The organism is Lachnoclostridium phytofermentans (assembly GCF_000733755.1).
Classification (GTDB): Bacteria; Bacillota; Clostridia; order Lachnospirales; family Lachnospiraceae; genus Lachnoclostridium; species Lachnoclostridium phytofermentans_A.
The window spans coordinates 519,045-576,715 of the sequence record NZ_JPOF01000002.1 but is presented as its reverse complement, the minus strand read 5'-3'; the positions used below and the strand labels follow the sequence as shown (position 1 = coordinate 576,715).

Below are 57,671 nucleotides of genomic sequence, written 5' to 3'. Positions count from 1 at the left end.
GGGATTGGACTGACAGATTTTGTACCAAGGAAGTGTGACAAGAAATTCAAAGGTATTGATTGCAACCTATGAATTTCTACGGAGCGAAAAAGCTCCTATCCACACCGGAAGAAACGGAGGAAGTATGTTAGGAAAAGTCCATTCAACAGAATCATTTGGAACAGTAGACGGACCAGGAATACGTTTTGTCGTATTTTTGCAGGGATGTCCGATGAGGTGTAAGTACTGTCATAACCCGGATACTTGGGAAGTAAATGGAGGTACACTTCGTTCAGTAGATGATATTCTAAAGGAATATGATTCTTACAAGGAATTTTTAAAAGGCGGCGGGATTACAGTCACAGGTGGAGAGCCTTTACTACAGCTAGAGTTTGTTACTGAATTGTTTGAAGCGGCGAAGAAAAAGGGAATTCATACCTGTCTTGATACATCAGGGATTACATTTCGACCAGCGGATAAGGAAAAGTTTCAACCGTTATTAAAAGTAACAGACTTAGTTATGTTAGATATAAAACAGATAGATTCTATAAAGCATAAAGAGTTAACAGGACATGAGAATTCTAACATCTTAGAGTTTGCACGATTTCTGTCAGAGCAAAAGGTTACATTATGGATACGATTTGTCGCAGTACCAGGGCTAACCGATGAGCCTGCAGAATTAAGACAATTAGGAGAGTTTTTAGCAGAATTAACGTCCTTAAAAGCCTTAGATGTACTTCCTTATCATACGATGGGAAAAAGTAAGTATGAGGCAATGAATATGACATATCCCTTAGAGGGAGTACCAGATATGAACGTGGATGACGCAGTTAATATTCGAAATATTATCCTTAAGGCAAGAAAGGAAGCAATAAATAAGCAGAGGTCTACCTTAAGTTAGATGGGGAAGGATAGCTTTGGTAAAGCATACTACAACACAAGGGTTACTACACCGAAAAAGACGTTTAGGAGATTTGTTAATGGAGGAGGGAATCATTAACAACAAACAGCTTGAAAAAGCCTTGGAACGTCAGAAAAAGGAACAAAAGAAGTTAGGGACCATTTTAGTAGACATGGGTTTTACCACGGAGAGTGAGATAGCAAATGCCCTGGTAAAGCAGTTAGGTTTGGAACGAATTGAATTAGCTTCGATTCGTATAAAAGAAGAGGTATTAAACCTTATAACCGAGCCATCCATTTTAAAAAAGTATGTAATGCTGCCCTTTGCATTCGCAGAGGGCAGTGTCACGAAGCTGTTGGTTGCGATGGAGAATCCTTTGGATATGATAGCAATCGATGATTTATCGATTGTTACCAATACCCAGATTATCCCGGTTATTGCGACGAATCAGGAGATTATGGCTGCAATTGACCGCTATTATGGCAATGCAGAGGTACAGGCTGTCGCGAAACAATTTACAAAAGAAAAAGAAAGCCTGTATAAAGAACTAGAGAATGAGTTAAATACCAGTGTTAATAATGCACCGATTGTTATATTAGTCAGAACAATCATTGAACAAGCGGTAAGACAGCGAGCCAGTGATATACATATTGAACCACTGGAGGGGCATATTCGGGTACGTTACCGAGTGGATGGAGCCCTTCAGGAAGTGGGGGAATATCCAGATACCATGTTATCAGCAATAATAGCAAGGATAAAAATTATTGGAGGAATGGATATTTCAGAAAAGCGTAAACCTCAGGATGGACGTATTACGCAGGATGTAGATAAGGTGGAATATGATATCAGAGTTTCTATTCTGCCAACCGTTTATGGAGAAAAAATAGTAATGCGTTTGACTGCTAAGAACGCCCTTACAAGGGACAAGAGTCATCTTGGATTTACCAAAGATGAGTTACATAAGTTTAATAAGCTACTGGAAAACCCTCACGGAATGCTTCTCGTGACCGGACCGACCGGAAGCGGTAAATCAACCACGCTTTATACAGCTCTTAGCGAGCTCAATAAAGAAGATGTAAACATTATCACAGTAGAGGATCCTGTTGAGGCGAACATAAATGGTATAAATCAAGTACAAGTAAACACAAAGGCTGATTTAACCTTTGCAAGTGCATTGAGGTCAATTTTAAGACAAGATCCGGATATTATTATGATTGGAGAAATCAGGGATCAAGAAACAGCCTCGATAGCAGTGACAGCTTCCATAACAGGGCACCTCGTAGTTAGTACCTTACATACAAACTCTGCGGCAAGCTCGATTACACGACTTGTTGATATGGGCATCGAACCATATCTGCTAGCAGATGCAACGATTGGCGTAATTGCACAACGTTTAGTGAGACGCTTATGCAAATGTAAACGCCTAAGGAATCTATCCTCAACAGATTATCAACTTCTGGAACAAAAAGAAGGGGAGAAGTTTTCTGTTTTTGAATCATGTGGTTGTCCAAGCTGTAACGAAACTGGTTATTTAGGACGAATAGGCGTTTATGAAATCATGCCAATATCAAGTCGTATTAAGGCAATGATATCGAAAAACTGTACTGCAAAGGAATTACAGGAGGAAGCGCAAAAAGAAGGGATGTGTACTTTAAAGCAAAGTGTAAAACACTTGGTTCTTGAAGGTGTCACTTCACTTGAGGAGATGAGGCGGATTGCTTATAGCAATGACGAGGATTCCTAGTAAATAAGTTTACATAGATTAGTTTATCAATTGAGAGGTGATGATAACCATGGTAACCATTGATGAATTGTTACGACAATCCAAGGACAAAGGTGCCTCTGATTTACATATTACCGTAGGAATACCACCTAAGATACGGGTGCATGGGGAACTAAGAAATTTAGACTATCCGCGGATGCAGCCGATTGACACTGAAAATTTAGTAAAACCGCTCCTTAATGAACGAGTAAGGCAAGTGATGGAGGAGAAGGGGGAAGTTGATTTCGCTTATGCAATGCCTGGTGTTGGGAGATTTCGTGTTAATATCTTTCGGCAGAGAGGCTCCTATGCTTTGGTAATACGTCTGGTAGGAACTATCATTCCCAGTGCAGAAGAATTAGGTATTCCAAGTTCGGTGATTGAACTCACGGAAAAAAAGAGAGGGCTAATATTAGTGACTGGACCAACCGGGAGCGGTAAATCAACCACGTTAGCATCCTTAATCGATATTATCAATTCATCTTATAATACACACATCATAACTCTAGAAGACCCTATCGAATATCTACATAATCATAAAAAAGCAGTTGTGAATCAACGAGAAATTGGTCTTGATACCACAGGTTATGCACAAGCATTACGAGCTGCTCTCAGAGAAGATCCTGACGTAATTTTAGTTGGTGAGATGAGAGATTTAGATACCATCTCAATCGCTATCACTGCGGCAGAAACAGGACATCTTGTATTTTCCACATTACACACGACAGGTGCAGCAAATACCATCGATCGTATTATCGATGTATTTTCGCCACACCAACAACAGCAGATAAGAATTCAGCTAGCCTCGGTACTGGAATCGGTAATATCACAGCAATTAATTCCGAATCAGGAACAGACAGGGAGAGTTGCGGCCTTTGAGGTCATGCATGCCAATTCTTCGATAAAGAATTTGATTCGTGAAGCAAAAACACACCAGATTGATTCTATGATACAGACAAATAAAAAATATGGGATGCAAACAATGGACGATGCAATATATGATCTTTATTTGCACCGAAAAGTTGATGCAGAACATGCAATCCGTTATGCGTTAGATCCAAGGGCGCTGGAGAGAAAGTTATTTTAAGAAGTGGGAATTTATTGATTTAGTGTTTTAGTAGAAGATTACCATGGATCTTAGTAGCGAATTCATATCCATTAGTAAGGTAGGGGCTATCGAATAATATGTGATGGTAGAGATTTATTACTGATTTGAATAATAGGACTCCTATCAATTTAAATAATAGTATCCTTAATTACTCGCTATTATTTTAGTTATACGTAATTATTGATTGACTATTTTAAATATTAAAGAGTCAGGGTTAATAAAGAACCTCGAGTAGTTTTTTGAAGTTCTTTATATTAATCAGTGTTGTAGTTTAATAACACTAAGGAGGATAAGAATGTCAGAATTCTCTTATGTTGCTATTACTAAAGAAGGGAAAGAAAAAAAGGGGAAACTGGAAGCCTCAGATGAGACAAAGGTTCGTGTATCTCTTCGAGGAGAAGGACTTATTCCAATCACAGTAACAGAGTTAAACCTTTTAAATAAAGATATCAATATCACTATCGGGAGCCCGGTAAAGGTAAGGGAACTATCCGTATTTTGCAGGCAGTTTCAAAGTATTTTAAATGCCGGTGTAACGGTTGTGAATGCCTTAGATATGCTATCGACACAGACAGGAAACAAGATATTTCAAAGTGCCATTAAGGAAACAAAACAGTCTGTGGAACGGGGAGAAACTTTGGCAGAGGCGATGAGAAAATCTCCAAAAGTATTCCCGTCGCTATTAGTCAATATGGTAGAGGCTGGTGAAGCCTCAGGCAGTCTTGATAAAGCTTTCGGGCGAATGGCCTTACAATTCGAAAAAACAGCTAAATTAAAAGCACTGATGAAAAAAGCTATGATATATCCAGTAATGCTATTGTTCGTGGCAACCGCAGTATTAATTATCATGTCCGTGGTTGTTGTACCTCAATTTGCAAAGATGTTTACGGAGATGGGAAGTGAGCTTCCTTTTATTACAAAGTTTGTTATGAAGCTTAGTGATATGATCCGTTTTCGCTGGTATTTCATAGCTTTTATTATACTTATTGTAGTGGTGGGTGTGAAGGTATTTAATACATCGGAGGAGGGAAAGTTATTATTTGGTAAACTAAAGTTAAAGATACCGATTCTTGGTAGATTGCATGTAAAGAGTGCCAGCGCTAACTTTGCACGCACCTTAAGTACCTTAATTGGATCGGGGATATCGGTAACACAAGCATTGGAGATAACATCACGTTCCATGACTAACGTGTTATTTCAAAAGGTGCTTGAAAAAACCAAAGAAGAGGCAGAACGGGGTGTTTCCCTATCTGCTCCAATCGCCGCAAGCGGTTTATTTCCCCTGATGGTTTCACAGATGCTACGCATTGGAGAAGAAACCGGTAATATCGAAGGAATGTTAGATAAGGTAGCAGAGTATTACGAAGATGAAGTGGAGATAGCCACACAATCACTATCCACTTCCTTAGAACCAATTATCATCATTGTGATGGCGGTCATAATTGGTGTCATCGTAATGGCGATTTATATGCCAATGGTTAGCATGTATCAAGGGCTTGATAAGTTGTAGGGGAGAGATGGAAATTGAGGTTAAGAAGTGAATTTAAGAGAAGTAAAGTAAGTGGAGGTGAAGTAAAGAAATTAATTAAAGGGATGTTAATTAAAGGAAAGGGAATCGTTATACTTATGAGAATAAGGCTAGTTTGTGATTGACTGGGATCATACGAAGTGAGCATTACATAAGAGAAAAAATGGGATAAAGAAGAATGTTTAGCATGTTCGAAGAACAGAAGGACAATGGAATCTTCATGTACGAACAGCGGAAAATTGAAGAAAGAATGAAGGAGGATTTACCATGAAGTTGGTAAGTAAGAAGAGAAAGAATAATAAGGGATTTTCTTTGGTAGAATTAATTGTTGTAGTTTTAATTATTGCGATAATTGCAGTTGCGTTGGCTCCGCAGGTTATGAAGTGGGTGGGGACGGCAAGGGAAAATGTGGATGATAATAATATTGCGAATATAAAATCATCAGTTCAGATAGCGTTAGCAGACTTCGAAGTGCAGGGTGGGAAACTCGAGGAAATTGGGAATGTAACAATTACTTTTGATAAAACAGAGGGTACTGGGAATATTGAACCAATCATTGTAGCAACTAATAATGATATACCAGGTAGAGTTGACGATAAGATTAAGAATTTAAAAGAAATTATTATGGAGATTTTTGGAGGAAATTATCCAACTCCTAGCGATACGACTAAGAAGTATGAAATAAAAATTATACTTAAAATAAATAGTTCAGATACTGTAATATTAGATGGAATCAATGTAGTGGCTATCAATAAGTAAAAGAATAGTTGGTGTAAATGATGATAACCTACATCCTAATATTCCTCTACGGTATCAGCATCGGTAGCTTTCTCAATGTCTGCATCTACCGAATTCCAAGAAGAGAAAACATCGTAATCTCCAGATCTCACTGTAGAAAGTGTAATACCACACTAAAAGCAAGAGATTTAGTGCCGGTGTTTTCCTATCTCTTCTTAGGAGGTAAGTGCAGATATTGCAAGGAAAGAGTATCAATACAATACCCACTGGTAGAGCTTCTCAATGGAAGCTTGTGGGTGTTGACGTTTTTTTTAGTAGGGGACCCTATCAAAAGCATCATATATTGCCTGATGATTTCAGGGCTACTTGTCCTTAGTGTAATAGATTGGAGAACCTTTGAAATACCGTTTGGGATTAATGTTTATTTGTTTGTACTTGGAATAATTCGTGAGGTGGTGGAGGGAATTTCTATTTCCATCTTACTTGATTTTCTATTGGTCAGTGGTTTTCTTCTGTTTCTCTTTCTGATTACGAGAGGGAGAGGAATAGGAGGGGGCGATATTAAATTAATGGCAGCAGTAGGCCTAATCCTTGGATGGAAGCTTACGTTAGTGGCATTCTTTTTTGGCTGTTTGTATGGTTCGGTAATTCATATAATACGAATGAAAGTTAGTAAAGCAGAACATGTTCTTGCGATGGGACCATATTTATCAGCTGGTATTATTACTGCTGCATGGTTTGGAACAAAAATACTGGAGTGGTATACGGCGGGGTGGAACTGAATTTGACTTGCAGGAGGGGATTAGATTTGAGTAAAGTACTATGCATTGAGATTGGAAATACTTCTATTAAGGTATGTGAAACAGACCACAAAAAGAAACATCCCAAACTATATCAAACCTCGATTTGGGAAACTCCGGAGAAAATGTTTGAGGACGGATACATTCGGGACAAAAATGGATTTGCAGAGTTTGTAAAAGAACAAATGGCTAAGGAAGGATATCGACAAAAGAACATCATTTTTACAATCCAGTCCAATAAGATATTAACAAGAGAAGTAACGATACCGTTAGTGAAAGAAAATCGAATTGCTGCGGTTATGGCTGCGCAGGCGAATGAGTATTTTCCTAAAGATATCAAGGAATATATTGTTACCTATGTAATCCTAAATAAGAACCCAGAGAAAAAAGAAATCTCTTTGATGGCGTATGCTGCACCATCTAGTTTAATTAAGCATTATTATAGTCTTGCTGAATTAATGGGATTAAATATCATCGGGATAGACTTTATCGGTAACTCGAGTTATCAATGGTTTAAGAAGAAAGCAAACACAGACACAGAATTTGTGCTACAGATAAAAGAGGACGTTTCTTTCGTAACTATCATGCAAAATGGTATCCTTATGTTACAGCGTACGATTCCCTATGGTGGTAATGTGTTGTATCAACAGCTTCAGAATGTTAATAGCTATCGTTTTGACCAAAGTAAAGCAGCGGCTACCGTAATCCCTTTCTATAGCATGACAACCGATAGTGAGGGCATAGAAAAGGAGCCTGATCATATTGATATAGATGGCGATGATTTGTTGGAACATGCAATTGAAACACTAAGTTTATTTATTAATCAAGTAGAGCGTATCCTCGAGTATTATACTTCAAGATTGTCGCAAAGCCAAAAGCAGGAGAAAATAAAAAAAATATCACTGCTTGGTGGTGGTGCTGTAAAGTCAAAGATCAAGGAGTTTATAGAAAAAGAATTGCAGATTCCTGTTGTCTATTATGGAACTGAGATATCTATGAATGTTCATCAAGAGGTTATTACAGAACAGATGGAAACGTTTCTCGGATGTATTGGTGCTTCCTATGGGGCGATTAACTTTGTTCCGAAAGACTACATAGAATTGGCACAAAAGCGAGAGTTCTGGAAACTTTATTTGGGACTCTTACTGGCAGCTATATTAGCTGGCGGTGTTTTAGTGAATAGTGGTTATCTAAATTATCAAAAAGAGCGAAGCATAAAGAAAGAACTTGAAGTAAAAATAGCTCTATTAAGTGGATTGGAACCATTGCTACAAGAGAGAAATACCTTAAAGGAGGCAGAAGAAGCATTAGAAATCATGGATGCTTCCACCTATCGATCGAATGAAGAGTTAAATGATTTAATTCACTATCTAGAAGACAAGCTCCCAAGTAGTGCTGTCATTCAATCTTTCACATCAACGACCGAAGGGATTACTGCTAGTATAACCACGGATTCTAAGGAATCTGCTGCCAAGCTATTATTACAACTTCAAACGATACCTTATATTGCAGATGTAAAAATTGCAGGTATTACAGAAGTGACGAACGAGGAATTTGGCACGAAAGTTATTACATTTTCTGTTACTTGCATTTACCAAAATGTGAAAATAGGAGGTAGCACCAATGAATAAAATTTCAGAAAAACAGATTCGATTACTGATTCTTCTTGCCATTGTTTTAATTATATTCGGCTGCTATCGGTTTGGTTATTTAAGATATGAGGAACAAGCGGACTCTATAAGAGGAGAAAATGAGATTTTAAGTGAACGTGTAGACCAACTTACAGTGCTTGAGAGAAAAAAGGAGGACTATAAGAAGGATATAGAAACGTCCTTAGAAAATATAAAGAATATTACAAAGAGGTATGGTCCAAGGAATACACCAGAGAAAAGCCTTATATTTCTTGTTGACCTTGAGCAGAATGCAGGACTTGAAATTCCTAGTGTATCTTTTGGAGTGGATACAGAAATTTTCTACTCTACCGCGGTACCTTCCACAGATGGGTTAGGAGTATCTGTACTTAGTTGCCCCCTTAGTATCACTTACCGCACTACCTATGAAGGTTTCAAAGAATGCATGGATTATATCAATCAATACGAGGAACGCATGAATGTTGAGAATATAACAGCATCTTATGATGCAACAACGGGGAATCTAACGGGTACGATGGTGATTAACCTCTTTGCAATGAGCGGTACTGACAACCAATATCAAAAACCTGAAGTTTCTGGAATTACCATTGGAACAGACAATATATTTGGAACAGCGGAGATACCTATGTTACCAAGAAATTAATAAAGAATAAATTATTAGTAAGCTATAGGTACTATTTCTAGTAACGAAGAAGAAGCCACAAGGAGGACAGGCTTTCTTTGGAATGATTACATTCTTTGAGAGAATTAGGTTCTTTGAGATGATAAGATCCTTTAGATGATAAGGTTCTCTGATATGATAAGGTTCCTTAAGATGATAAGATTCCTTAAGATGATTAGATTCTTCTAGATGATAAGCTTCTTCTAGATGATAAGCTTCTTTGAGATAATAAGTTTATGCTTCAGAGTGGGGATAAGATGAGAAAATTAAGAAAAAACAATCGAGGATTTTCCCTGGTGGAAGTGATCGTTAGCATGGTAATTCTAGCGATTATTCTTATTCCTCTGTTAAGTCAATGGATTCTTTCTGCCAGAGTAAATCAAAAGACAAAGTATCGACAGTACGCGACTACTTTAGGGAAGAATATTATGGAGGGTATCAAAGCTTACTCCTTTGAAGAAGTGGCATTTCAGTTTCATGCGGTCAATGGCAGAGAATTTTGTATAGTGCCAACTGAAAATCTAGTTAATCAAGTATCTGGTATTGGATTTTCACAAACGGATCAAGATTACCAGGTTTTATCACGAAATAACCCCTCACAACTTGATGAGTTAACAATTTGTGATGAAAATGGCGATGGTTCTTATGAAGTGCAAAACCTTGCTGGGAAAAAATATTATTATCTTATCAAAGGCGTAAAAGAAGGAAGTGCCGTATTTGACGTTAGAATTTCCTATGATGCCAATGGATACCAAGGAAATTCTTCCGAAATAAGTGAGGGAGAGTTTTTAGTAGAGCAAAACCAATTCAAGGCTCCTAATTTAACAGAGCTAGATCATACTAAAACAGCATTAATCAATCCGTTAGGTGCTACTGTGCAATATGTGACTACTCCGGAGGGTGGGTATCAATATGATACAGTGACAGATAGTTATGGTATAAAGGAAAATATTACGTATGATCAAAGAGTTGTACATACGTTTTTTGAGAGACATAAAGAATATATTGAAACAAAGTGGCTGGAGGAATGTGAGAGAATCGGACAAGAGAATCGTAAGTTAAATGAGGAAGCCAAAAAGAATGGATTACCAACTCCAGTACCAGTTGCTACACCAGTTCTCCCTAATCCAATTGCGCAAGAGCAAATAAAGCAAAAGATATCGAGAACCACAATTATACAAGTTAAAAAACAGGGAGAAGCAGAAAGTGTAACCTGCTATTATGAGTACACTTTTCATGATGCTATAGGGATACTGCGTGATTCTTTTGATGACGCTACCATAGATAAGAAACGCTATACTGGATTTTTTCCGGAGATTTCATTTGATCAGTTAGATAGCATTTACTTGTTTCATATCCCCTTAATACAAGGAGAATGGTATTCGGAACTATCAGATTGTGTAGTGGTTGAGATAGACCCATTACTGACCCTACGTGATAAATTAAAAGTTTTTATTGCAGAACAAGCTTTAGAAAATCGATTTCTTCCTACCGAGCAAATTAAGGTGGCGGTCGAAGGCTCTTCCTGGGTAGATTTTTATTATAAAAATGATTTTGATACAACGAAGACATTAACATCGTTTCAATCCTATCCTTTCTTAGATGAAAATAACATTTCATCGTTAGTAGAGTATGAGAAGGAAAAGGAGAGGATTTATTCGATTACGATACAGGTTTTAGAAAAGGATAGCGAGGAAGTATTATACACTTTAAGTTCTACAAGCGCGAATCCTTAAGTCAACAAGGTAGGTTATATATTAATTATATAGTATGGTACTGGCAGATCAAATACTGTATAGCTACTAGGATATTCTATAGAATGTTATAAAACAGCAGTTGCATACTACTTAAATTAGTTGAAATACTCGGAGGGGATAGGGTGCAGTCAAGAAAAGGTAGGAAAAATAAGAATCACAGTTTTAGACTTAGAAGGAATCAGCAGGGAGCTTCGCTGATTCTTGTTCTTCTATGTATGACATTTCTTGGTATCTTGGCGACCATTTTGCTAACGGCAACGATGACAAATTATAGAATGAAATTAGTGGACGCTAAGACAAAGGGTAATTTCTACACTGCAGAAAGTGCAGTGGATGAATTAAAGATTGGATTAGAAGAGCTATCAGAACATAGTCTACAGAAGGCCTATGCTTATATGTTGCAAAAATATTCGGTGACACCGGAATCAGAGCGACCGAATCTATTGCTTCGTAAATTCGTAGCTAATCTTTATGAAGAACTAGCAGAAGATACCAAGGAAAATCAATCAAAACTAAAAGAGTTGGGAATTCTTCAAAGGTATCTTATCAGTAATACGATGGATAAGGTTACTTTTCTAAATTCAGAAGATATTATAGTGGTTCGTAACTACTCGGATTATTCGGTTACGCTTAAGGGGGTATCCCTTTGCTATAAGAATGGAGAAGGATTTGAATCAATAATAACTACAGATTTAAGAATTACTTCCACCTATCCGATTCGCTTGATTGGTGCAGTTAACTATAACGGAATTTATTATACGGATTATGGAATTATAGCAGATGGCTTTCTTAAAAAAGAGGAAAGCGGAGAGGCGATTCTACTTGGAAATGTTTATGCCGGTGAGGGAATTACCGTTAAAAATAGCGAAGCAGTGTTACGCTTACAATCCAATCGAATTATTAGCAGAGGGAATCTTACTGTACTCGATCGGGGAAAGATGATTGTATCTCCTCTGATTGGAGATGATGGAGAGTTTCAAAATTCCATTTGGGCAAAGAACCTAATCACGATGAATACGATGGATTATACTGCAAGTACATATGAACCTACAACATATTTTGACGTATCCGCCAATGTTTATGTTTTGGACGACCTTACGATGAATGCAAGAAAAGGTAATGTCATGTTAAAGGGTACCTACTACGGATTCCACACTAATAATGCAACACTTACGGAAACAAAAGGAACGCCGGGAGGTAGTAGCTCCATTAGTGTGAATGCTTCGGAAGCATCTCTTGATATGCGAGAGGTGTCTAAGGTATGGATTGCTGGTAAGTCTTACTTATCCATACCGAAAACCTATGGATTTACTTCAGATGCTGGAGGAATGACACCAGTATTGTCAGGTGAATCCATATCTTTCAAAGGAAATCAAATTGCTTATTTGGTTCCAGGAGATTGTATTCTTGGAATTGGACATAATCCGATGACAGAAACAGAGTATGGGAACCTAAAGCTTAATAAACCTGGGTTTGGAGTGGATATGTCTGTCAATGGTAAAAAAGGTGGAATTTTATTAGAAGATTATCTTGATTCTAGTATGCCTTACCAGTCAATTGTAGTGCAGTACCAAAATTCTAGCGGGGTTACTCATCACATGGTATACCTATATCTGAATTTTCGAAACTCCAATGCTGCAAGTGATTATTTTGCAAAATATATAGAGAAAAATCAAGCAAAGTTAGAAAATCTTGCATCTTCAATGAAGTTAGGAAGTATGAGCCTTAAAAAGGGTGGTGAATTTTTAGGGATAAGAAATACTGGTAATGTATTGTCCTATGATACTGGTACTCTATCGAATAAAGCCCGTTCTGATGAACTGGGATATCAGATTGATTCCAAAGATGAGTATCTAGAAAGGTATGAAGACATCTATAGTGGTAAATATAATGGACTAATCAGTTGCCTTGATGAGAACAACAATACAGTAACCGTTACAGATTCCTTAGCAGAGCGCTTAATCTACTATAAATCAGATGATGGGAAGGGCATCCTTGGGATTGAGGAAATGGCACGGGAGCTTGGAGTAGATAAGGTATATGAAAAAGAATCAGTTGGAGCAAAAACAGATTACATCTTAGTAACCAATAGCTCTGGTGAAACCGTTATTTCCGGTTATGACCATCAAGGGATCATAGTAGCCTCTGGAGATGTGAGAATACAAAACGCTACATTTACGGGGATGATTATAACAAAAGGTAATGTAATCCTTGGACCGGGTGGGCATGTTACTGCTAATTTAGAATATAGTAAGAATTTAATAGAACAAGACGAACAGCTTCGTTACTTTTTTAAAGATTATAGTAATGAGGAGGGCATAACAGGAACGTTTGGAAAGACTATTTTAATTGAACTTAAGAACTGGAAGAAGGAATAGAGAAGAAAGATTTTTTATAGCTTGAGTAGAGTTTATAGGTAATAATTACTACAGTATTTAACATCAAAAAATGAAGTATGATGAAATAACAACGATATAATGTGGGAAAGGATGCCTAAGTACAATGATTACCATAACAAAGTGTGGTACAAGAAAAAGAACAAGAAACCTGCATGGAAACAGTATTATAGGGAATCAGGCATTTACGCTAATAGAAGTACTTGTGACTGTCATTATCATTGGTATTGTAGCAGGTATTTCTTTACTCGGGTTTCATTATATGAATAATATCAATGCTTTCAAATGTGCGAAACAGCTCTCGGTCATTCTTGACAAAACGCGGATGGAATCCATGGGTATGGTGAAGGACTCCATATTCTTGCGTGTTGTAAAAGATGATAATTCTTATTACTCTATCACTTATCGTACTGTGACAGAAGGTGAGATTACCACAGAGATAGAACTTGATAAAGTTAAGTTGGGCAGCGATGCACTTACTATTTGTTATATCAAGGACGGGATGGAGGAGGTAGTTACGAAAGGGCAACCGCTTACCATTCAATTTACGAAGGATTCTGGTTCTATCAAAGGGGAAATATCTGAGATAAAAATAGTTGGAAGAAAGACAAGCAAAATCTTATTGGTGAAGGAAACTGGGCGAAATTATCTGAAGCAGGAGGGATAGGATGCATGATGTGATATCAGATCATCGAGGATTAACACTAATTGAAGTAATTGTTTCACTACTGATAGCTTCTCTTGTCCTTCTTGCAGTGACCGGTTTTCTTATGGTAAGTACTAGAACCTATCGTACCAATAGTATGGAAACCTCCTTACAGATGGAGTCACAGATTGCACTCAATCAGATTGACGACCTTCTCATGAAAGCAAGTTTCTATGAATGGGTTAACGATATAGTAATAGATGGAGTAGCATATCCTGTACTTGGGATGAAAGCTATGGAGGAAACAAAGGGTGGAGCGATAGAGTATTATTATGCAGTGATTCATGATACGGTACATAAACAATTAAGATTTCGCAAGGTGAAGAAGGAGGAGGTAGGCGAGAGCAGTTTCCAACAGTCTCTAAAGCATATCGTAGAAGAGGAACTAAAAGGGACTCCGTCCTTGTTAGCCAATTATGTGAGTAGTCTATGGGTGTCTCCAGCTACAAACAAGAAGGAGAATCTTGTGACAGTTTCGATATTATTAGAACTTGATGGTAGGACCTTTTCCAGCTTTTCAAGCATAAGCATGCGCAATCGTAATTAGAGCGAACTGTCAGATATCTTAATTAAGAAAGGAGGGAAGAAGGTGAAAAATAAAATACTAATTGTCAGCATTCTCATAGGAATCATTGCTGTCCTATTCCTTGGCAGCAGGTTTGGAAAAGAGAAGAAGAGTACTGCCGCGGTTGTTTCAGACGATGGGAAAATTGAGATACCGGTAAGGAATTCGGATAGCCCGCTCGGAGCAGAAGACAATCCTTTTATAATACTTGAGATTGTCCCCTATGAAGGGTATGCAGAAATAGGCTATCTTATTGGTGGACAGGAACCAGTGAATATAAAAAGAGTAGGTTTCGGGCCTTTTGGCGGAACAATAGGGTCAACGAATGCTATTACTGGGGTTGGCCAGAATGTAGAAACCTTTTTTCCATCCAAAGATATGATAGAGATTGCAAAACCATCACATTATACGAAAGATCAATATGGATATTATGAAAGAGTTGGGAAAGGAAAGGGTGACTATAAGCAAGTCGATGTAACTTACGATAAGGCCGGAAAAATTCTTACAGCAAATTATCAAAAAGTTGAGAATGGCTTAGGAGATTATCTATGGGTTGGTTATGAAAATGGAATTACTCACTCTGAAACCACGAATCACAATGCGGATAAGGTATTCACAACGAAAAAGAGCGAATTATATCAGGCTTATGTATATACCTATACGAATCGTAATGTCTTTTTAAAGCAATGCCTATTATTAACTGAGGAACAGATACCAGATTACCATATTAAAGTTATTACAGTAACAGCAGCTCAAATCAATAATAATCTATCCTTGATCGATAGAGCAGATTTAATCTATATCACAGATAAGAACCACAATGGTTATGGCTTTATTCATATGTGGAATAGTATAGAATATCGAAGAAACGACATGTTTTCCTATGGTGAAGTGTTACCAGATAATTTGGAATATAATAATCAGATAAGGTTTTTATCCCCAGGTAGGGATTTCTCTTGGGAGGCAGTTGTTCGGATACTAAAAAAGAAACTGGGAGTGGATTTGCCAGAAGGAGAATACTCCTGCCCGGTTATCTATGATACCAGTAGTCTAACCAGTAATATAACTACAGAACCTGTCACCATAGAGAAGAAAATGAAGGATCAAAAGACAACCTATCTGGTAAATAATGTACAGGGAAGCAGCAACAATGCATACAAATTAGGATTAATGCTACGCCAAATGGATACATATGATTTATACGAGCTTTATTTTAAAACGGGAATGATAACAACAACTACCAGAGACGATGGAATGACGACAGGCAAATTTAATGAGTTGATTATTCCAAATGGAGCCAAAAAGGATTTTGATGGTGACCCTTACCCGACCCTCTTCTGGGCAGCAGACACCTTATATCCTTATCATCTTGTTAACTATGACCATAATGTGAATCATCTTTTGGAAGATCTAAACGAGCTTGGTTATCGATGGAATGATTTTGGTGGTAACAATACGGAAGTAGAGGATAATACCTATATATACAATGGGGATACTAGCCTTAATATGAGCTTTACAACAGCGAGTGTCTCTTATGAAACTCACACGAAAGAAGCTTTTGATTACTTTTTCCCGACGCTGTCAATAGAGCAAAAGAAAACAAAGACCTTAACCCCAGCCCAGATTGTACAGTTTCTATTGGTTCGCAATACGATAGGGAGAGAGTTTGACCGTGATATTAGGATATTAGAGATAGAACCATGTAACGATTTTAAATCGGACTTGCAATGGGAAAGTTATATTTATGGTCTATTACCTGGTTTTAAACATCAAGTTATTGTTGATAAGCAAACCACCAAAGAATTTATTGGAAAAGTAGAAGATTTGAATGGTACTTATGACCTGATTTATCTTGGGTTGCGTGATGCTGCGTTAGGGCAAGCTTCTTTTCGTGATACCACCATGCGTAATTTAATATACATGCATGTAGGGGACTTGGTTATGTTAAAACAGGTGGCGGAGGGGCATAATTTGGTGAGTTGGGACACCACCGTAAAGGATAACCCATTTCCTGTTCATCTTGCCGGTAACGATATTACGAAGAGACGTAAAGAAGAGCTTCTTTCCTATGCAAGAGCTGGTTATCCAATTATTCTGCAGGATGCTTTTTTCAGCAATATAAATGAAGTAAATAAAACGACAGTGGACACAGCCTCTTTTATGTATCAGCTTGTAGATACCCTTAAGAAGGATTCAAGATATAATCTTTCACTTTTCCTGGAAGATAAGGTCAGTGTCACTGCCTTTGAAGCAAAATTACGAAAGAACTTTATTACAATAGCTATGAGTAAACAACCGATTACATACAAGGATAAGATAACAAAAGCGGAGCAAGGAGATATTATCAGCGACGCAGAGATTTATGTAAATGGTGCAGATAGAACAAATAAAACGTTAACTTATGAATTTATAATACGGGATATGAGTGTGGGGGAACGATACGGACTTTCATTCTATCTGGATTTAAATTCAGACGGATATTTTGATCCGGCAATCGAACGTCAGCAGATCGAAAATATTATCAGCAAGGAGGATAATAGATTAGTTAAGGCAAACGCATTAAAGGAAAACACAAGTTATGTGTTAAGTCTTGATGTCTCCACGTTTCAGGGAGTATTACCTTGGAAGCTTAGCATTGAGCGTTTAGAAAGTGATTTGTCATACTCTGGGATACGAAGAGATATCACAGGTATGGCGGCTATAAAGAATACGAACGAAAAAAAGGTGGAGTTAAAGATACTGCAATTATATAGCAAGAATCGTCTTAGTATAGCACTGCCGACGGAGGAAGATATTAATAAATCGGGAGCAGATAGCTTTCATACAGAGGAAGAAACTAAGGAAATAGGAGTAGAGGGCTTAAAGAAAAAGATTATTAATTCCTTTGTCGGTAATGTCACGATAGATGACCTAACCTTTTCTGAAAAAAATAATAATGCGAATCTAGCGAGAGCAACCGGATTATTCTATTACTACACAAAGGATTTAGAGGATTATCAGATTACTTTTGAGAGGATTTCAGTAGAAAGATTTGTTGAGCTTTGTAATCAAGATTCAAGTGCTATTGATATCAGTGGTTATGATATGTTGATTATTGGCTTTGCAGATATGTGTACTGATTTATCAGGGGATACCGCTACGAATAAGATAAAGGATTTTGCAAATCAAAGGAAAACCATTCTCTTTACCCATGATACTACCTTTGTTACCTCAACGCATAAAACTACAAGTGCATTTAAAGAGATATTAGGTATGGATCGCTTTGGTATGATGTTAAAAAGAGATGGGATGGCAATCGAAGATATTGTTGTAAATAAAGACTTACCTTATATTCCGAATAAACAGCAAATTGCTAATGGCAGCAATGTCTTTTTTAAGCAGTTATATGGGTATACCGATCAGACTGCACTTCGTTTTGCTTCAGCAAATCCAATTGATTTAAGAGAGTTAACGACAAAATATGTAACCAAAGTAAATGATGGTCAGATTACTTCTTATCCATATGCGATTGATGAAACTGTAATGGTTGCACCAACGCACCATCAGTATTTTCAATTGGATATGGAAAACCCGGATATTGTTGTATGGTATTGCTTAAAAACAGATTTAAACAATACCTCAAGAGAAGCTTATGAAAAGAATGATGTAAGGAATGGATATTATATCTACAGTAAGGGCAATATTACTTATTCGGGTGCAGGACATATGTTAACCGCTGCTTTATTTGGCGAAATGCCAGATATGGAGGTCAAATTATTTGTAAATACTATCGTAGCTGCCTATCGGTCAACTCCGGCTGTTTCCAAGATTATCATTAATAACGAAGACAAGACAAGTTCGGATGGAATTGTTGATTATCTGTATGTGGATTATGATACCAGTAATACCGAAAATGCGATAGGTAATGGAATAGAAGTAAAAGAAGGAAAACAGACAAAACGGCTTTTGTTCACCTTACTAGATGACAGTGTGTTCACGAATAAGAAAACGATACTTACCTATACCTTGATGCAGTTTGATAATAAAGAGGAAGTCATTGAAAGTCAGACGCTACCACTTGTTACAAGAGAAGTAAGTACGGATAGGCAAGTTGAACAGAATGCAGTAGTTGCGAATACTCCTTATTACATCAATGTACCGTTGGATTTTTTAAAGAGTGGTAAGGGTGGGTACATGGGGGTTAAGATTGATTTGACTTTAAACTATGGCTCAAATTCTGAGTACACGTTGAAAAATAGCAAAGATGTTATCTTCCTTCGAAGAGCATTGTTTGACTTGGATTAAGGGTATAATCATAGCGTAATGAAAAGAAAACCGAAGTGATGATTAGTGGCATCACTTCGGTTTTTAGCACATGAAAACATGCCAGCTTATTACTCCAGAAGTTTGTGCCGAGGATGACGCAAGCACAAACTTCTATGAGATAGAAATCTACGATTTCTATCTCACTTATTCCATTGGTTGGAATCCAAAATAATTCAAGATACCAAGGTAAATTCCATAAGCAAAAGTATACTGTTCATTTTGAAGAAGCAGATTATCCTCGTAATTAGTGATATAAGCTAGTTCCACAAGAATAGATGGCATCTGTGTACGACGTAACACGTATAAGGATGGATTTGCTCTTACTCCATTGTATTTTGTCCCTACAGTTTCTACCATAAATTCAAGTACCGATTCTGCAAAATTTGCAGCTTCCGTGTAAAGGGCATAGACATAAACCTCGGAACCGTTTATTGCTGGATTAACGTTCGCATTGCAATGGATACTGATAAAATAATCTGCAGGCCAAGAGTTTGCCATTTGTACTCTTGTTCTTAAACTTGTTGCATTACTAGTTCCAAGAATTTCGTCAATCGTTTGGCGTGAGGTACGAGCATCAAATCTGGGATCATCATTTAGTAGGTCTCTCAAATAAATTCCTACATTAAAGGTAATATCCTGTTCATTGACTCCAAAACCGGTTGCTCCGCCGTTGATACCACCCGGATTGTGGCCTTGATCGATAAATATTTTAATAGCCATAAGAACTCACAGTTTGCGTTTTACTATATCATATTCAATTAAGGACGAATTGATATACAAAATTTAAAATATACTACAAAGTTGAAGGCATTTGGTACTATAAAGTGAAAGAAGTTAATGAAAGGAAGTAAATATAGATGAACTTGATTATTTTATGAAAAAGTATACAATAGAAGTAACATGATACATGTAATTAATAGGTAAAAAACATAATCAGGAGGCATTATGAAGCACTTTTATGAGAAAAAAGAAGTAAGAGGGTACCAAACTATTGTAGATGAAGATGCGGGTTTAGATATCATAGGATTTGATAGAATAAATTTACTCCCGGGGGAAACTATCACTGTTGATTCCGGTGAATACGAATTAGGTCTTGTCATTCTTGCTGGAACTTGTGATATTATTGCGGAAGATTTTAAGGCTTTTGATAAGGGAAGTAGAAATAATGTTTTTGCTGGAAAACCTACTACCATCTACATTGGCAGAGATACCACGTATTCTGTGAGTGCAAAAGGATATTTGGCATTAGAAATCGGAGTATGTAAGGTAAAAGCGGACAAGAAATATGAGCCATTTGTGATAGAGGCAGACGAGGTAGTTACTGAACATCGTGGAAAACTTAACTGGCAGAGAGATGTAAATGACATTATTACCTCAAAATATGAAGGAAGAGTAGATAAAATTGTTTTAGGAGAAACTTATGGCTGCCCAGGACAGTGGTCTTCCTATCCTTCCCATAAGCATGATACTGATAATTTTCCATTTGAAGTGAATATGGAAGAGATATATCATTTTAAAGTGAATCCTTCCCAAGGGTTTGGAATTCAAGTTATGTATAACGATGATTTTTCACTAAATGAAAGCTATCTTGTACGAAACGATGATACGATTGCGATTAAGGAGGGATATCATCCAGTTGCAGCAGCGCCTGGTTATTCTATCTACTATTTATGGGTAATGGCAGGAAGAAGCGGTAGAAAACTGACTCCATGTGATGATCCGAAACATGCATGGGTAAAAGCCGTGGAGGCAATGGTATAAGATGAGAGGAATTCCAGATGAAAAAAGTAATCTTTCATGTTGATGAAAATAGTAAATTTGACCTATCATATGCTAACATTAAAAATATGCTGGCATATTATAAAGAATTACAGATGCCTGTTACGATTGAGCTTCTACTAAATGCTGAAGCAGTTAATCTCGTAACTATTAATTCAGACAAAAAAGAGTTATTAAAAGAATTGTTATCGGGGCAAGTTATTGTTGCCGTATGTAATAATGCATTAAAAAAATATAGATTATCATCAGATAATTTAGAACAAGGTGTAACAATTGTTCCTGCGGGTGTTGTTGAACTTGCAGAAAAGCAATTCAATGGATATGCTTATATTAAACCTTGATTTTATAGTTAAAGGAAGGTAGAGGAATTTGAATTACTCTACCTTCTTTTTTATAGTAATTGACTAATCCACTAAGAGTATCCCCCTGCCTAAATCGATATGGATGCTATTATCGATATGAATATAAGCAGTTACTGCGGTGATATTCTTATTAAAGAAGTGAAAATATCTCTCAAAGATTGAAGCAATAAAAAAGGCTCACCTTATTAGGTGAGCCGAAGGAATCTAATATCTGATTAGTTACAAGAACTGAAACCGCAATACTTTAATAATTGTTTACATAATTCACTAAAATTGCAAGAACTAAAATCGAAATTGAAACACATAATTCATATCCTCCTTTTGAGTTACTGTTTTTAGGAACAATTAAATAGTAACACATATGTAACAAATATGTAATATTTAAAAAGAGGAAGTTAAGAGATAACATGGGAATAAAGGAACTAATAATAGATTGACAAATAAAAGTAAGGAGTTCCAGGATAGAAAAATCGATTGATTTGGAATATATTTGTTTCTCATTAGTAGCGCAAATCTAACATTGGCATATATTAAAGTATAATAAATGTTAATTAACATGGTATTAGGAGTATTATGGATAATTTTAAAGATTTTGATTTAGCGATTGAACGTGACGATAGGAGAGAAAATTTTGACGGAAGAAGAGATTTTGATAGAAGAAGAGAAGACAGAAGAGAAGAAAGACGAGAAGACAGAAGAGAAGAAAGACGAGAAGACAGAAGAAATGATATGGACATGAGAGATGAATTCCATAGAAGAATGGACTTTGATCGAAGACATGATATGGAAAGAAGAGAAGAGTTTGACAGAAGACATGATTTTGATAGAAGATTTCCATTTTGGTGGTTGCTTTTCCGCTAAGTGAATAATGGTATACAACTACCAACCATAAGTGAATTCAGTTCATAAGACTTCTTGTCCAATAATAGGGGGGCATTTTACAGTTGGTAGTTTTTAATTCATGACAAGGAAAAGTTCGCAAAGCGTGCTTTTTCTTGTTTACAACAAGGGAAAAAATTCCAATCATACTTTTCTTGTTGAATAGCTTAGTATAAAAACTTATGATGTTAGTGATATGAAAAACAGCCCTATGGGTGGAGGGTGAGAAATGTAATCTGTTAGAGTCTCAATAGAGAGGCTCTTTTTTTGTAATAGAAGAGGAAATATAAAATGGAGGAGAAATGAAAAAAGAACCTCTCAACTTCAATAAAATTAGAAGTTGTTAAGTTCTTAAGTTTACTGCATCAGGTGGGATTTGAACCCACACGAGGTTGCCCCCGACGGATTTTGAGTCCGTTGCGTCTGCCGTTCCGCCACTAATGCAAACTATTGAATTGAAGTTCAATCACTCTAAGTCACCGACTTAGCGAAGATTATTCTATCACATTGCTGGGTAGAATGCAAGTATAAATTGAATAAATTGTTGTAAAAAATGAAAAATCTAGAGGAAAACTACAAGAGATGGGGCTGTTTTGTTTCTAACGTGTGTAGTAATCTGCAGTAACCACCCTAGGTTAAAGTTTGCATTTTACGAAAAATCAGTGTAGAATAGGAATATATTTTTAGGAAGCAGTTGGCATTCTAAAAGAGCTTAGTAATGTAGAGAGAGGAGATAAGGTCATGGATTGCCTGAATGCGCAAAGATTAATAACACCATTCATAAAAGATGAGCTTAGCATGACCGAATTAGAAGGATTCCTTGCTCATGTAAAAGAATGTCCGGAGTGTAGAGAAGAATTAGAGGTATACTACGCCTTATTGACCGCAATTAAACTATTAGATGAAGATAAGGAAATGTCGAATAATTTTACGGAGGATTTGAATCTTAAAATCCGTAATTGTGAAGAACATATTCGAAGAAATAAGTTAAATAAAGTAAAACGGAGAATTGAATTTGTGTTTGTCATGATTGGAGTAATCATTGTCTCTAGTTTATCGATTCGTAAACTGTCAGAAATTCCTGTGGCTCCGACAAAACCTCCATATGTACTGAGATACTCAGGAATTCCAAGAAGATATGACCCGATGTTTCGAATTCGTACGGAGTATGATACGATGGCGAAAGAATACGTAAAGAAAGTAAAAGCAGGTAGACTTGAATTTTATCGGAAGAATCGAGAAGAATACGAGGTAGTACGTCCGATATTTGTACGTCAGCGTGAGCAAAAAGAATTAGAGGATAAAGAGAGTTCTCACTAGAGTATCATAAGGATTAGTAGGGCGCGAAAGCGCTAGAATAGAGGTTAATATGAGTGAAATAATAAACAACAATATGGATAAAAAGCAGGATGATTACTTATTGATAATCGATGGTTCCAGCCTTCTATCTACCCAGTTTTTTGGGAATCTACCAAAGGAAATTATGTTTGCAAAAACGACAGAGGAAAAAGAAAAGTATTTTCCAAAGATAATGCAGACATCGACAGGGATCTATACAAATGCAGTATATGGTTTCTTAAGAGCCTTGTTAAAGATTATGAAAGAGCAAAAGCCAACCTATTTGGCGGTGACTTGGGATATTAGTCGTAATACATTTCGAAGAGAGATATATCCAGATTACAAAGGAAATCGTGGTGAAACATTAGAGCCGTTAAAGGATCAATTCAAACTTTGTCAACAAGTTTTAGATGAAATGGGAGTTGTTCAGTTCATGGATGAACGATATGAGGCAGATGATTTTAGTGGAACCTTATGTCAAATGTTTGAAGAGGAAGTTCCAATTCGTGTCATGACAAAGGATAATGATTACCTGCAATTGATTACCGAGCGGACAAACCTTTGGCTAATTCACAGTACTGCAAAAAAAACGGATGAATTATATGAAAAATACGGTTTAAGCAAGAAAGAAGTGAACGCTCCAGATCGTACATTTGTGTTTACACCAGAGTTAGTCGAGAAGGAATTCGGAATTTTACCATCTTCGGTTCCATCGCTAAAAGGAATTCAAGGGGATAGCTCTGATAACATAAAGGGTGTACCAGGAGTAGGAGAAGCTACTGCGGTTGCTTTAATTAAAGAATATAAGACGGTGGAGCATCTTTATGAGGTGCTTAATCAGTTAGATGAAGCAGGTAAAAAAGAGATCAATGAGTATTGGAAAACACTTGGAATCAAGAGGTCACCAATCAATGCGTTATTAAAGATAAGTGATACTGAGCTTGTGGGAGAAAAGGCTGCTATGCTTAGTAAAACATTAGCCACCATAAAGAAAGATATTGAGTTAAAGGATCTTAATCTAGAACAGTTAAGAATTCAAATCAATACAGAAAAAGCACAGAAGTGCTTTAATGAATTAGAATTTAAGACGTTAAAAATGGTAAACACAGCGGATGAAGCACAACCAAGTGATACACTAAGTTTTGAGGAAGAGAAGATTAAAATCACTTCTGATTTAGAAGAAGCAGAAGCATTATTTCAAAAATTGATTAAATTATGGGAGAAGAACCAGAAGAAGTCAAAGAAATCAAAGACAAATAAAAATGATAATCAAGAAGGTAGTAATATTACTATCTCAGAGGTTAAGAAACCAGAATATAATTCGAATGATGCAGTTGGAGTTAAGCTACTAATAGAGGATAAGACTCTCGTTGGTGTATCTATTTATTATGGGCAAGAAGCTTCTTTTATCATTCCATGTGAAGGGTTTATCACTTCAGATTTTATAAGTACAAAGCTTAAGGAACTTCTTGAAAAAAAGATAACACTTGCAATCTTTGACGTTAAAAAATACCTGCCATATCTAAAAGCAAAAGAGGAAAGTACTTGTTTTGATGTAAGCATAGCTGGATATTTATTAGAGCCAGACGCAAGCACTTATGAATATCAAACGATGGCAGAGAAATATCTAGAACTTGAGCTGCCAAGCGAGAAAGAGGTAGCCGGTGGACAAACCTATGTTTCGCTATTCTTACTAGATCAAGAGCAGTATAAAAAAGCAGCATGCTACGAGAGTTTTGTAGCGCATCATGCATATCCTGCTTTAATAAATCAATTAACTAAACGAGGGCTGCTTCCATTATTTGAGGGGATTGAGATGCCACTTGTTTATACATTATATGATATGGAACAAAGAGGGATTCGTGTTGATACGAAAGGGCTAGCGGTTTATGGAGATCAGCTTGGAGTTAGTATCATAGAGCTTGAAAAACAAATTTATGAAATGGTGGGTGGTGAATTTAATATTAATTCACCAAAACAATTAGGAGAAATCTTATTTGAGCGATTAGGTTTACCATATGGGAAAAAAACTAAGACTGGTTATTCTACTTCTGCTGAGGTGTTAGAAAAGTTAAGTAGTGAGCATCCTGTAATCAAATTAATCTTACAGTATCGTCAACTAACAAAATTAAAATCGACTTATGCAGATGGGCTTGCAACGTATGTAGAAGGGGATGGCAGAATTCATGGTACTTTTAATCAAACCATTGCAGCGACTGGAAGATTAAGTAGTACAGAACCGAATCTTCAAAATATACCAATTCGTATGGAGCTTGGTAGAAAAATTAGAAAGGTATTTATCCCAGAGGATGGTTATTTATTCTTAGATGCAGACTATTCCCAGATTGAACTACGTTTGCTTGCTCATATGTCAAACGATGAACGACTTATTGATGCATATCGTCAAGCTCAGGATATTCATCGTTTAACAGCTTCTGAGGTTTTCCATACCCCGTTTGATGAGGTGACAAGTGCACAAAGAAGTAATGCGAAAGCAGTAAACTTTGGTATTGTATATGGTATCAGCTCCTTTAGCTTGGGACAAGACTTAGATATTACCAGGAAAGAAGCGGAAGAATATATTAGTAAGTATTTTATGACCTATCCAAGAGTAAAAACATATCTGGATGGCTTGATTGAGGAAGGAAAGGAAACAGGGGTTGTAAAGACCTTATACGGAAGAATTCGTCCAGTACCAAACCTTAATAATACTAACTTTATGAAACGCTCAGCCGAAGAGAGAATAGCAATGAATTCGCCAATTCAAGGAACTGCTGCAGACATCATGAAGCTTGCTATGATTCATGTAAATCAAGCACTTAAAGAACGAAACTTAAAATCAAGATTGTTGCTACAAATCCATGATGAATTGCTTGTAGAAACTCATGAATCGGAAGTAGAGGAAGTCGCAATGATTATGAAAGAGGAAATGCAACAAGCTGCACGTCTTTCTGTTCCTCTAGAAGTCTCGGTAACAAAAGGAACTAACTGGTACGAGGCAAAATAAATAAATACAAATAAAAGGTTAAAAACCAAGTTTTTAACCTTTTATTAACCGACGTTACAGCGTCAGAATAGAGGATTATGATGAAAGTGATAGGACTTACCGGTGGCATTGGCAGTGGAAAATCAAGAGTTGCGGATCTTCTTCAAAAGGAATTCTTGGCGTATATTATTTACACGGATGATATTGCAAGAGACCAGATGAAAAAAGGTGGTTGTTCCTATGAGCAGGTTGTGAAGCAGTTCGGTACTCAGATTTTAGATGAGAATGAAGAGATTAATCGAGCAGAACTTGCAAGAATAATCTTTCAACAGGAAGAACTTGTGAAGCTATTAAATTCATTAACACATCCTAATGTTCATCAAGAGGTATTACATCAGATTAATGTTGTGAAGGGTAAGGAGAAACAATATTCTGCCATAATCGTGGAGACTGCGCTTTTGTTTGAGGCAGGTTATCAAGATTTTTGCGATGAAATCTGGTATGTACATGCTCCTAGATTAGATCGAATTAAGAGACTAAAAGAATCAAGGGGATATTCTGAGGAGAAAATAGAGTCTATTATGAAAAAACAAAAATCGGAGGACTATTTTCTAAGGAATAGCACTGTGATTATTGAGAATGGGAATGATATTTCGCCTGAAGAATTAAAGATTCAATGTGAAGGCTATTTAAAGAAGAATATAAAAGACGATAAGTAACACAAAGATGAATCGAAAGGCGAAAAGTAAAATAAAGATGAATTAAGATGACCAAATGGAAGAGATTGCTAGAGAATAGTTCTTCATGGAAGAGACTGCTAGTGAAAAGTTCTTCATTTGGTCATTTTTATTCATGTCAAGGAAAATTTCGCAAAGCGTGCTTTTCTTGTTTAGAAATATAAATAACCTCCATACAGATCACCCTTTTCTTTCAATAGGGGACTTCCACGCTAAATCAACATGACTTGGAAATCTTTAGATTTTTCTATGAAATCGCCCAAACCTTATTGGCAAAAAAACACTAGCTGTGATATAATATAGGTAAGAAGTATCATTTTAGGTAGATAGTGTATTCTAAAACAGAAATTGCTTGGCAACTTCTGTTTTAAATATGCTTAAAATCAAGAAAATAGGACATTGTACCTAATTTATAATAGATTATATGAGGGGGAATCACAACATGGACGCGATTACATATCCTGAAAATATGGTATTCGGTCTTGATATCGGGACAAGAAGTATTGTCGGTACCGTTGGGTATAAGCAAAATGAGCATGATTTTATCGTTGTCTCGCAGTCTATCAGATATCATGAGACCAGAGCCATGTTGGATGGTCAGATACACGATATCAATAAAGTTGCGGAAACCATACGAGAAGTAAAAAAAGATTTAGAAAAGCAACTTGGTAGAAAATTAAAGGAAGTATGTATTGCAGCGGCGGGGCGTGTGCTTAAAACAGTTACCGTAAAGGCAGAGTATAACCTTATCAATGAAGGAAGAATTTCAGAAGAACAGATACGAACACTAGAACTAAACGGAGTAGAAAAAGCATACGAAGAACTTCGCAAGGAAATTAATTCAGGGGAGGGAAATTTTTACTGTGTTGGTTACAGCGTAGTGAGATATTATCTCAATGATTATGTTATGACAAGCCTGGAGGATCATAAAGGAACCAAAATCGGAGCAGATTTACTTGCGACCTTTTTGCCGGATGAAGTAATTGAAGGTTTGTATGCTGCAGTGGAGAAAGCTGGGCTTGAAGTAGTAAATTTAACCCTAGAGCCGATTGCCGCGATTAATGTTGCAATCCCAGAAAAGTTTCGTTTATTAAACATTGCATTAATCGATGTTGGTGCTGGGACAAGCGATATCTGTATTACAAAGGATGGTAGTATTATAGCTTATGGAATGATTCCAATGGCTGGGGATGCATTAACCAATACTTTAATGCAACGCTATTTGGTTGATTTTAAAACGGCAGAGACGATGAAAACTTCTGCTCTTAAGAAAAAGACCGTTTCCTATAAAGATATCATGGGGCTTTCGAATAAAGTTACCAGAGAAGAAATCTACGAGGCAGCCAGAGAAGAAATTGATCATATTACTGCTCAGATCGCAGATCAGATATTATATCTGAATGGAGGAAAATCTGTGAGTGCTGTTTTTGTGGTTGGCGGAGGTGGTAAACTTCCTTATTTCGTAGAGGCATTATCGTCAAAGCTTAAATTGCCGAAAGAAAGAGTTGCTCTTCGCGGAGAAGAAGTTCTTAATATGGTTCAGTTCGTACAAAAAGAGATTAAGAAGGATCCTTTGTTAGTAACTCCTATCGGTATTTGTTTAAACTACTATGAGAACCGTAACAACTTTATTTATGTCATGGTAAATGGTGAGCGGGTTAAATTATATGATAATACACATTTGACTATTGTAGATGCTGCACTTGCCATTGGCTTTCCGAATGAATCTTTATTCCCTCGGAGAGGAAAAGCTCTACACTATACCATTAACGGAAGTGAACGTCTCGCACGTGGGGAAGCGGGAGAAGGCGCAATCATAATTTTAAATGGTAAGCAAGTTAGTTTGAATGCTTCCATTACTCAAAATGATATTATTCAAATCACGGAATCAACATCAGGTGCAGATGCAACACTTATCGTAGCTAAGCTTCCTGAATATAAAAGTACAATAACATTTGCAGTCAATCATAAAGAAGTCATATGTCCGAAATATGTACTTGCAAATGGGATATTGGTATCAGATACCTACCAGATTACGGATGGAGACCGATTGGAACTCATTAATCATTATACATTAGAACAGTTATTGGAATTTATGGACCTACCTTATCGTGAGGGAATTAAGATTAATCATCAGTCTGCCAAGCCACAAGACCGTGTTTATGAAAATTTCACTATTTATTATCCACTACATGAGGATATAGCCTCTTCTTATGAAGAAGTTGCAGCTATGGTATCAGAGGAGGAAATCAAAGAATTTTCTTCCATGGAGGATGATTCTTTGTATGAAGTACCTTTGGAAGAAGAAGTCACTACTTCTTCTGGTAAGAAAGAAAAAGTGGAAGAGATAAAAGTTGAGAATGCTTTTAACATGATAGTCTATGTCAATGGTTCATCAATTACATTAAGCGGAAAGGAAAAATATATACTAGTAGATATCTTAGATGTCTACTCCTTTGATTTGACTACAGCTAGGGGAAGCAAAGTGGTACTAAAAATCAATGGTGATGAGGCGGAATTTATAAGTCCATTAAAAGAACAGGATGTAATAGAAATGTACTGGGAAAAGTAAGCTATCACAGATGTCCGGAAGGAGAAGGAACGGATGAGCGACGATCTACTTGTATTTCGGAAGAAATTTTCCAGAGGCCTTGTGTTAGTTACCTTGGTCTTCTGGTTATTTACATTAATTCAATTGATTGGTGATTCATCAGAGCATGGAAGATGGGTATTATTCATAACCTCAGTTGCTCTTATTATAGACATCTTAGCAGAGCATACGAAACTATTTAAAGAAAAGATCCCATGGATAATTCTTCGATTAATCGAGTTGGTATCATTTTCAATCTGTTTTTTTGTTACCCTTGGCTCGGTAAATTCAATGTTTTTTGGAATAGAGCTTATTTCTGTAATGTTACAGTTACTGATGTTAACTGACTTTTTAGATGTTTACTCTAGGGCCATTTCATTAACAACCATGACATTACCAGCAATTATTTACTTAATCTTAATGTTACTGATAGATCCTGGAGAGCAAGCAGAGTTTTTTGGTATGGTTTGTGCCTACCTTTCCCTTATCTTTTTGGTAATGCTGATTTCCGCTTTAATTAGTGAGGTCCTAATTGCTACAGATAAGCGAATTTTTGAATTACGCCGCTTCTCAGAGCAGACAAAAGAGGCGAATGAAGCACTTAGAAACCAGCAGGAGAAATTCCGTAAAGCAAATGAAGAATTAGGTTTTCAAAAGATTAAACTAGAAACTGCTTATCATAAAATTAATAGTGCTAATACAGAAACCCAGACTTTATACCAGATCATTCGATACATCTCAACAGAGCTAGAGATTGGGAATCTGATGAAGCTCATTACAGAAGCTATTTTTGAAGCAATGGGGCTAGATGTATGCACTATTATTATAGAACCTGAGATTGCGGGTAATGAGCAGGTTACCTATGAAATACATACCAGACTTGGAAAAGATTTTTATGAACGGATGAGCGACCGCATTGAGCAAGGATGCATCGAAGAATATATGAAGGCAGAAGGCAGTTATATTGATAATGAGGTGCAGCCTGGAGCTTACTCTTTTCTTATGGATCACAAGGTGAATTCCTTACTTATTGTACCATTAGTTCGAGAGAAAAAGGTGATTGGAGCTTTATTATGTGGACATTCTCAGTTTGAGTACTTTCATGAGAATATCATGTTCTTTGAAACGGTAGTGGTTCAGCTTTTGGTTGCTATCCATAATGCGAGCCTTTATAGCAAGATGCAACAGATGGCAATCCGTGATAGTTTAACTGGAATCTATAACCGAGGACAGTTAAATGTTATTCTGGAACAGTATACAAAATGTGCGAGAGAACAGAAAAAATCATTATCGGTTGCCTTACTTGATATTGATTTCTTTAAGAAAATCAATGATACATATGGGCATCTTTTTGGCGATGAAGTAATAAAAATGGTTGCGTCGAAGATGTCGGAGGTAGCAGCTTATTATCATGGTATCGCAGCAAGATACGGTGGAGAAGAATTTGTTATAGTGATACCAGATATAGAAATATCAGACTTCTACCATATTATAATCTCATTAAAGGAAGCAATTGATTCTACAGTCCTTTATTTTAATGAGGATGAGATCAATGTGAAAGTTAGTGTTGGTATAAGTTCTTATCCGGAGACGAGTAGAAGTTGTCAGCAACTTTTAAACCGAGCAGACGGAGCAATGTATTATTCCAAGCAAAATGGTCGTAATAGTATCACGGTAGATAATGACATTGTGCAAGATTATGTAAGAAAGAATAAGGAAACGAGTGGGAGTTGTGACTAGATTCTAAAAAATCAAGTTGCACTTCCCTTTTTCTTGCTATTTCCCGAAAATTGATATATACTAAACAACAATTGAAAGGCGTTATTGGTTACGACAGGAAGGATGAATACTATGAAGATGTGTAGCATTGCCAGTGGAAGCAGTGGCAATTGTATTTATATAGGCAGCAATGAGACAAACCTTTTGGTGGATGCAGGAGTTAGCGGTAAGAGAATTGAAAGTGGTCTATTATCTGCCGGTGTGGATCCTAATTCTTTAAACGGCATCTTAATCACCCACGAACATACCGATCATATCCAAGGTATTGGTGTTTTAGCAAGAAGATATAAACTACCAATCTATGGTACAGTAGAGACAATCAATGCAATGCTTCGATTAAGTAGTGTGGGTAGAATTGAGGAGGGTCAGCTTCATTTTGTGAAACCGGATGAGGAGTTTTTAATTGGTGATATTTTAGTGGAGCCGTTCTCAATATCTCATGATGCAAGTAATCCAGTATGTTATACTTTTACCAACGGTGGTCATAAGATAGGTATGGCTACCGATCTTGGAACCTATGACAGTTATACCATATCAAAGCTATGTGGGGCGGAAGTACTTTATCTAGAAGCAAACCACGATGTTAATATGTTAATGGTGGGAAGTTATCCATATCATTTAAAACAACGTATTCTTGGAGAACGAGGGCATCTATCCAATGAGACTTCGGCTAAACTTATCTGTGAATTACTTCATGATGACCTACAACATGTGTTACTAGCGCATATGAGTAAAGAGAATAATTACGCGGAGCTAGCGTATGAAACCGTACGTTGTGAAGTAGAACAAAGTGTTACAAATCAAAGTAAGATGCCAGTAATCACAGTGGCAAATCGCGATATTCCATCAGAGATGGTTATTATATAAACTAAGAATTTGCAAAGCAAATTCTTAGGTGCGTTTTATGCACCATTAATTTGATTATCGAAACATGTTTTTGGGTTTCAATAATATATGGTTAGAGGAGGATTTACTATGAAAAAAACGATTATTACAGTAGTAGGACATGACTGCGTTGGTATTATTGCAAAGGTATGTACATATCTTGCGGATAACAAGATTAATATTTTGGACATCTCGCAAACCATTGTGTCCGGTTTTTTTAACATGATGATGATAGTAGATACTAACGAGTCTAGTAAAGATTTTAGTCAGTTAGCGGATGAATTAGAGCAAATTGGAAAAGAAATTGGTGTAGTAATTAAGGCACAAAGAGAAGATATTTTCGATATGATGCACCACCTATAAGAAAGGAACTCATTCGCCATGATAAATTTTAATGAAGTATTAGAAACGAATAAGATGATTGAAAAGGAAAATCTCGATGTTCGAACAATAACACTCGGAATTAGCCTTTTGGATTGTATTAGTAGTAATTTAGAGGAATTAAATCAGAATATCTATGACAAAATAACAATGGTAGCAAAAGATTTGGTTGCGACCGGTAAAAAAATAGAAAGACAATTTGGAATTCCAGTGGTGAATAAGCGAATCTCGGTAACTCCGATCGCAATGATTGGTGCTTCTGCCTGCAAGACACCAAAGGATTTTGTGACTATCGCACAAACACTGGATAAAGCTGCGCATACCGTTGGTGTAAATTTTATTGGAGGTTATTCTGCTCTTGTATCAAAAGGTATGACTTCTTCAGAACGTCTTCTTATCGAATCAATTCCAGAAGCTCTAGCTGTTACAGAAAGAGTATGTAGTTCTGTAAATGTTGGTTCAACAAAAACTGGAATTAATATGGATGCAGTTAAGTTATTAGGTCAGATTGTGTTAGATACCGCAGAATATACGAAGGAAAGAGATTCCCTTGGTTGTGCAAAGCTAGTTATTTTCTGTAATGCACCGGATGACAATCCATTCATGGCGGGAGCTTTTCATGGGGTAACCGAAGCAGATGCAATTATCAATGTCGGCGTCAGCGGTCCTGGTGTAGTAAAGACGGCATTAGAAAATGTTCGCGGAGAGGAATTTGGTGTTCTTTGTGAAACCATTAAAAAGACAGCATTTAAGATTACCCGTGTGGGACAGTTAGTTGCGATGGAGGCATCCAAGATGCTTAATATCCCATTTGGTATCGTAGATTTATCACTCGCACCAACTCCTGCAGTAGGTGATAGCGTAGCAGAAATCCTTCAAGAGATCGGTTTAGAATATCCGGGTGCTCCAGGAACTACAGCAGCACTTGCTTTATTAAACGACTCAGTGAAAAAGGGTGGTGTTATGGCTTCTAGTTATGTTGGTGGATTAAGTGGTGCTTTTATTCCTGTCAGCGAAGATCAAGGTATGATCGATGCAGTTAGAGCTGGTTGCCTTACTTTAGAAAAATTAGAAGCAATGACTTGTGTTTGTTCCGTGGGTCTTGATATGATTGCAATTCCAGGTGATACGTTGGCAACAACCATTTCAGGAATTATTGCAGATGAGATGGCTATTGGTATGATTAATCAAAAAACAACTGCTGTTCGTCTGATACCGGTCATCGGCAAGAAGGTAGGCGACGTTGCAGAATTCGGAGGATTACTTGGATATGCGCCAATTATGCCAGTGAATAACTTCTCTTGCGATAATTTTGTAAATCGTGGTGGTCGTATACCAGCTCCAATCCATAGTTTTAAAAATTAGTTTTAAGAATCAAATATTAGAAAGAATAGGTAAGTTAGAAGTTTTACCTGAAACTACAGGTGATAAACTTCTTTAAGAAATGGAGGTTATGATGGAAGGCGTTTATCAACAGTTATCCAGTATGGATTATAAAAATGTGTTAAAATACTTCGTAGAACTCTCAGCAGTACCAAGAGGATCGGGACACAATGAGAAAATCAGTGAGTATCTTGTGAATTTTGCAAAAGAACATAACTTAGCGTATGTTCAAGATGAAACATTAAATGTAATTATCTATAAAGAAGCGACAAAAGGATATGAAAATCATACCCCAGTTGTGATTCAAGGACATATGGATATGGTTTGTGTAAAAGCAGAAGATAGTAATCATGACTTTTTAACGGAGGGGTTAGAGCTTATCGTCGAAGGTAACAGTATACGAGCGAATAAGACGACACTTGGTGGAGATGATGGAATAGCGATAGCATATGGTCTTTCGCTATTATCCGATGAATCTTTAGAGCATCCAGCGTTAGAAGTTCTAATTACAACCGATGAAGAAACTGGAATGGATGGTGCGAAAGCACTTAACCCTGATCATTTAAAAGGCCGTTATATGATTAATGTAGATTCTGAAGAAGAAGGTACTGTATTGGTTGGCTGTGCCGGTGGACTTAGATTTTATGCTGAACTTCCTCTTAATTACACAGAGAAGGAAGGAAAGAAGGTTAAGTTTGTAGTACGCGGCTTAAAAGGTGGTCACTCTGGAGCAGAAATTCATAACAACCGTACGAATGCAACCATACTGTTAGCAAGAGCAGTGATGGAATTAAAAGAGAAATTCGATTTCCTTTTATGTGATATAAAAGGCGGTGACAAAGACAATGCAATTCCTAGCTTCGCACAGGCAGAAGCAATTGTTTCTCTAGAAGATGCAGATGCATTAGCAGCATATGCAAAAGAACTAGAGGGAAAATACCAGAAGGAATTACAAGCATCAGAGCCAAATGTTAAGTTTGAATGTCAGATAATTGGTGAAGAAAAAGCGAAGGTAATACATCCAAGCTCTATGATGAAAGTATTATTTGCCCTTTTACAAGCGCCGAATGGTGTTCAAGTAATGAGCTCTGAGATAGCCGGACTAGTAGAAAGTTCTCTAAACCTTGGAATCTTTGCGATAGAAGAGGAGATGGCAATTTTCCACTATTCTGTTCGTAGTGGAAAGAGTAGTTATAAATACTTTATTACGGATAAACTAAGCTTTTTATTTGGATTCTTAGGAGCTGAATATGAAAGTGGTTCGGAGTATCCAGCATGGGAGTATAAAAAGGATTCCAAACTTAGAGATTTGTATTTAAAGGTATACAAGGAACTATTTCATGAGGATGCCAAGGTAATGTCCATACATGCTGGCCTAGAATGTGGATTAATTAGTGAAAAGATACCGGATATGGATATTATATCAATCGGACCTAATATGAAAGATATTCATACTCCAATGGAACAACTGGATATTCCATCAACGATCCGTGTTTATCAGACAATAGAAAAATTATTACAACACATGAATTAAAAATAAGAAAACACCAGAAAATATGCATCGGTGAAGCTGCTTTCCCCGCTTAAAAAAAGGATTTTCATTCTGTTTTTTAGGCAGGGAGCAGCTTTTTGATTGGGAAATTAGCATAGGGGATAAGGCTTACGATTTGATACTTTAGGTGATCTAGTTCAGAGATAATTAATATTTGCCATAAAATCTTAACTTTACATTTTAAAATAAATGTCGTATTATGTGTAAGCTATCATTTTTTTAAAAGAAATTATTAATTAGAAAAATAAGATAAAAAATTGACATAATAAGTATTACAAAGATAACATTCGTTGATTGAAAGGGAACAGGGGAATGAAATGAAAGACGAGGATGTTAAAGTAAGAGGTCAACATAATAGAAATGATTCGGAGGATGATTTTTTTCCGGATCGCATTGAGATGCCTGAGGAACTGGAGTCACAAGATGATTTTTTGAGTGAAATCAGTGAATCGTTAAAGCAACAGGTGAACGAGGAACTGATGCAAGAGGCAGGGGGAACGACGGAAGAGATGAGTAATAATAAAACTAAAAAAAAGGGCAAGAAAAAAGCACTAACTATAACATTATCAATCTTAGGTGTATTACTGCTCACAGTTGGCCTTATTGTTGGAACACCAGCTGGACGTAATTTAATATATAATGCAGTGGGTGGTTATGTATCTGGGCGTATTGATAATGAGGAAGCTGAGAATAAAAAACCAAGTAATATTTTTGGAGACCATGATGAAGGGGATCTTGAAAATACGGATCCTAATCTTAGAAAAGAAAAATATGTCGCGAACTTTTTAATTGCGGGTGTTGAAGAAATAGGCGGTGGTGGACGTACTGACTCCATTATGATAGCATCTGTAAATAAGAAGGATAATACAATAAAATTAACCTCTATCATGCGAGATTGTTACGTTGAGATACCTGGTAAAAATTCAAACAAGATAAACGCAGCCTATGCCTTTGGTGGAATGGACCTATTGGTAGAAACAGTAGAACAAAACTTCAAGATAAAGATTGATGGTTATGCAACTGTGAATTTTGATTCCTTTGAAAGCATTGTCGATATTTTAGGTGGAGTTGATATTGAACTTGGTGCAGAAGAAGCAAGATATTTAAATACAACCAACTATATTTCAAACCCAGCATATCGTAATGTTAAGGCTGGTATGAACCACTTAAATGGTAATCAGGCACTTGGATACTCTCGTGTAAGAAAAGTTGTAACACTCGGAGGAGCAAACAATGACTTTGGTAGAACTCTTCGTCAGCGTCGAGTATTGAATGCTATTTTTGAAGAGTATAAGTCAAAGAATTTATTTGAATTAATGTCAATTATGGATCAGATTTTACCATTGATTAAAACAGATTTAACTGGTTCAGAAATATCTTCGGTATTACAGGCAATTGTAGAGAACAGAATATTTACAATTGAAAACCATCGTATTCCTGCAGAGGGAATGTATAGTGCTGGAAGAAATGAAGTTGGTTCTGTATTATTGTTGGATTTTGAAGCTAATGTTAAAGAATTGTACCGTATCATCTTTTTAGATGAGGAAGTAACACCTACACCAGAAGTCCTCATTGATACTCCAAACTAAACTACAAGTAGAAATTAGTGGAATTAATAAATACAGAATTTAGATTCGGTATAAGAAGATAGGCAAATCACAGAAAAGTGAGGTAGCTAGACGAGAGTTTAGTTACCCCGCTTTTTTTAGGGATTATGGAAAGTTTTCATAGAAAATATTATTATAATTGGGAAAAATGTATATAAAGATATTTCATATTTCGAAAAAAAAGGGACAAATGAATGGAAATATGGTATACTAATTACATATTTAAAGCTGAAAAAACGAAGGATGATATTCCAATCTATAGGAGTGAAAATATTGTGTTGGCGCCCAAATCGCAGGTTGGTGCCATAATGGGAGACTTTTATGAAAAGAAAAACGGACATACCCTGGGAAGAGTTTGACCCATCCAATGATGAGGAGTTTCAAAGAAACCTAGAGAACGCTTTTTTAGAGGACGAACCAGAAGAGCAGATTGAGCTGAACCATAACGAGGATATACAGTGGATCGACATAGAGGCATCCGTAAGGGAAAAAGATTTAAAACAAAGCACGTATGATAATATTAAAACATTTCATGAAAATGCAATTGAATTTGTGGAAAGCAATGAGAAAGAAAATGATAATTTTGAGCTTTATGAAAAAGCAGTACATAGCATAGTCAATCAAGAATTGATGGATGCGAAGGAAGAGGTGACGCTGACTGACAAGTTAAGTAGGGAAGAGGAAGAGATTATTTCAGAGATTACAAGATCATTAGCAAAACAGATCGATCCAGAATTAGCAGTAGAAAAAACGATGGAATCACCTTTAGAGGAACAGAGCCCAAAGGTATCGAAGAGACGAATTCAATTTATAAAGATAGGGATACCAATCTTAATTTCCCTTGGAGTACTTTTGTTTTCTGGATGTATCTTATTGTTTACAAAAACAGGACAGAATTTATTAATTCGTCTTGGAGCAAATTTTGCAGCTACTAAGTTTAATTATGACGATGGCAGTGGACATAAGGTGGAGATTATTCCAGATATTACGGATGCTCCAACGGATGATGATATAGAGAAAAATAAAGAAGATGTACAATTAAATGCAAATGACGGAACGATAAGACATGAGGATTATGCTGTTAACATTCTGCTTCTTGGAGAAGAAGCAATTTTTTCTGGAAATTCCAGAGGACGTACGGATGTTATGATGATTGCAACGCTAAATTCAAAAGAAAAATCCATTAAATTAACATCATTAATGAGAGATATGTATGTTCAAATACCGGGCTTTCAGGATGATAAGTTAAATTCTGCGTATGCTGTCGGTGGAATACCGATGTTATTTGACACGATTGAGTTAAACTTTGATATAAAATTAGATGGATATTGCCTTGTAGGATTTGATGATTTTGAAAAGATTATTGATAAGCTAGGTGGGATTGATATTACATTAACCTCTACGGAGGCAAATTGGTTAAATACTACCAATTATATATCAAATCCTAAGTATCGAACTGTAACAGCTGGACTTAATCATATGAATGGGAATCAAGCACTTGGTTTTTGTCGAATTAGAGATGTTGCCAGCGGAACGAAAGAATTTAATGATTTTGGAAGAACTTCTAGGCATCGTACTGTTTTAGATGCTATTTTCAATAAATATAAGTCACTAAATTATTGGGACTTAGCTACGCTTATGTATAGTTGCTTACCAATGGTGACGACGGATTTGGATGCGAAAGAGCTTGAGACTTATATACAGCTAGCACTAGACATCGGATTAACGGAGCTAGGTCAGCTTCGTATCCCAATCAATGGAGCATTTGAAGATGCGTATATAAGTAAAAAAAGTGTTATTATACCGAATTTGCAAAAAAATGTAGAAGCGCTGCACACTTTTATTTTTGGTGCTGAGTAATTAGGTATAGGGGGGTACACTATGGAAATACAATTATGGAGAGAGATACTGGAACCATATGCTCTTGCTGTTGACGAGCTTACGGTGAAATTTAATCATATTATTGAGGCATATCGAAAAGCAGGTATGTACTCTCCAATTGAGCAGGTTACTGGAAGGGTAAAGACGATCTCAAGTATCCTTGAGAAAGCTCAGAAAAAGTCAATTGAATTAGATCATATCGAAGAAAAGATTGAAGATATTGCTGGAATTCGAATTATTTGTCAATTTGTGGATGATATTTATAAAGTAGTGGAATTAATAAAAAATCGTTCTGATATGTCAGTTGTCAGTGAAAAAGACTATATTACCCATAAAAAAGATAGTGGATATCGAAGTTTCCATATGATAATTTCTTATCGTGTTGAAACACTCTATGGACCAAAAGAAATTCATGCTGAAATTCAGATAAGAACATTAGCAATGAATTTTTGGGCTACCGTAGAACATTCCTTACAATATAAGTACAAGCAAAATATGCCAGACAATTTACGTCAGAGACTACACAAAGCTGCAGAAGCAATCGTGACTTTAGATGCAGAGATGTCCTCTGTACGCGGTGAAATTATGGATGCTCAGAACTCTTTTAACATCCGTGCGAATATTGTAGCTGATATTTTGACTAACATACAGAATCTTTATAAAGTAGCAAACAAAAGAGAAGTTGTAAAGATTCAAGATGAATTTTTTCGTATCTATGAAAGTGAAGACTTAAAACAGTTGGAACGATTTAATAAGGAGCTTGATATTATCTCCGAAGGTTATCGGGCCCAGAGCCTTAGATAAGAAGATTTAAGGAGCCTTTGGCATTTTTATTCAAACAAGGAAAAGTGCGCGAAGCGTACTTTTTCTTATTCATGACAATAAAAAGTTCGCAAGCGTACCTTTTATTATAGTTATAGTGGCACGTCATATTACTAAGATATAAGAATAGAAAGGTTACAATACATGAATATAAGATTACCGGAAGAGTTTAAAAAAAGAATGCAGGAGATGCTTTCTGACGAATATGAAGCATATGAAAAATGCTATGAGGAAAAACACCGAGGTGGACTTCGCATTAATACACTAAAATTAAACAATGAGGAATTTGAAAAAATAAGTCCCTATGAGATAAAACGTGTTCCCTTTATTCCGAATGGCTATTATTATCCAGAGAAAGAACAGCCAGCAAGACATCCTTATTATTTTGGTGGATTATACTATATACAAGAACCAAGTGCTATGACTCCAGCAAGCTTACTTCCGGTAGAACCAGGGGATAAAGTACTTGATTTATGTGCAGCTCCTGGTGGTAAGAGTACAGAATTAGCTGCGAAGTTACAAGGAGAGGGCGTTTTAGTTGCCAATGACATCAGTAATTCCAGAGCAAAAGCACTATTAAAAAATATAGAACTATTTGGAGTTAGAAATCCAGTAGTAGTGAGTGAAGCACCAGCAAAACTAGTCAATACCTTTACAGGATATTTTGATAAAATATTAGTAGATGCTCCGTGTTCTGGAGAAGGTATGTTTCGAAAGAGCCCAGCCATTATGAAGAACTGGGAACAGTACGGCGTGGATTATTATAATAAACTACAAAAAGAGATTATACTATTGGCTGCAAAGATGCTTAAGCCAGGGGGATATCTGCTTTATTCCACATGTACCTTCTCAAAAGAAGAGAATGAAGGCACAGTTAAATTTTTACTCGAAGAAGAACCAGAGATGGAGATAGTTCCAGCAATCTGGAATTCCTTAGAGAATCAGCCAGAGTATCCGCTTCGAGAAGAAGATAGGGTTCGCTTGGAGAACATGAAAGAACGGAATCATGTTTCTTATGAGGGATTTGATTTTGGTAAACCAGAATGGGTAGAAGGACCAAAGGAATTGGTTCATACCCTGCGTCTATGGCCACAGAGAATTGAAGGGGAGGGGCACTATGTGGCTCTGCTTCGTAAGAAGGAAACTGCTTCTAGTAGCCACCATGAGCCATACCGTGTACCAGCAAAGGAAACAAAACAGATATCGGAAGAAGCAAAGGAATTTTTTCAAAAACTTCGCTTACCAATTGACCTCAATCGAATAACAGTAAAAGAAGATCGTCTCTATCTTTTACCAGAAGACTTGGTAGATTTAAAAGGACTGCGAATTCTACGTTCTGGATTATTATTAGGAGAGATGAAAAAGAATCGATTTGAACCAAGTCAGGCATTAGCTTGTGCACTAAAAGCTTCAGAATATGATAATATCTATAATCTCTCCTCCAAGGATGAGGATGTGATACGTTATCTTAAATGTGAATCAATTGAGATTAAAAAGGAATGTAAAGATGGATGGATTTTAGTTTGTGTCGATGGGTATCCGCTTGGGTTTGGTAAGTATAATAAAGGAAGTTTTAAGAATAAGTATTTACCGGGCTGGCGTTGGATGTAGTATGAAATTCGAATAGAATGTATGTAGAAGATGACATATGATGTGATATATTAATATAATTACGTACGAGACGGGAGGCAGGGATGAGTAAATCAAATTCGATGTTAAGACTAGATAAATACCTTGCAGATTTATCAGTTGGAACTAGAACAGAGGTAAAGCAGCTGATTCGAAAGGGAAGAGTAATGGTCAACGGGAATACCATCATTGTGCCAGAAACTAAGGTAAATAGTAATCAAGATAGAATCTCCGTGGATGGCAGAGAGCTATCCTACGTTCATCTAGAGTATTATATGTTAAATAAGCCCGCTGGAGTTGTGTCTGCATCCAATGATAAGAAACAGACAACCGTTGTTGATTTAATAGAGGAAGCAAAGAGAAAAGATCTTTTCCCTGTAGGACGCTTAGACAAGGATACCGAGGGACTTTTAATTATAACAAATGATGGCGATTTAGCGCATCAGCTTTTAAGTCCGAAAAAACATGTAGATAAAGTTTATTTTGCAAGACTTCGTGATCCTCTTAAAAAAGAAGATGAAGAAGCATTTGCATCTGGACTTACCATTGATGAGGAATTTACTGCCTTACCAGCTGTTTTAAAACGTGTCTCAGAGCGAGAAGCTTATGTGACCATTCGAGAAGGAAAATTTCATCAAATTAAGCGAATGTTTGAAGCGGTTAAGAATGAAGTGGTATACTTAAAACGTATATCTATGGGGAGTCTTAACCTTGATGAGAATCTTTCACTCGGGGAATATCGCGAGCTTACGGAAGATGAAATCAAGGCATTACGAAGTAGCAAATAAATTTGAACATGTGTAATTACTACTTTGCTTGGTTAAGGGTAGTATGAGATAAGAATGAAAATATAAACAGGTGCATTCCCTGTTTTAATCTAAGAAAGTACTAAGGTAAGCAGAAATTTAGATTATTGAAATAGGTACGCATGCTAAAGTTATATAGAGGGAGTTATCATGTTAAAGAATATAAATGCGGTTATTTTTGATTTAGATGGTACTTTAGTTGACTCCATGTGGATGTGGAAGGCAATCGATGTGGAATACTTAAGTAGATTTGGAATTGATTTGCCCGAAAATCTACAACGAGAAATTGAAGGAATGAGTTTTTCTGAAACTGCGGTATATTTTAAAGAACGGTTTCAGTTAGAACCTTCCGTGGAAGAAATTAAAGATGCTTGGAATGAGATGGCATATGAAAAATATACAAATGAAGTTCCATTGAAACAAGGAGCACTTAAGTTTTTACAATACCTAAAAGAAAATAATATAAAAACGGGAATTGCAACCAGCAATTCTAGGGAGCTTGCCAGTGCGGTGCTAAAAGGGCTTGATGTGGAACAGTATTTTGATGCCGTTCATACTTCTTGTGAGGTAGCCAAGGGAAAACCGTCACCAGATATTTACCTATATGTTGCAAAGAAGCTTTCCGTTGAGCCAGAAAACTGTCTGGTGTTTGAAGATATTCCTCAAGGAATCTTAGCAGGAAAAAATGCTAATATGAAGGTTTGTGCTGTTTGGGATGAGTTCTCCGTACCAATTGAGGAGGAAAAGAAGAGATTAGCGGATTACTTTATAAAATCATTTGATGAGGTATCGAAAGAATAGAGGTACTCCGTGCTAGATTATCTAGTTATGCTAGTTTGTATTCATGTTTGGGAATCTACGATATTAGAGCTAACAATAAATGTACGGAAGAATGGAGATACGGATGAATAAAATCAAAAAGGGAGAACACGGCTATATTAGGTATCGTAAAAAAGTTCAGTTTATAAAGTCACTGACTATGTTTTTGGTAGCTGCAGCTATCTTTATCCTAGGTTTAGCTCTTAATAAGTGGGAGAAAACCAACATATTTACAATTCTAGCAGTTCTTTGTGTATTACCAGCTGCAAAGCAGTTAGTTGGTTTTATCATCATTGCACCGTATACTTCTGTTCCCGATGAGATTTATCAGAGAATAGAGGGGCAATTAAGTAGGAAAGAATGCCTCTATACGGATGTTGTATTTACTTCACCAGATAAGGTAATGAATCTGGATTTTCTTACGGTTGTTGGAAATCAGGTATATGGACTCATTAGGAAAGAGAAAGTAAAGAAAGATTACATGGAAAAATATTTGATAGAGAGCTTTAAAAAGCAAGGTTTACCAGTGAAGGTTACAATATTAAAGGATGAGAATAAATTTATCCAGCGTGTTAATCAGGGGAATGTGATTGCACTGAAAGAAGAGGAAGAAAAGGCACTGACCAACTTATTGCTGTCCTTCATGGTTTAATATAGTTTTACCATTTTTCGTGTTCAAAATTCTTTTCTGAGATATAGATGATTTTATGCGTATGTAAGAAGTAACAATCTTATGATGCTTGTTGATAGATTAATAGTAAAGGATGTTAAAAAAAGTGAGAGAAATCACTATTGTAAAAAATGAAGCAGGTCAAAGACTTGATAAGTTTCTAGTAAAATACCTTAACAAGGCTCCCAAAAGTTTTTTTTATAAAATGCTTCGAAAGAAAAACATCACCTTAAATGGGAAGAAGGCAGAGGGGGCAGAAAAGCTCACGGAGGGAGATATTGTTCGTCTTTTTTTATCGGAGGAGACAATAGAAGGATTCAAAGAATCATATCAACTGGATGCGAAGGTGAATCAAAGCGCTGAGAAACTAGAGGTTCTATATGAAGATTCTCATGTGGTTATTATTAATAAACCAATTGGTATGTTATCACAGCGTGCAAAAGAGACAGACGTTTCTTTAGTTGAGTTATTAATTGCTTATCTTTTAGAGACGGGAAGCTTAACAAAAGAGGAATTATCGACCTTTAAGCCTTCGGTATGTAATCGGCTGGACCGAAATACGAGTGGGATTGTAATTGCCGGAAAAAGCTTATTCGGACTTCAGGAAATGTCAGCTAGGTTGCAGGATCGAAGCCTTCATAAATATTACCGCTGTATTGTCAAAGGAATGATGACAAAGGGAGCGCGAATTGAAGGATATCTTGCAAAAGATGAGAAAACAAATAAAGTATCCATTTATGCGAAAGACCTGAAAGATGGCGAGAGTTCTTTTATTGAAACTGAATATAAACCAATTATTAGTAAAAATGGATATACATTATTAGAGGTGTTATTAATTACTGGGAAGACTCATCAGATTCGTGCTCACTTAAGTAGTATTGGGCATCCGATTATTGGTGATATGAAATATGGAGAGGAAGCATTGAATAAAAAATTACAAAAGCAATATGGATTAAAACACCAGTTACTTCACTCCTATCGATTAGAATTTCCTAATCTTCCTAAAGAACTAGATAAACTAAGTAATCAAAAGATAATAGCACCACCTCCTAAGTTATTTCAAAACATAGAAAAAAAATTATTTATCTAGAAAAAAGTTTATTTCGCAGTTAGATAAAGTATGGAATTTTGCAAAAGATAGTGAAAAGGAGGGGAATCAATGCCATCATGGAATTCAAGAGGGCTTCGTGGATCAGCCTTAGAAGAGTTAATAAATTTAACATTAGAGAAGTATAGGGAAAACCGATTAGCATTAATTCAAAAGGTACCAACTCCGATTACACCAATTCAGATCGACAAAGAAAAACGTCATATTACACTAGCTTATTTTGAACAAAAAAGTACAGTTGATTATATTGGAGCGGTTCAGGGGATACCGGTTTGTTTTGATGCAAAGGAATGTGCTGTGGATACCTTTTCCCTGCAAAATATCCATGAACATCAGGTAAAGTTTATGGAGGACTTTGAAGAGCAGGGTGGAATATCCTTTATTATAATTTATTTTTCAAAGAAGGATGAGTTCTATTACTTACGATTTCAAGAACTCATGCAATTTTGGAATCGAAAGTTATCTGGAGGAAGGAAGAGTTTCCGTAAAGAGGAGCTTTGCGAGGATTTTTATGTAAGAAGGCATAGTGGAGTATTTGTTCCATTTTTAGAGCTGTTACAAAAGGACTTATTGGCGAGAGAGGATTAATACTCCTCGCCAAAGTCTGTCTGTGACAGCTCTTTTTGCAAGAAAAGGAATATTTTTAACGGCGTTTATTCCCTTGACACAGAAAAACATTTGCATTATAATAAGTTAACTTCGTATGGTAGCGAATTATCACGTTACCTTAATAAAGTGTGATAAATCTACTTAAAACATCTTTTTGGTGAGTGACTTCATCTTCTTAATCAAGAAGTGCAGAAATATAAGTACTCTTTTACAAGAATTGTCGTAATACAGTTACTATTTCAGTGTAGATATACAGATACCACTTTTGTGAGAATACTCGAAATGCAAATACTTCTTTATTAAGAATATTAAATGAATATAAGTATTAAAGTAAAAGAATAGAAATACGTAGCTAGTTTTTAAAGTGATAGGAATGTATAAACTCCAAAAGCATATCAATAGGAGCATAAGTAAAACCTGAAGATGTAAATACTTATAACGCTATGATTTAATTATAGTAGATTTCATAAAGGAAGGATATTTATGGATAAATTATTACATACCCCAGAGGGTGTTCGTGACATTTATAATTCTGAATTTGCAAAGAAAAAGACGCTAGAGCAAGAACTGAGTAAGCGTTTGGCACTGCATGGATTTCATGAGATACAAACTCCAATGTTTGAGTTTTTTGATATCTTTAGCAAAGAACGAGGAAGTGTTAGTAGTAAGGAGATGTATAAATTTTTTGATAGAGAGGGGAATACCTTGGTTCTTCGACCGGATATCACTCCATCCATAGCACGCTGTGTTGCTAAATATTATAAAACAGAACAGATGCCAATTCGATTAAGTTATTGTGGCAGCACATTTATTAATAGTAGCAGTTATCAGGGAAAATTAAAGGAAGCTACTCAGTTAGGAGCGGAATTAATTAATGATGCAAGCATTGAAGCGGATGCAGAGATGATTGCTTTGACTGTAGAATGCTTACAATGTGCAGGTTTAAAAGAGTTTCAAGTAGAAATTGGTCAGGCAGACTTCTTCCTTGGTATTGTTGAAGAGGCAGGATTTGATGAGGAAGAAACAGAGCAGTTACGTATTCTCATTGAAAACAAGAATTTATTTGGTGTGGAAGAGTTATTACGAGGAAAGAACTTAGAAAAGCCTGTACAAAGTGTGATCTTGCAGTTGACTGATCTATTTGGAACGTTAAATAAGGTACTTAGTGTGAAGGATTCCATACATAATGAACGTGCAAGAAAAGCATTGGAACGTATGGAAAAACTGTATGAACTGTTAACACTATATGGATATGAACAGTATATCACTTTTGATTTGGGAATGCTTAGTAAATACAATTATTATACTGGAATTATCTTCAGGGCTTACACCTATGGGACAGGTGATGCTGTGATCACAGGTGGACGCTATGACTCTTTAGTAGGACAGTTTGGAAAGCAAGCACCCGCAATTGGTATGGCTGTTTTAGTTGACCAGCTAATGATTGCACTGAGCAGACAAAAACTTATGGAAGAACCGGAGTTAGAGAATACCTTAATTGTTTATGACTCGTCTTTTATTGAAAGTGCAGTCGCATTAGCAAATCACTTCCGTGAACAGGAGATGAAGATAGAGCTGCTAGCCCATAAGGAAGATAGAACAAGAGAAGAGTACGTCGCTTATGCAAAACGTATGGGGATTGGTGGTATTCTTGCTTTATTTACCGAAGAGGAAGTAGAAGTGATTCATGCAATCGATGGAACAGTACAAAAGGTACCACTAAAAGGAATGTTATCCTAAGACGCGAAGATATGGAGGTTATAGTGAAATATATTACAATTGCATTAGCCAAAGGTCGCCTTGCGAAAAAGGCGCTTGAGATGTTAGAACAAGTTGGAATTACCTGTGAAGAAATGAAGGATCCAAACTCTAGAAAATTAATCTTTACAAATGAGGAATTAAAACTACGTTTCTTCTTAGCAAAGGCGAATGATGTTCCAACCTATGTAGAATATGGTGCTGCGGATATTGGAGTGGTGGGGAAAGATACCATTCTTGAAGAAGGACGAAAGATGTATGAAGTCTTGGATTTAAACTTAGGAAAATGTCGAATGTGCGTTGCTGGACCAGCAAGTGCAAAAGAGCTATTACATCATGGTGAACTGATTCGTGTTGCAACGAAATATCCGAATATCGCAAAAGATTATTTTTATAACAAAAAGCATCAAACGGTTGAAATTATTAAATTAAATGGATCGATCGAGTTAGCACCGATTGTTGGTTTAGCAGAAGTAATTGTTGATATCGTTGAAACTGGTTCTACCTTAAGAGAAAACGGATTGGAAGTGTTAGAAGAGATTTGTCCGCTATCTGCTCGTGTTGTAGTCAATCAGGTAAGTATGAAGATGGAGCATGAAAGAATTACTAAGATGATAAATGACTTACGAGAGGTTCTAAATAATTTAATTTATTAGGAAAATGAGGAGCTGAATATAATAGCTTCTAAAACTATAGAGATGAATGAGGAGCTGAATATAATAGCTTCTAAAATTATAGAGATGAATGAGGAGCTGAATATAATAGCTTCTAATACTATAGAAAATAATGAGAAACTGAATAAAGTTGCTTCTAAACCTATAGAAAATAATGAGAAGCTAAATATAGTGGAAACTCAAACCTATATAAATTAATTATATGAAATAAAGCTACCTTATAACCAAAGCATATGCTAAAATATTCATAGAAAGGCAGATTCGCTATGAGAATAATTGAATTAAATGATGTTACAAAAAATAATATATTAGAAAACTTACTAAAACGTAGTCCAAATCAATACAGAGAATATGAAGATAAAGTTGCAGATATTATTGGAGATGTAAAAAAACGTGGCGATGAGGCTTTATTTGACTATAGTTTACGGTTTGATAAAGCGGCCATCACGAAGGAAACCATACAGGTAACGGAAGAAGAGATTGCAAAGGCTTACGAACAAATACCTGCGTCTACACTAGAGGTTATCCGTAAATCTATACATAACATAGAGGCTTATCACCAAAAGCAAAAACAATATAGCTGGTTTGACAGCGAACCAAGCGGCATAATTCTTGGACAGAAGGTAACAGCAATTGATGCAGTAGGTGTTTATGTACCAGGAGGAAAGGCAGCGTATCCATCCTCCGTATTGATGAATGTGTTACCTGCCAAAGTTGCTGGTGTTAGAAGAATTGCTATGACAACACCACCGGGAGCCGATGGTAATGTAAATCCAGGTACTTTAGTCGCTGCAAAAGAAGCAGGAGTCACGGAAATCTATAAAGTAGGTGGAGCACAAGCAATCGCTGCACTTGCGTATGGAACTGAGTCAATAAGAAAAGTTGATAAGATTGTAGGACCTGGTAACATCTACGTAGCGCTTGCGAAAAAAGCTGTCTATGGAAATGTAAGCATTGATTCCATTGCAGGTCCAAGTGAAATTCTAGTAATTGCTGATGAGACTGCCAATCCTAGATTTGTTGCAGCAGACCTTCTATCACAAGCAGAGCATGATGAATTAGCTTCTTCTATTCTGATTACGACGAGCGAAGCTCTTGCTAAACAGGTTTCGGAGGAAGTAGATGACTTTTTAAAAGTTCTAAGTCGAACTGAAATTATACGTGCATCTTTAGATAATTATGGATATATACTAGTTGCAAAAAACTTAAATGAAGCAATTGATACTGCAAATGAGATTGCATCCGAGCACCTTGAGATTATGACAAAGAATGCTTTTGAAGTAATGACAAAGATTAAGAACGCTGGTGCAATCTTTATTGGTGAGTATTCTTCAGAACCTCTAGGGGATTATTTTGCAGGACCGAATCATGTACTCCCTACGAATGGAACCGCAAAATTCTTCTCACCACTGAGCGTGGATGATTTTATCAAAAAGTCCAGTATTATCTCATATTCAAGAGAAGCTCTACAGCCAGTATATCAAGACATTGTAACCTTTGCTCAGGCAGAAGGACTTACAGCACATGCTAATTCCATATCAGTACGATTTGAAAACGAAGAGGAATTAAGTTAAAAGAAATAAGTCTTAACTTAATACCCATAACCAGGATTCTAAATTATCTTACGGAACAAGTTTGTGTTTGTGCTGTCATCACAAACGTAGGAATAGAAAATATCAGCGCAGAAATGAGGGTTAATGTGAATCGAACAGCAAAAATTACTAGAAAAACGAAAGAAACCGATATAACCTTAGAGCTAAATCTGGATGGAACAGGGATAGCAGAAATAGAAACCGGAATTGGATTCTTTGATCATATGTTACAAAGCTTTGCAAAACATGGATTTTTTGATTTAAAGGTTAATGTAAAGGGAGATCTTTATGTAGATACCCATCATACCGTCGAGGATACCGGAATTGTTTTAGGGCAAGCAATTAGGCAAGCATTGATGGAGAAAACCGGGATTCGTCGGTATGGTTCCTTTTTGCTTCCAATGGACGAAACCTTGGTATTATGTGCGATTGATTTATCCGGACGTCCTTATTTGAACTATCAGGCACAATTGACTTGTGAAAAGTTAGGATATATGGATGCAGAACTAGTAAAGGAGTTCTTCTATGCCATCTCATATAGTGCAGGTATGAATCTTCATCTAAAACAAATGGATGGTAGTAACAATCATCACATAGTAGAAGCTATGTTTAAAGCATTCGCAAAGGCACTTGATGAAGCATGCGGTATTGATTCTAGGATACAAGGAGTGTTATCCACCAAAGGAACTGTAGAATAATATGGTTGGCCAAAGACGGCAGATAGGAGAAGACAATGAGATTATATCCAGCAATTGATATTCGAAATGGGCAGTGCGTTAGATTAAGACAAGGGCAATTTCATGATGTAGAAGTGTATTCTCATGTTCCCGCTAACATAGCGATGCAGTGGGAACGCCAAGGAGCAAGCTACATACATATTGTAGATTTAGATGGAGCCTTGGCTGGCCATAGCATGAACGATGAAGTGATTAAAGAGATCGTTTCGAATGTTTCGATACCGATTCAGGTTGGCGGAGGTATCCGTACTATTCAGGATATAGAGCATAAGTTAAATCTCGGTGTTAGCCGTGTTATTATAGGTACAAAAGCAGTGGAAAATCCTCAGTTTGTAAGAGAAATTATTTCAACTTTTGGAGCAGATAAAATAGTAATTGGGATTGATGCAAAAAATGGTATGGTTGCTATTGAAGGATGGGAAAAGGTTAGCAATTATAATGCGGTTTCCCTTGCTCTTGAAATGAAAGAGATAGGGGTAACCACAATAGTTTATACAGATATTTCCAAAGATGGTATGTTACAAGGACCTAATATAGAACACACGAAAGAGATGGTTGATTCGACTGGACTTAATATTATTGCTTCAGGCGGAGTATCCTCGATGAAAGATTTAGAAGCACTGGATGAGATTAATGTATCTGGAGTTATTATTGGAAAAGCATTATACGAACGAAGAATTGAGTTAGAGAAAGCGACTAGACTATTCGAGCAGTAGCTAATTCATAAGAAGGAAAAGCTAACAAAGCGTACCTAAACTTATACATGACAAGGAAAAGTTCGTGATGTGTTGTTACCTTGTATGGCAGAAGAAAGAGAGATTAGTTATGTATAAAAAAATTATTGCATATATTAATGCGGAAAATGAGTTAGAGGACAGCATAATAAAGCGAGCTCTAGCTTACGAGCAAAACGGTGCAGACGAAATATTGATTTATAATTACTCTATCCTAGAAAAGGAGAGAGAGGAATTTTTATTAACAGTGAAAACCATTGTGAAGAAGGTAGAAATACCTGTCATGATTGGATACCTTGCTAAACGTTTCGAAGATATTAAAAAAGCATTCTATACTGGAGCTGCTAAGGTGGTACTACCTTTTTGTAAACTAACTGATATGGCTATCCTAAAGGAAGGCTCTGATCGTTTTGGTAAAGATAAAATTATCTTAGAGTTTGATGCGAGTGCTGATAAAAATGATGGTATTTTACAGAGAGAAGACTTAATTAAGGATATTCTTCCATTAGGCATCGATTCGGCGCTTATTAAACATGTCTATATGACAGAGAGCATCTTAGAAAAAATCGAAGCTTCTCCGTTTCCTATCTATATCAGAGATAGTTTATTACGAAATGACATGGAGACTTTAATAAAAACAAAAAATGTTCTTGGTGTCGCAACAGATTATTACGAAAATAAGGACATTTATAAAATTAAGAGATTATTAGAAGAAGCGGGAATAGAAATGAATTCATTTCGAAGCAACCTGCCATTTTCTGAATTTAAGTTAAATGAGCAAGGATTAATTCCTGTTGTAACTCAGGATTATAAGACGAAAGAAGTTCTTATGGTCGCTTACATGAATGAAGAGGCCTATGAAAAAACGTTAGAAACTGGACGTATGACATATTATTCTAGAAGCAGACAAAGTCTATGGATAAAGGGTGAAACTTCAGGGAATTATCAATACGTAAGATCCTTAACAATCGACTGTGATAAGGACACGATATTAGCAATGGTTCAGCCACAAGGACCGGCATGTCATACAGGAAATACAACCTGTTTCTTTCAAAATTTAGTGAAAAAGGAATATGAAGAATCAAATCCTTTATTAGTTTTACAGGATGTATATCAAGTAATCTTGGATCGCAAAAGGAATCCAAAGGAAGGTTCTTATACGAATTATCTGTTTGATAAGGGAATTGATAAGATTCTTAAAAAATGTGGAGAAGAGGCTACAGAAATCGTGATTGCAGCCAAAAATCCGAATCCCGAAGAATTAAAATACGAAATCTCGGATTTCCTTTATCATATGATGGTGCTAATGGCAGAACGTGGTGTCGACTGGGATGATATTATTGAAGAGCTCTCTCACCGAAGATAATAATTGCTGTAGATGAGAACAGGAAGATAACTTTTTCTATTTCTAATACGAAAGATTCTTTATTTTTTGAATTTGCATCTTCTATCAATTTATTGTATAATAAATTTAGTTTTGGTTAACGTAAGATTAATTGAAGGAGGTAGAGCGATGGAAGATTTTATAGTTGAATTATTACGAACCTCATTTAAGTTTATATTCCTAGCATTGGTTGCAACAGGTGGTGTATTTGCTGGTAAAGCTCTTCGAATCAATAAGAATAAAAAAGAGGCATCGGTGTCTATAGAGAAGGAATAATTCTTAAGTTATAGTAAGAAAAAATGTAAGAGATAATGGCTTTATGGTAAGTATGGAGAATTCTTAGAATTCATAATACTTGACATAGAGCTATTTTTGTATTTCTATTTAAGTCCTTTCTTTTATATAAAGCATGATAGCGGGCTTATCTATCTCTAAAAAAATATTTTCTATTGAGTTTCTATTTCAGAAATTAATTTGAAAGGTGCAAAAAATCTGTAAAATCAACCTGATAGAACAAGAATATTGCAGTACAATAAAGAATTATTGTGATATAATGCAAATAACAATAAAAAACGATAGCACTTGTATCGGTTTTTTACAAAAGAAAACATAGAATGGTCCGAGTTTGAAAGATAAGTATTCTATAGGAGGACAGTCGATGTTTCCTGTTTGGAAGGGAGAAGGAAATACGCATGATTACATTAACCTTTGAAAAGATATACCTAAAAGAACGTAAGATGGAGCCTTGTAGTGTTGCGATTCCAGTTAAAAAAGGAACGTTAAAGAGTACGAAAGGCATTGTTGTAGCTAAAGATGGGCTAGAAACAGTATCACAGACGAAGGCTACAAGCTATTGGGAGGATGGATCGATTCGCTGGATTTTTGTACGTTTCTTAGCAAATTTACCAGGGAATAAGGGGACTTCTTATGAACTATATCTCAATAGAGAAGAGTTTTTGGAGGACAGAAAAACAAGAAACTTAGAACACTTAACAAAAACAAAGGATAATTTGAATACGAATAATGACGTATTAGAGGACATACCTGCACTTACTGTGAGAAAGGAATCAGAGAATTATACCATTCAAACAGGAGGATTCGAGTTTACTACTAATACTGGTAAGGGTGGGTTCTTTAAAGAAGTAATCTTTGGTGATACAAAATATCACGAAAGTCAATTTAAGGCTCCTCTTCTTAAAATTGATAAAAAAGGTCTCTGTGAGTTTAACCTCCATCAATTTCGTATTGTGGAAGAAGGTCCAGTATGTGTAATCTTAGAAGGTGTCGGAGAACATACTATAGAAGAACAATCTTATAAGGTGACGATACAATTAACTGCCTATGCGGGTAAACCATGGATTGAGGTGGCATATCGCTTGTTTAACACCTCGAATCAAGCCTTGCCTATAGAGTATCTTAACTATGAAATCTTGGCTAAAAATCAAATAGATGCTAAAAATGAAAAGAATGTAGAGGTAACACGCACCTGTGTAGCAACTTCGAATTACCGCACGAGTTACTTGGTAAGTGAAGAAGGAGAAACCGTTTCTAAAAAAGTAGATGCAGAGGATTTATTATACGAAGCGAACGAGCATATTGCCGAAGTGTTCTACGGAACCATGTTTGCAGATTATAATACAGTAGAAGGTGGTGTTTGTGCAACGATTTATCAGGCACAGCAAAACTACCCTAAGGCAGTGGAAGCCTCAAAGCAGGGCATCAAGATTAGTCTAGTTCCTGAAAATGCAACGAAGATTATAATGCAATCTGGCATGGCAAGAGAACAAAAATTATTACTTCATTTCCACTCTGCTGATGAAGATTTAAAAGAATTAAACAACCGCAGTTTAATTTATCAGATGCCAGATCGTCCGCAATTAGACAGTAAAGTTTATAGTGATTCAAAAACCTTCCATGATGTCTTTGTTGATAAGAAAATACAAAAAGTAGAACTCTCATTAATTGCAAAAGCGGATAGTCATTCTAGATGCTATGGTATGTTAAATTGGGGAGACTCCCCTGATCCTGGTTATACTACGCAAGGACGTGGGGGCGGATTACCAGTTTGGACGAACAATGAATATGATTTTCCTCATGCATGTGCACTCATGTATGTAAGGACTGGTACAAGACGATTCTTAGATTATTTATTAGTAGCAGGTAGACATTGGATGGATGTAGATGTATGCCACTATAGCGACAATCCATTATATTTTGGTGGTCAATGGGAACATACGAACAATCATGTATTAAACAGTGAGATTGTATGTAGTCATCAATGGGTCGAAGGCTTAATTGATTACTATCATTTTACAGGGGATGAAGAAAGCTATAAAACAGCCATCGGAATCGGAGAAAATATCTTACGTTTACTAGAAACACCAATGTTTCAACAAAAGGGAGAGATTAATGCGAGAGAAACTGGCTGGGCGATGCGAAGCTTAGTGGCCTTATATAAAGAAACTCACGAGGAACGTTGGCTAGTAAAGTGTGATTGGATTGTAGGGCATTTTGAGGATTGGGAGAAGGAATATGGGTACTGGCTATCTCCTTATACTGATAATACCGCAATTCGTGTAGTATTTATGATTTCTATTGCGGTTGGAAGCCTTATGAGATACCATCGTATTAGACCAAGCGAAAATATAAAAAGTATGATACTCCGAGCAGTGGATGACTTAATAGAAAACTGCTATATGGACAATGGTCTGTTCTACTACAAAGAGTTACCTAGCCTTAAGCGTCTTGGCAATAACACAATTATCCTAGAAGCATTAACGATATGTTATGAGTTAACGGGAGATGAGAAATATCTTACTTATGGATTAATGACGTTTGAGCTAGCTACACGGGATCAAAATGCTAGTATGGGTGGCAGTAAAAAGATTATAGAAGATAGCGTCATAGGACCGGGTCCGGGAACCAAAAACTTTGCTCAAAGTTTTCTACCGTTAGTTACTTATTATAAAGCAGCTACTGATACGGGAATTTTATCGTAATGAAAGCATCTACTTTTAGATAACTAGAGCGCTATCTAAATTCAATAAAATACAATGTATAGTAATTTAATAATAACCTTCTGTTTTTTCGGCAATACTTTTAAAAGAGTATGGAATACAGGAGGTTATTTTATGTCTATTGAATTTAAAGATAGTGAAACCAAAGAGAATTTAATGAGAGCTTTTGCAGGAGAGAGTCAGGCTAGAAATCGATACACCTTTTCAGGAAAACAAGCTAGAAAGCAAGGATATTATGTGATTGAGCAAATATTTAATTTTACTGCGGATCAAGAGTATGCTCATGCAAAATTATTTTATGAACACTTAAAACCTTTTACCGGAGAAACAATTACAGTAGATGGCGGTTATCCTGTGGATTTACATGATGACTTAGAAAAACTACTTCGTGCAGCAGCTCATAATGAGTTTGAGGAGCATGATGATGTCTATAAGAAATTTAGCGAGAAAGCTAAAGAAGAAGGCTTTCCTCAAATAGCAGCACAATTTCATATGATAGCAAGTGTTGAAAAGATTCATGGCGATCGATTTACTATGATAGCTGACATGATTCGTGACAATAAGCTATTTGTCTCAGAGGTGGAAACTGAGTGGATGTGTCTTTATTGTGGTTATGTTCTTGAAGGAAAAGAAGCTCCTGAGGTTTGTCCGAACTGTCTTCATGGTCGTGGATTCTTTGTGCGTATCACTTTAGCTCCTTATACAAAGGCAAGTAACGAGAAATAACTATATTATTATTCATCGTATCTCTTCTTAAAATATAAGCTCTATCCTAGGAACATTTACTAGAAAAATCGCATCTGGTAGTTGAATCCTTTCTATAAAATCGCTATAATTAATGTTATTAAAAAGAGGGCGACTCTTACTACCGAGGTGAAATGAGGGATTGAATGTCTGTAAAACAAGAGGTACTTAAAACATTAGAAGAAAATCGCGGTGAATTTTTTTCTGGAGAAGAGCTGGCAGGAAGAATAAAAGTGTCAAGAGCTGCGGTTTGGAAAGCAATCAAAGCACTAGAAGCAATGGGATATTTAATTCATGCAGTACCAAACAGAGGTTATTGTCTGGCTACAACGAATGATGTTTTATCTGTAGAAGGAATTAGAACCTTTCTTAGCAAAGAGCACGAAGGATTGCATATAGAAGTAAAAGAAATTACTGGTTCTACGAATCAAGATGCAAAAATGGCCGCTGCAAACGGAGTTCCTCATGGTAATGTGTTTGTTGCAAATGAGCAGACAGCAGGTCGAGGTAGACGAGGAAGAAACTTTATATCGATGCAGGGTAGCGGTATCTATATGAGTATTATATTAAAACCACTACTTACGGCTTCGGATGCTATTTATATGACAACAGCTGCTTCGGTTGCTGTTTATCGAGCGATTAAAAAGGTGACACAAAAGGAAACGCAGATTAAGTGGGTCAATGATTTATATTATGAAGGGAAAAAAGTCTGCGGTATCTTAACAGAAGCTGTCACAGATTGTGAAACAGGACTTATTGATAGTATCATTCTTGGAATAGGTATTAACTTTAATATTAAGCTAGAACAAATTCCTTCTGATTTAAAGGAGACGGCTGGAGCACTTTATCATGGAGATACCCATGGAGTAAACAGAAATCAGTTAATCGCTGAAATACTATATCAAGTGCTACAGGTATGTATGGATTCTGATAGTAGAGAGTTTTTAAAGGATTACCGAGAAAACTCGATGGTACTAGGAAGGGAAATTAACATCTTAGGTTTCAATGAACCAAAGAAAGCAATCGCTGTTGGAATTGAAGACAATGGAGGGTTGATTGTTGAATACGAAGACAAGAAGAGGGAAACCATTCATACAGGAGAAGTCAGCATCCGCCTAGCCTAACAGTTCTGAAATAGTCCTTGCAATAATTTGGAATGAATGATATAATGTACATGATGCAATGATATGATTATGACAGGAGTGGGCGAAAGTCCACTCTTACTTTTTGCTGTGGGGTCCTGTGAAGCCGGACCACATACAGACCAGCACCAAGTCAGCACATCATTTGTCATGAAGAAGTAGCATTTTGGTAATAATAGAAAAGGAGGTGTCTTTATGACAAAGAGAGAAGAATATGAATTAAAAACAGAACGACTACTAACACCGATTATGGAGGAATGTAATTTCGAGTTGGTGGATGTAGAGTATGTAAAAGAAGCTGGCAACTGGTATTTACGTGCTTACATTGATAAGGAAGGCGGTATTACGGTAGACGATTGCGAGGTAGTCAGCAGACGCTTAAGTGATTTGCTTGATGAGAAAGATTATATTCCAGATGCCTATATTCTC

Annotated in this window: 46 protein-coding genes and 1 tRNA gene (1 of these 47 only partly in view); 45 read left to right on the top strand and 2 right to left on the bottom strand. The window is 36.4% G+C overall.

Going from position 1 to position 57,671, the window contains the following annotated elements; genetic code table 11:
* Positions 1-124: 124 nt before the first annotated feature.
* From pflA to CC92_RS0105090, 13 genes are all read left to right on the top strand, one after another.
* Complete coding sequence (gene pflA, locus CC92_RS0105160) at positions 125-880, top strand: pyruvate formate-lyase-activating protein (protein ID WP_029504055.1); 756 nt, start codon at positions 125-127, stop codon at positions 878-880.
* A 79-nt stretch (positions 881-959) separates the two neighbouring features.
* Positions 960-2,624, top strand: coding sequence for a GspE/PulE family protein (locus tag CC92_RS0105155; RefSeq protein WP_051650826.1), 1,665 nt, complete (start codon positions 960-962; stop codon positions 2,622-2,624).
* A 49-nt stretch (positions 2,625-2,673) separates the two neighbouring features.
* Positions 2,674-3,729: a type IV pilus twitching motility protein PilT gene (locus CC92_RS0105150; protein WP_029504059.1), complete on the top strand. Its 1,056-nt coding sequence runs from the start codon at positions 2,674-2,676 to the stop codon at positions 3,727-3,729.
* A gap of 316 nt (positions 3,730-4,045) precedes the next feature.
* Positions 4,046-5,260: a type II secretion system F family protein gene (locus CC92_RS0105145; RefSeq protein WP_029504060.1), complete on the top strand. Its 1,215-nt coding sequence runs from the start codon at positions 4,046-4,048 to the stop codon at positions 5,258-5,260.
* Positions 5,261-5,545: 285 nt separating this feature from the next.
* A complete protein-coding gene (locus CC92_RS21450) occupies positions 5,546-6,037 on the top strand; it encodes a prepilin-type N-terminal cleavage/methylation domain-containing protein (RefSeq protein ID WP_051650827.1) in 492 nt (163 codons plus the stop codon).
* Between the two features lie 17 nt (positions 6,038-6,054).
* The gene (locus tag CC92_RS0105125; RefSeq protein WP_155998436.1) at positions 6,055-6,798 is read left to right on the top strand and encodes a prepilin peptidase; all 744 of its coding nucleotides are present in this window, start codon (positions 6,055-6,057) and stop codon (positions 6,796-6,798) included.
* A gap of 26 nt (positions 6,799-6,824) precedes the next feature.
* A complete protein-coding gene (gene pilM / locus CC92_RS0105120) occupies positions 6,825-8,447 on the top strand; it encodes a pilus assembly protein PilM (RefSeq protein ID WP_029504064.1) in 1,623 nt (540 codons plus the stop codon).
* Positions 8,440-9,111, top strand: a complete 672-nt coding sequence (locus tag CC92_RS0105115; RefSeq protein ID WP_029504065.1) for a hypothetical protein — start codon at positions 8,440-8,442, stop codon at positions 9,109-9,111. The genes pilM and CC92_RS0105115 overlap by 8 nt, the downstream gene beginning before the upstream one ends.
* 275 nt (positions 9,112-9,386) lie before the next feature.
* Positions 9,387-10,865: a type IV pilus modification PilV family protein gene (locus tag CC92_RS0105110; RefSeq protein WP_162175521.1), complete on the top strand. Its 1,479-nt coding sequence runs from the start codon at positions 9,387-9,389 to the stop codon at positions 10,863-10,865.
* 143 nt (positions 10,866-11,008) lie between these two features.
* Entirely contained in the window at positions 11,009-13,264 is a 2,256-nt protein-coding gene (locus CC92_RS0105105; protein ID WP_029504067.1) for a polymer-forming cytoskeletal protein, read from the top strand.
* A gap of 124 nt (positions 13,265-13,388) precedes the next feature.
* Complete coding sequence (locus CC92_RS0105100) at positions 13,389-13,949, top strand: prepilin-type N-terminal cleavage/methylation domain-containing protein (protein WP_029504068.1); 561 nt, start codon at positions 13,389-13,391, stop codon at positions 13,947-13,949.
* 1 nt (position 13,950) lies between these two features.
* Positions 13,951-14,535: a PilW family protein gene (locus tag CC92_RS0105095; RefSeq protein ID WP_029504070.1), complete on the top strand. Its 585-nt coding sequence runs from the start codon at positions 13,951-13,953 to the stop codon at positions 14,533-14,535.
* A gap of 42 nt (positions 14,536-14,577) precedes the next feature.
* Positions 14,578-18,837: a DUF5057 domain-containing protein gene (locus tag CC92_RS0105090; protein WP_029504071.1), complete on the top strand. Its 4,260-nt coding sequence runs from the start codon at positions 14,578-14,580 to the stop codon at positions 18,835-18,837.
* A 165-nt stretch (positions 18,838-19,002) separates the two neighbouring features.
* Here the strand turns inward: CC92_RS0105090 and CC92_RS0105085 are convergent, their stop codons facing one another.
* Positions 19,003-19,578 (bottom strand): N-acetylmuramoyl-L-alanine amidase family protein, encoded by a 576-nt coding sequence (locus CC92_RS0105085; RefSeq protein ID WP_029504072.1) that lies wholly within the window; start codon positions 19,576-19,578, stop codon positions 19,003-19,005.
* Positions 19,579-19,803: 225 nt separating this feature from the next.
* Between CC92_RS0105085 and iolB the strand changes: the two genes are divergently transcribed.
* The 3 genes from iolB to CC92_RS20740 all read left to right on the top strand — a co-directional run bounded on the left by iolB (position 19,804) and on the right by CC92_RS20740 (position 21,860).
* On the top strand, positions 19,804-20,619 hold the full coding sequence (iolB, locus tag CC92_RS0105080; protein ID WP_029504074.1) for a 5-deoxy-glucuronate isomerase: 816 nt from the start codon (positions 19,804-19,806) through the stop codon (positions 20,617-20,619).
* Between the two features lie 17 nt (positions 20,620-20,636).
* Positions 20,637-20,978 (top strand): DsrE family protein, encoded by a 342-nt coding sequence (locus CC92_RS0105075; RefSeq protein WP_029504075.1) that lies wholly within the window; start codon positions 20,637-20,639, stop codon positions 20,976-20,978.
* A gap of 594 nt (positions 20,979-21,572) precedes the next feature.
* A complete protein-coding gene (locus CC92_RS20740) occupies positions 21,573-21,860 on the top strand; it encodes a hypothetical protein (protein WP_034218465.1) in 288 nt (95 codons plus the stop codon).
* Positions 21,861-22,239: 379 nt separating this feature from the next.
* Here CC92_RS20740 and CC92_RS0105065 read toward each other — a convergent pair.
* A tRNA-Leu gene (locus tag CC92_RS0105065) sits at positions 22,240-22,322 on the bottom strand.
* Positions 22,323-22,619: 297 nt separating this feature from the next.
* On the opposite strand from CC92_RS0105065, the gene CC92_RS20735 reads away from it, so the two are divergent.
* The 29 genes from CC92_RS20735 to rimP all read left to right on the top strand — a co-directional run.
* Positions 22,620-23,198, top strand: coding sequence for an anti-sigma factor family protein (locus tag CC92_RS20735; RefSeq protein ID WP_034218467.1), 579 nt, complete (start codon positions 22,620-22,622; stop codon positions 23,196-23,198).
* 49 nt (positions 23,199-23,247) lie between these two features.
* Positions 23,248-26,223: a DNA polymerase I gene (gene polA, locus CC92_RS0105055; RefSeq protein WP_051650828.1), complete on the top strand. Its 2,976-nt coding sequence runs from the start codon at positions 23,248-23,250 to the stop codon at positions 26,221-26,223.
* 80 nt (positions 26,224-26,303) lie between these two features.
* Positions 26,304-26,921, top strand: coding sequence for a dephospho-CoA kinase (coaE, locus tag CC92_RS0105050; protein ID WP_034218469.1), 618 nt, complete (start codon positions 26,304-26,306; stop codon positions 26,919-26,921).
* A 460-nt stretch (positions 26,922-27,381) separates the two neighbouring features.
* On the top strand, positions 27,382-29,511 hold the full coding sequence (locus tag CC92_RS0105045) for a cell division FtsA domain-containing protein (protein WP_029504079.1): 2,130 nt from the start codon (positions 27,382-27,384) through the stop codon (positions 29,509-29,511).
* Between the two features lie 33 nt (positions 29,512-29,544).
* Positions 29,545-31,269, top strand: a complete 1,725-nt coding sequence (locus CC92_RS0105040) for a sensor domain-containing diguanylate cyclase (RefSeq protein WP_029504080.1) — start codon at positions 29,545-29,547, stop codon at positions 31,267-31,269.
* A 111-nt stretch (positions 31,270-31,380) separates the two neighbouring features.
* Positions 31,381-32,175: an MBL fold metallo-hydrolase gene (locus CC92_RS0105035; RefSeq protein WP_029504081.1), complete on the top strand. Its 795-nt coding sequence runs from the start codon at positions 31,381-31,383 to the stop codon at positions 32,173-32,175.
* Positions 32,176-32,283: 108 nt separating this feature from the next.
* Positions 32,284-32,556, top strand: coding sequence for an ACT domain-containing protein (locus CC92_RS0105030; protein WP_029504083.1), 273 nt, complete (start codon positions 32,284-32,286; stop codon positions 32,554-32,556).
* A gap of 18 nt (positions 32,557-32,574) precedes the next feature.
* Positions 32,575-33,939 (top strand): PFL family protein, encoded by a 1,365-nt coding sequence (locus CC92_RS0105025; RefSeq protein WP_029504084.1) that lies wholly within the window; start codon positions 32,575-32,577, stop codon positions 33,937-33,939.
* Between the two features lie 91 nt (positions 33,940-34,030).
* Entirely contained in the window at positions 34,031-35,491 is a 1,461-nt protein-coding gene (locus CC92_RS0105020) for an aminoacyl-histidine dipeptidase (protein WP_051650829.1), read from the top strand.
* Between the two features lie 335 nt (positions 35,492-35,826).
* A complete protein-coding gene (locus CC92_RS20730) occupies positions 35,827-37,098 on the top strand; it encodes an LCP family protein (protein WP_051650830.1) in 1,272 nt (423 codons plus the stop codon).
* Between the two features lie 339 nt (positions 37,099-37,437).
* Entirely contained in the window at positions 37,438-38,976 is a 1,539-nt protein-coding gene (locus CC92_RS21445; RefSeq protein ID WP_051650831.1) for an LCP family protein, read from the top strand.
* A 21-nt stretch (positions 38,977-38,997) separates the two neighbouring features.
* On the top strand, positions 38,998-39,801 hold the full coding sequence (locus CC92_RS0105000) for a GTP pyrophosphokinase (RefSeq protein ID WP_029504090.1): 804 nt from the start codon (positions 38,998-39,000) through the stop codon (positions 39,799-39,801).
* Positions 39,802-39,969: 168 nt separating this feature from the next.
* Complete coding sequence (locus tag CC92_RS0104995) at positions 39,970-41,430, top strand: RsmB/NOP family class I SAM-dependent RNA methyltransferase (protein ID WP_029504092.1); 1,461 nt, start codon at positions 39,970-39,972, stop codon at positions 41,428-41,430.
* A gap of 83 nt (positions 41,431-41,513) precedes the next feature.
* Positions 41,514-42,236 (top strand): pseudouridine synthase, encoded by a 723-nt coding sequence (locus tag CC92_RS0104990; protein WP_081841923.1) that lies wholly within the window; start codon positions 41,514-41,516, stop codon positions 42,234-42,236.
* Positions 42,237-42,404: 168 nt separating this feature from the next.
* Positions 42,405-43,055 carry an HAD family hydrolase gene (locus CC92_RS0104985; RefSeq protein WP_029504094.1) on the top strand — a complete coding sequence of 217 codons (651 nt, stop codon included), beginning with the start codon at positions 42,405-42,407 and terminating at the stop codon, positions 43,053-43,055.
* A 103-nt stretch (positions 43,056-43,158) separates the two neighbouring features.
* Positions 43,159-43,725, top strand: a complete 567-nt coding sequence (locus tag CC92_RS21440) for a hypothetical protein (protein ID WP_051650832.1) — start codon at positions 43,159-43,161, stop codon at positions 43,723-43,725.
* A 124-nt stretch (positions 43,726-43,849) separates the two neighbouring features.
* A complete protein-coding gene (locus CC92_RS0104970) occupies positions 43,850-44,833 on the top strand; it encodes an RluA family pseudouridine synthase (protein ID WP_029504097.1) in 984 nt (327 codons plus the stop codon).
* A 69-nt stretch (positions 44,834-44,902) separates the two neighbouring features.
* Entirely contained in the window at positions 44,903-45,439 is a 537-nt protein-coding gene (locus CC92_RS0104965) for a Holliday junction resolvase RecU (protein ID WP_029504099.1), read from the top strand.
* 504 nt (positions 45,440-45,943) lie between these two features.
* A complete protein-coding gene (gene hisZ / locus CC92_RS0104960) occupies positions 45,944-47,200 on the top strand; it encodes an ATP phosphoribosyltransferase regulatory subunit (RefSeq protein ID WP_029504101.1) in 1,257 nt (418 codons plus the stop codon).
* Between the two features lie 23 nt (positions 47,201-47,223).
* Positions 47,224-47,874 (top strand): ATP phosphoribosyltransferase, encoded by a 651-nt coding sequence (hisG, locus tag CC92_RS0104955; protein WP_029504103.1) that lies wholly within the window; start codon positions 47,224-47,226, stop codon positions 47,872-47,874.
* Between the two features lie 284 nt (positions 47,875-48,158).
* Positions 48,159-49,466, top strand: coding sequence for a histidinol dehydrogenase (hisD, locus tag CC92_RS0104945; protein ID WP_029504105.1), 1,308 nt, complete (start codon positions 48,159-48,161; stop codon positions 49,464-49,466).
* 125 nt (positions 49,467-49,591) lie between these two features.
* Positions 49,592-50,182: an imidazoleglycerol-phosphate dehydratase HisB gene (gene hisB, locus CC92_RS0104940; protein ID WP_029504107.1), complete on the top strand. Its 591-nt coding sequence runs from the start codon at positions 49,592-49,594 to the stop codon at positions 50,180-50,182.
* A gap of 35 nt (positions 50,183-50,217) precedes the next feature.
* Complete coding sequence (gene hisA, locus CC92_RS0104935; RefSeq protein ID WP_029504109.1) at positions 50,218-50,937, top strand: 1-(5-phosphoribosyl)-5-[(5-phosphoribosylamino)methylideneamino]imidazole-4-carboxamide isomerase; 720 nt, start codon at positions 50,218-50,220, stop codon at positions 50,935-50,937.
* Positions 50,938-51,046: 109 nt separating this feature from the next.
* Positions 51,047-52,321, top strand: a complete 1,275-nt coding sequence (gene hisIE, locus CC92_RS22055; protein WP_155998440.1) for a bifunctional phosphoribosyl-AMP cyclohydrolase/phosphoribosyl-ATP diphosphatase HisIE — start codon at positions 51,047-51,049, stop codon at positions 52,319-52,321.
* 147 nt (positions 52,322-52,468) lie between these two features.
* Positions 52,469-52,615, top strand: coding sequence for a hypothetical protein (locus tag CC92_RS22775; protein WP_197035780.1), 147 nt, complete (start codon positions 52,469-52,471; stop codon positions 52,613-52,615).
* A gap of 416 nt (positions 52,616-53,031) precedes the next feature.
* Positions 53,032-55,338, top strand: a complete 2,307-nt coding sequence (locus CC92_RS0104920) for a hypothetical protein (protein ID WP_029504113.1) — start codon at positions 53,032-53,034, stop codon at positions 55,336-55,338.
* A gap of 132 nt (positions 55,339-55,470) precedes the next feature.
* Entirely contained in the window at positions 55,471-56,082 is a 612-nt protein-coding gene (rbr, locus tag CC92_RS0104915) for a rubrerythrin (RefSeq protein WP_029504115.1), read from the top strand.
* Between the two features lie 164 nt (positions 56,083-56,246).
* The gene (locus CC92_RS0104910) at positions 56,247-57,224 is read left to right on the top strand and encodes a biotin--[acetyl-CoA-carboxylase] ligase (RefSeq protein WP_029504117.1); all 978 of its coding nucleotides are present in this window, start codon (positions 56,247-56,249) and stop codon (positions 57,222-57,224) included.
* Positions 57,225-57,437: 213 nt separating this feature from the next.
* Positions 57,438-57,671, top strand: the 5' end (the start) of a protein-coding gene (rimP, locus tag CC92_RS0104905) for a ribosome maturation factor RimP (RefSeq protein WP_029504119.1). It continues 234 nt past the right edge of the window; only the first 234 of its 468 coding nucleotides appear in the window; its start codon is at positions 57,438-57,440; its stop codon lies off the right edge, out of view.

Bases quoted from the DNA above. Each gene is read 5' to 3' on its own strand.
- iolB (WP_029504074.1), top strand. From the start codon at position 19,804: ATGAAGCACTTTTATGAGAAAAAAGAAGTAAGAGGGTACCAAACTATT.
- CC92_RS0104910 (WP_029504117.1), top strand. From the start codon at position 56,247: ATGTCTGTAAAACAAGAGGTACTTAAAACATTAGAAGAAAATCGCGGT.
- CC92_RS0105040 (WP_029504080.1), top strand. From the start codon at position 29,545: ATGAGCGACGATCTACTTGTATTTCGGAAGAAATTTTCCAGAGGCCTT.
- CC92_RS0105125 (WP_155998436.1), top strand. From the start codon at position 6,055: ATGATGATAACCTACATCCTAATATTCCTCTACGGTATCAGCATCGGT.
- CC92_RS21450 (WP_051650827.1), top strand. From the start codon at position 5,546: ATGAAGTTGGTAAGTAAGAAGAGAAAGAATAATAAGGGATTTTCTTTG.
- rbr (WP_029504115.1), top strand. From the start codon at position 55,471: ATGTCTATTGAATTTAAAGATAGTGAAACCAAAGAGAATTTAATGAGA.
- CC92_RS0104920 (WP_029504113.1), top strand. From the start codon at position 53,032: ATGATTACATTAACCTTTGAAAAGATATACCTAAAAGAACGTAAGATG.
- CC92_RS0105045 (WP_029504079.1), top strand. From the start codon at position 27,382: ATGGACGCGATTACATATCCTGAAAATATGGTATTCGGTCTTGATATC.
- CC92_RS21445 (WP_051650831.1), top strand. From the start codon at position 37,438: ATGAAAAGAAAAACGGACATACCCTGGGAAGAGTTTGACCCATCCAAT.
- CC92_RS0105155 (WP_051650826.1), top strand. From the start codon at position 960: ATGGAGGAGGGAATCATTAACAACAAACAGCTTGAAAAAGCCTTGGAA.
- CC92_RS0105110 (WP_162175521.1), top strand. From the start codon at position 9,387: ATGAGAAAATTAAGAAAAAACAATCGAGGATTTTCCCTGGTGGAAGTG.
- polA (WP_051650828.1), top strand. From the start codon at position 23,248: ATGAGTGAAATAATAAACAACAATATGGATAAAAAGCAGGATGATTAC.
- CC92_RS0104990 (WP_081841923.1), top strand. From the start codon at position 41,514: ATGAGTAAATCAAATTCGATGTTAAGACTAGATAAATACCTTGCAGAT.
- CC92_RS21440 (WP_051650832.1), top strand. From the start codon at position 43,159: ATGAATAAAATCAAAAAGGGAGAACACGGCTATATTAGGTATCGTAAA.
- coaE (WP_034218469.1), top strand. From the start codon at position 26,304: ATGAAAGTGATAGGACTTACCGGTGGCATTGGCAGTGGAAAATCAAGA.
- CC92_RS0105035 (WP_029504081.1), top strand. From the start codon at position 31,381: ATGAAGATGTGTAGCATTGCCAGTGGAAGCAGTGGCAATTGTATTTAT.
- CC92_RS0105020 (WP_051650829.1), top strand. From the start codon at position 34,031: ATGGAAGGCGTTTATCAACAGTTATCCAGTATGGATTATAAAAATGTG.
- hisD (WP_029504105.1), top strand. From the start codon at position 48,159: ATGAGAATAATTGAATTAAATGATGTTACAAAAAATAATATATTAGAA.
- pflA (WP_029504055.1), top strand. From the start codon at position 125: ATGTTAGGAAAAGTCCATTCAACAGAATCATTTGGAACAGTAGACGGA.
- CC92_RS0105145 (WP_029504060.1), top strand. From the start codon at position 4,046: ATGTCAGAATTCTCTTATGTTGCTATTACTAAAGAAGGGAAAGAAAAA.
- CC92_RS0105115 (WP_029504065.1), top strand. From the start codon at position 8,440: ATGAATAAAATTTCAGAAAAACAGATTCGATTACTGATTCTTCTTGCC.
- CC92_RS0105100 (WP_029504068.1), top strand. From the start codon at position 13,389: ATGATTACCATAACAAAGTGTGGTACAAGAAAAAGAACAAGAAACCTG.
- CC92_RS20735 (WP_034218467.1), top strand. From the start codon at position 22,620: ATGGATTGCCTGAATGCGCAAAGATTAATAACACCATTCATAAAAGAT.
- CC92_RS20740 (WP_034218465.1), top strand. From the start codon at position 21,573: ATGGATAATTTTAAAGATTTTGATTTAGCGATTGAACGTGACGATAGG.
- CC92_RS0105095 (WP_029504070.1), top strand. From the start codon at position 13,951: ATGCATGATGTGATATCAGATCATCGAGGATTAACACTAATTGAAGTA.
- CC92_RS0105150 (WP_029504059.1), top strand. From the start codon at position 2,674: ATGGTAACCATTGATGAATTGTTACGACAATCCAAGGACAAAGGTGCC.
- CC92_RS0105030 (WP_029504083.1), top strand. From the start codon at position 32,284: ATGAAAAAAACGATTATTACAGTAGTAGGACATGACTGCGTTGGTATT.
- CC92_RS0105085 (WP_029504072.1), bottom strand. From the start codon at position 19,578: ATGGCTATTAAAATATTTATCGATCAAGGCCACAATCCGGGTGGTATC.
- CC92_RS20730 (WP_051650830.1), top strand. From the start codon at position 35,827: ATGAAAGACGAGGATGTTAAAGTAAGAGGTCAACATAATAGAAATGAT.
- CC92_RS0104985 (WP_029504094.1), top strand. From the start codon at position 42,405: ATGTTAAAGAATATAAATGCGGTTATTTTTGATTTAGATGGTACTTTA.
- CC92_RS0105025 (WP_029504084.1), top strand. From the start codon at position 32,575: ATGATAAATTTTAATGAAGTATTAGAAACGAATAAGATGATTGAAAAG.
- CC92_RS0105000 (WP_029504090.1), top strand. From the start codon at position 38,998: ATGGAAATACAATTATGGAGAGAGATACTGGAACCATATGCTCTTGCT.
- hisZ (WP_029504101.1), top strand. From the start codon at position 45,944: ATGGATAAATTATTACATACCCCAGAGGGTGTTCGTGACATTTATAAT.
- hisIE (WP_155998440.1), top strand. From the start codon at position 51,047: ATGTATAAAAAAATTATTGCATATATTAATGCGGAAAATGAGTTAGAG.
- CC92_RS0104965 (WP_029504099.1), top strand. From the start codon at position 44,903: ATGCCATCATGGAATTCAAGAGGGCTTCGTGGATCAGCCTTAGAAGAG.
- CC92_RS22775 (WP_197035780.1), top strand. From the start codon at position 52,469: ATGGAAGATTTTATAGTTGAATTATTACGAACCTCATTTAAGTTTATA.
- hisA (WP_029504109.1), top strand. From the start codon at position 50,218: ATGAGATTATATCCAGCAATTGATATTCGAAATGGGCAGTGCGTTAGA.
- CC92_RS0105075 (WP_029504075.1), top strand. From the start codon at position 20,637: ATGAAAAAAGTAATCTTTCATGTTGATGAAAATAGTAAATTTGACCTA.